General features: G+C 63.7%; 49 protein-coding genes and 3 pseudogenes (1 of these 52 cut by a window edge). 26 read left to right on the top strand and 26 right to left on the bottom strand.

What is annotated here, in order from left to right; genetic code table 11:
* The 4 genes from soxA to AC0L23_RS30470 form a co-directional block, all read left to right on the top strand.
* Positions 1–351, top strand: partial view of a sulfur oxidation c-type cytochrome SoxA gene (gene soxA, locus AC0L23_RS30485; protein WP_018457159.1) — the 3' end only. It extends 429 nt beyond the left edge of the window; the window shows 351 of its 780 coding nt (coding positions 430–780); the start codon falls outside the window, past its left edge; its stop codon occupies positions 349–351.
* 78 nt (positions 352–429) lie between these two features.
* Entirely contained in the window at positions 430–1,752 is a 1,323-nt protein-coding gene (locus AC0L23_RS30480) for an ABC transporter substrate-binding protein (protein ID WP_026233315.1), read from the top strand.
* The gene (locus AC0L23_RS30475) at positions 1,749–2,687 is read left to right on the top strand and encodes a carbohydrate ABC transporter permease (protein ID WP_085362233.1); all 939 of its coding nucleotides are present in this window, start codon (positions 1,749–1,751) and stop codon (positions 2,685–2,687) included. Before AC0L23_RS30480 ends, AC0L23_RS30475 begins: the two co-directional genes overlap by 4 nt.
* Positions 2,684–3,508 (top strand): carbohydrate ABC transporter permease, encoded by an 825-nt coding sequence (locus AC0L23_RS30470; RefSeq protein WP_085385891.1) that lies wholly within the window; start codon positions 2,684–2,686, stop codon positions 3,506–3,508. Before AC0L23_RS30475 ends, AC0L23_RS30470 begins: the two co-directional genes overlap by 4 nt.
* Here AC0L23_RS30470 and AC0L23_RS30465 read toward each other — a convergent pair whose 3' ends face one another.
* The 3 genes from AC0L23_RS30465 to AC0L23_RS30455 all read right to left on the bottom strand — a co-directional run bounded on the left by AC0L23_RS30465 (position 3,509) and on the right by AC0L23_RS30455 (position 7,050).
* On the bottom strand, positions 3,509–5,164 hold the full coding sequence (locus AC0L23_RS30465) for a regulator (RefSeq protein WP_085362231.1): 1,656 nt from the start codon (positions 5,162–5,164) through the stop codon (positions 3,509–3,511).
* A 10-nt stretch (positions 5,165–5,174) separates the two neighbouring features.
* Positions 5,175–5,876, bottom strand: a complete 702-nt coding sequence (locus tag AC0L23_RS30460) for a cysteine hydrolase family protein (protein WP_085362230.1) — start codon at positions 5,874–5,876, stop codon at positions 5,175–5,177.
* Between the two features lie 205 nt (positions 5,877–6,081).
* The gene (locus AC0L23_RS30455; protein ID WP_085362445.1) at positions 6,082–7,050 is read right to left on the bottom strand and encodes a hypothetical protein; all 969 of its coding nucleotides are present in this window, start codon (positions 7,048–7,050) and stop codon (positions 6,082–6,084) included.
* 176 nt (positions 7,051–7,226) lie between these two features.
* Here AC0L23_RS30455 and AC0L23_RS30450 point away from each other — a divergent pair, with 176 nt between their 5' ends.
* Positions 7,227–10,703 carry an indolepyruvate ferredoxin oxidoreductase family protein gene (locus AC0L23_RS30450; protein ID WP_085362229.1) on the top strand — a complete coding sequence of 1,159 codons (3,477 nt, stop codon included), beginning with the start codon at positions 7,227–7,229 and terminating at the stop codon, positions 10,701–10,703.
* 205 nt (positions 10,704–10,908) lie between these two features.
* Here AC0L23_RS30450 and AC0L23_RS30445 read toward each other — a convergent pair whose 3' ends face one another.
* From AC0L23_RS30445 to AC0L23_RS30430, 4 genes are all read right to left on the bottom strand, one after another.
* The gene (locus AC0L23_RS30445; protein WP_085362228.1) at positions 10,909–12,633 is read right to left on the bottom strand and encodes an FAD-dependent oxidoreductase; all 1,725 of its coding nucleotides are present in this window, start codon (positions 12,631–12,633) and stop codon (positions 10,909–10,911) included.
* A gap of 59 nt (positions 12,634–12,692) precedes the next feature.
* The gene (locus AC0L23_RS30440) at positions 12,693–13,712 is read right to left on the bottom strand and encodes a S1C family serine protease (protein ID WP_085352074.1); all 1,020 of its coding nucleotides are present in this window, start codon (positions 13,710–13,712) and stop codon (positions 12,693–12,695) included.
* A gap of 91 nt (positions 13,713–13,803) precedes the next feature.
* On the bottom strand, positions 13,804–14,253 hold the full coding sequence (locus tag AC0L23_RS30435; protein ID WP_018457169.1) for a hypothetical protein: 450 nt from the start codon (positions 14,251–14,253) through the stop codon (positions 13,804–13,806).
* A gap of 7 nt (positions 14,254–14,260) precedes the next feature.
* Positions 14,261–15,859 (bottom strand): GMC family oxidoreductase, encoded by a 1,599-nt coding sequence (locus tag AC0L23_RS30430; RefSeq protein WP_085385892.1) that lies wholly within the window; start codon positions 15,857–15,859, stop codon positions 14,261–14,263.
* A gap of 196 nt (positions 15,860–16,055) precedes the next feature.
* On the opposite strand from AC0L23_RS30430, the gene AC0L23_RS30425 reads away from it, so the two are divergent.
* Positions 16,056–16,844 (top strand): thermonuclease family protein, encoded by a 789-nt coding sequence (locus tag AC0L23_RS30425; RefSeq protein ID WP_085362227.1) that lies wholly within the window; start codon positions 16,056–16,058, stop codon positions 16,842–16,844.
* Positions 16,845–17,063: 219 nt separating this feature from the next.
* Here AC0L23_RS30425 and cyoD read toward each other — a convergent pair whose 3' ends face one another.
* The 4 genes from cyoD to AC0L23_RS30405 are packed head-to-tail and all read right to left on the bottom strand — an operon-like array spanning position 17,064 to position 20,914.
* The gene (cyoD, locus tag AC0L23_RS30420) at positions 17,064–17,453 is read right to left on the bottom strand and encodes a cytochrome o ubiquinol oxidase subunit IV (protein WP_018457172.1); all 390 of its coding nucleotides are present in this window, start codon (positions 17,451–17,453) and stop codon (positions 17,064–17,066) included.
* Positions 17,450–18,091 (bottom strand): cytochrome (ubi)quinol oxidase subunit III, encoded by a 642-nt coding sequence (locus tag AC0L23_RS30415; RefSeq protein ID WP_018457173.1) that lies wholly within the window; start codon positions 18,089–18,091, stop codon positions 17,450–17,452. The genes cyoD and AC0L23_RS30415 overlap by 4 nt, the downstream gene beginning before the upstream one ends.
* Positions 18,091–20,091: a cytochrome o ubiquinol oxidase subunit I gene (gene cyoB, locus AC0L23_RS30410; RefSeq protein ID WP_085362444.1), complete on the bottom strand. Its 2,001-nt coding sequence runs from the start codon at positions 20,089–20,091 to the stop codon at positions 18,091–18,093. Before cyoB ends, AC0L23_RS30415 begins: the two co-directional genes overlap by 1 nt.
* Positions 20,081–20,914, bottom strand: a complete 834-nt coding sequence (locus AC0L23_RS30405) for a cytochrome ubiquinol oxidase subunit II family protein (protein ID WP_018457175.1) — start codon at positions 20,912–20,914, stop codon at positions 20,081–20,083. Before AC0L23_RS30405 ends, cyoB begins: the two co-directional genes overlap by 11 nt.
* A 231-nt stretch (positions 20,915–21,145) precedes the next feature.
* On the opposite strand from AC0L23_RS30405, the gene AC0L23_RS30400 reads away from it, so the two are divergent.
* The 3 genes from AC0L23_RS30400 to AC0L23_RS30390 are packed head-to-tail and all read left to right on the top strand — an operon-like array spanning position 21,146 to position 23,329.
* Positions 21,146–21,958: an SDR family NAD(P)-dependent oxidoreductase gene (locus tag AC0L23_RS30400; protein ID WP_085352071.1), complete on the top strand. Its 813-nt coding sequence runs from the start codon at positions 21,146–21,148 to the stop codon at positions 21,956–21,958.
* 14 nt (positions 21,959–21,972) lie between these two features.
* Positions 21,973–22,527, top strand: coding sequence for a carboxymuconolactone decarboxylase family protein (locus tag AC0L23_RS30395; protein WP_085362226.1), 555 nt, complete (start codon positions 21,973–21,975; stop codon positions 22,525–22,527).
* Position 22,528: 1 nt separating this feature from the next.
* Entirely contained in the window at positions 22,529–23,329 is an 801-nt protein-coding gene (locus AC0L23_RS30390; protein ID WP_085352069.1) for an SDR family NAD(P)-dependent oxidoreductase, read from the top strand.
* Between the two features lie 169 nt (positions 23,330–23,498).
* On the opposite strand, the gene AC0L23_RS30385 is transcribed toward AC0L23_RS30390, so the two are convergent.
* Positions 23,499–24,839: a PQQ-dependent sugar dehydrogenase gene (locus AC0L23_RS30385; RefSeq protein ID WP_085362225.1), complete on the bottom strand. Its 1,341-nt coding sequence runs from the start codon at positions 24,837–24,839 to the stop codon at positions 23,499–23,501.
* A 234-nt stretch (positions 24,840–25,073) separates the two neighbouring features.
* Here AC0L23_RS30385 and AC0L23_RS30380 point away from each other — a divergent pair, with 234 nt between their 5' ends.
* Both AC0L23_RS30380 and AC0L23_RS30375 read left to right on the top strand, forming a co-directional pair.
* Positions 25,074–26,264 (top strand): urate hydroxylase PuuD, encoded by a 1,191-nt coding sequence (locus AC0L23_RS30380; RefSeq protein WP_085362224.1) that lies wholly within the window; start codon positions 25,074–25,076, stop codon positions 26,262–26,264.
* 147 nt (positions 26,265–26,411) lie between these two features.
* Positions 26,412–27,269 carry a VOC family protein gene (locus tag AC0L23_RS30375; protein ID WP_085362223.1) on the top strand — a complete coding sequence of 286 codons (858 nt, stop codon included), beginning with the start codon at positions 26,412–26,414 and terminating at the stop codon, positions 27,267–27,269.
* Between the two features lie 346 nt (positions 27,270–27,615).
* On the opposite strand, the gene AC0L23_RS30370 is transcribed toward AC0L23_RS30375, so the two are convergent.
* The gene (locus AC0L23_RS30370) at positions 27,616–28,644 is read right to left on the bottom strand and encodes a L,D-transpeptidase family protein (RefSeq protein ID WP_085362222.1); all 1,029 of its coding nucleotides are present in this window, start codon (positions 28,642–28,644) and stop codon (positions 27,616–27,618) included.
* Between the two features lie 179 nt (positions 28,645–28,823).
* On the opposite strand from AC0L23_RS30370, the gene AC0L23_RS30365 reads away from it, so the two are divergent.
* Positions 28,824–29,780, top strand: a complete 957-nt coding sequence (locus AC0L23_RS30365; protein ID WP_018457183.1) for a lytic transglycosylase domain-containing protein — start codon at positions 28,824–28,826, stop codon at positions 29,778–29,780.
* A gap of 49 nt (positions 29,781–29,829) precedes the next feature.
* Here the strand turns inward: AC0L23_RS30365 and AC0L23_RS30360 are convergent, their stop codons facing one another.
* Positions 29,830–30,954 carry a DUF1236 domain-containing protein gene (locus AC0L23_RS30360; protein ID WP_018457184.1) on the bottom strand — a complete coding sequence of 375 codons (1,125 nt, stop codon included), beginning with the start codon at positions 30,952–30,954 and terminating at the stop codon, positions 29,830–29,832.
* Positions 30,955–31,056: 102 nt separating this feature from the next.
* On the opposite strand from AC0L23_RS30360, the gene AC0L23_RS30355 reads away from it, so the two are divergent.
* Positions 31,057–31,539: an NUDIX hydrolase gene (locus tag AC0L23_RS30355; protein WP_018457185.1), complete on the top strand. Its 483-nt coding sequence runs from the start codon at positions 31,057–31,059 to the stop codon at positions 31,537–31,539.
* On the opposite strand, the gene AC0L23_RS30350 is transcribed toward AC0L23_RS30355, so the two are convergent.
* A complete protein-coding gene (locus AC0L23_RS30350) occupies positions 31,526–32,500 on the bottom strand; it encodes a Bug family tripartite tricarboxylate transporter substrate binding protein (RefSeq protein ID WP_085362221.1) in 975 nt (324 codons plus the stop codon). The two genes, AC0L23_RS30355 and AC0L23_RS30350, sit on opposite strands and share 14 nt — an antisense overlap.
* Before the next feature lie 441 nt (positions 32,501–32,941).
* On the opposite strand from AC0L23_RS30350, the gene AC0L23_RS30345 reads away from it, so the two are divergent.
* The 7 genes from AC0L23_RS30345 to AC0L23_RS30315 all read left to right on the top strand — a co-directional run bounded on the left by AC0L23_RS30345 (position 32,942) and on the right by AC0L23_RS30315 (position 38,233).
* Complete coding sequence (locus AC0L23_RS30345; RefSeq protein WP_085362220.1) at positions 32,942–33,595, top strand: hypothetical protein; 654 nt, start codon at positions 32,942–32,944, stop codon at positions 33,593–33,595.
* Positions 33,592–33,873, top strand: a complete 282-nt coding sequence (locus AC0L23_RS30340) for an HGGxSTG domain-containing protein (RefSeq protein WP_085362219.1) — start codon at positions 33,592–33,594, stop codon at positions 33,871–33,873. The genes AC0L23_RS30345 and AC0L23_RS30340 overlap by 4 nt, the downstream gene beginning before the upstream one ends.
* A 407-nt stretch (positions 33,874–34,280) precedes the next feature.
* Positions 34,281–34,631 carry a hypothetical protein gene (locus AC0L23_RS30335; protein WP_039799972.1) on the top strand — a complete coding sequence of 117 codons (351 nt, stop codon included), beginning with the start codon at positions 34,281–34,283 and terminating at the stop codon, positions 34,629–34,631.
* A gap of 358 nt (positions 34,632–34,989) precedes the next feature.
* A complete protein-coding gene (locus tag AC0L23_RS30330; RefSeq protein WP_085362218.1) occupies positions 34,990–36,396 on the top strand; it encodes an invasion associated locus B family protein in 1,407 nt (468 codons plus the stop codon).
* A gap of 334 nt (positions 36,397–36,730) precedes the next feature.
* On the top strand, positions 36,731–37,075 hold the full coding sequence (locus tag AC0L23_RS30325; RefSeq protein WP_085362217.1) for a hypothetical protein: 345 nt from the start codon (positions 36,731–36,733) through the stop codon (positions 37,073–37,075).
* 103 nt (positions 37,076–37,178) lie between these two features.
* Positions 37,179–37,394: a HAMP domain-containing protein gene (locus tag AC0L23_RS30320; RefSeq protein ID WP_338014060.1), complete on the top strand. Its 216-nt coding sequence runs from the start codon at positions 37,179–37,181 to the stop codon at positions 37,392–37,394.
* Positions 37,395–37,408: 14 nt separating this feature from the next.
* On the top strand, positions 37,409–38,233 hold the full coding sequence (locus tag AC0L23_RS30315; RefSeq protein WP_338014059.1) for an adenylate/guanylate cyclase domain-containing protein: 825 nt from the start codon (positions 37,409–37,411) through the stop codon (positions 38,231–38,233).
* Between the two features lie 160 nt (positions 38,234–38,393).
* Here AC0L23_RS30315 and AC0L23_RS30310 read toward each other — a convergent pair whose 3' ends face one another.
* From AC0L23_RS30310 to xylB, 7 genes are all read right to left on the bottom strand, one after another.
* On the bottom strand, positions 38,394–39,485 hold the full coding sequence (locus AC0L23_RS30310) for a sensor histidine kinase (protein ID WP_085362216.1): 1,092 nt from the start codon (positions 39,483–39,485) through the stop codon (positions 38,394–38,396).
* 351 nt (positions 39,486–39,836) lie between these two features.
* Positions 39,837–40,784, bottom strand: a complete 948-nt coding sequence (locus tag AC0L23_RS30305) for a phosphatase PAP2 family protein (protein ID WP_085362215.1) — start codon at positions 40,782–40,784, stop codon at positions 39,837–39,839.
* A 409-nt stretch (positions 40,785–41,193) separates the two neighbouring features.
* The gene (locus tag AC0L23_RS30300) at positions 41,194–42,573 is read right to left on the bottom strand and encodes a TadE/TadG family type IV pilus assembly protein (RefSeq protein ID WP_085362214.1); all 1,380 of its coding nucleotides are present in this window, start codon (positions 42,571–42,573) and stop codon (positions 41,194–41,196) included.
* A 246-nt stretch (positions 42,574–42,819) separates the two neighbouring features.
* Positions 42,820–43,767, bottom strand: a complete 948-nt coding sequence (locus AC0L23_RS30295; protein WP_018458273.1) for an ABC transporter substrate-binding protein — start codon at positions 43,765–43,767, stop codon at positions 42,820–42,822.
* A 153-nt stretch (positions 43,768–43,920) separates the two neighbouring features.
* The gene (locus tag AC0L23_RS30290) at positions 43,921–44,976 is read right to left on the bottom strand and encodes an ABC transporter permease subunit (protein ID WP_018458272.1); all 1,056 of its coding nucleotides are present in this window, start codon (positions 44,974–44,976) and stop codon (positions 43,921–43,923) included.
* Entirely contained in the window at positions 44,969–46,504 is a 1,536-nt protein-coding gene (locus AC0L23_RS30285; RefSeq protein ID WP_085362213.1) for a sugar ABC transporter ATP-binding protein, read from the bottom strand. Before AC0L23_RS30285 ends, AC0L23_RS30290 begins: the two co-directional genes overlap by 8 nt.
* Before the next feature lie 210 nt (positions 46,505–46,714).
* Entirely contained in the window at positions 46,715–48,160 is a 1,446-nt protein-coding gene (gene xylB / locus AC0L23_RS30280; protein ID WP_085362212.1) for a xylulokinase, read from the bottom strand.
* 143 nt (positions 48,161–48,303) lie between these two features.
* Here xylB and AC0L23_RS30275 point away from each other — a divergent pair, with 143 nt between their 5' ends.
* From AC0L23_RS30275 to AC0L23_RS30260, 4 genes are all read left to right on the top strand, one after another.
* Positions 48,304–49,557, top strand: coding sequence for an MFS transporter (locus AC0L23_RS30275; RefSeq protein ID WP_085362211.1), 1,254 nt, complete (start codon positions 48,304–48,306; stop codon positions 49,555–49,557).
* Between the two features lie 24 nt (positions 49,558–49,581).
* Entirely contained in the window at positions 49,582–50,775 is a 1,194-nt protein-coding gene (locus AC0L23_RS30270; protein ID WP_085352057.1) for a M20/M25/M40 family metallo-hydrolase, read from the top strand.
* Positions 50,776–50,849: 74 nt separating this feature from the next.
* Entirely contained in the window at positions 50,850–51,938 is a 1,089-nt protein-coding gene (locus AC0L23_RS30265) for a mandelate racemase/muconate lactonizing enzyme family protein (RefSeq protein ID WP_085352056.1), read from the top strand.
* A gap of 105 nt (positions 51,939–52,043) precedes the next feature.
* Entirely contained in the window at positions 52,044–53,192 is a 1,149-nt protein-coding gene (locus AC0L23_RS30260; protein ID WP_085352055.1) for an amidohydrolase, read from the top strand.
* Positions 53,193–53,198: 6 nt separating this feature from the next.
* On the opposite strand, the gene AC0L23_RS30255 is transcribed toward AC0L23_RS30260, so the two are convergent.
* A complete protein-coding gene (locus AC0L23_RS30255; RefSeq protein ID WP_018458265.1) occupies positions 53,199–53,510 on the bottom strand; it encodes a hypothetical protein in 312 nt (103 codons plus the stop codon).
* Between AC0L23_RS30255 and AC0L23_RS30250 the strand changes: the two genes are divergently transcribed.
* Positions 53,509–54,294, top strand: a complete 786-nt coding sequence (locus tag AC0L23_RS30250) for a DUF72 domain-containing protein (protein WP_018458264.1) — start codon at positions 53,509–53,511, stop codon at positions 54,292–54,294. The two genes, AC0L23_RS30255 and AC0L23_RS30250, sit on opposite strands and share 2 nt — an antisense overlap.
* On the opposite strand, the gene AC0L23_RS30245 is transcribed toward AC0L23_RS30250, so the two are convergent.
* On the bottom strand, positions 54,291–55,478 hold the full coding sequence (locus AC0L23_RS30245) for a CaiB/BaiF CoA transferase family protein (protein ID WP_085362209.1): 1,188 nt from the start codon (positions 55,476–55,478) through the stop codon (positions 54,291–54,293). The genes AC0L23_RS30250 and AC0L23_RS30245 overlap by 4 nt on opposite strands.
* Positions 55,479–55,644: 166 nt before the next feature.
* On the opposite strand from AC0L23_RS30245, the pseudogene AC0L23_RS30240 reads away from it, so the two are divergent.
* Positions 55,645–56,531, top strand: a pseudogene (locus AC0L23_RS30240) (VOC family protein).
* A 109-nt stretch (positions 56,532–56,640) separates the two neighbouring features.
* Here AC0L23_RS30240 and AC0L23_RS30235 read toward each other — a convergent pair.
* Both AC0L23_RS30235 and AC0L23_RS30230 read right to left on the bottom strand, forming a co-directional pair.
* A pseudogene (locus tag AC0L23_RS30235) lies at positions 56,641–57,273 on the bottom strand (carbohydrate porin); the annotation flags it as partial.
* Positions 57,274–57,376: 103 nt separating this feature from the next.
* Positions 57,377–57,616, bottom strand: a pseudogene (locus AC0L23_RS30230) (Ig-like domain-containing protein); the annotation flags it as partial.
* Positions 57,617–57,671: the final 55 nt, after the last annotated feature.

Genomic DNA, 57,671 nt, shown 5'->3' with positions numbered 1-57,671 from the left:
ACGATCACGGCCGGCGACGATCCGCAATTGAAGCCATTCGTCGAGCAGGGCCGCGACCTCTTCATGCAGCGCGAAGGGCAGCTCAACCTTGCCTGCACCAATTGCCACGACGACAATTTCAACAACCGGCTTGCCGGCGCGCCGATCACGCAGGGACAGCCGACCGGCTATCCGCTTTATCGGCTGGAATGGCAGACGCTGGGATCGCTGGAGCGCCGGCTACGCAGTTGCATGACGGGTGTCCGCGCCCAGGCCTATGATTTCGGCGCGCCCGAGCTGGTCGCGCTCGAACTCTATCTGATGTCGCGAGCGCATGGCTTGCCGATGGAAACGCCGGCCGTGCGGCCCTGAATTCCACAGATTAGGACTAGGCAGACGCGCAACGGCCGCTAGTATCCGCCCAAATTGAGTCACAGGGAGGGACCTCAAGTGGTCAACCACAAAATCTCGCGTCGTACGCTATTGACCGGCACTGCCGCAGCTGGCGCGCTCAGCCTGACGGGATTGCCGGCGCGCGCCGAGGTGAACTGGAAGAAATACGCAGGGACCAAGCTCGAGGTGATCCTTGCCAAGGGCCCCCGCGGCGACAACCTGCAAAAATACGTCAAGGAGTTCACCGAACTCACCGGCATACAGGTCGAAGCGGAGCAGATTCCCGAGCAGCAGCAGCGCCAGAAGGTGGTGATCGAGTTCACCTCGGGCCGTCCGAGCTTCGACGTCGTCCATCTCAGCTACCACGTGCAGAAGCGGCAGTTCGAGAAGGCCGGCTGGCTCGCCGACTTGACGCCCTTCATGAAGGACCCGGCGCTGACCGCGCCCGATCTCGTCGAGAGCGACTTCTCGGCCGCGGGCCTGCAATATGCCAGGAACGACAAGGGCCAGATGCTGTCGCTGCCCTGGTCGGTCGATTATTTCATCCTCTATTACAACAAGGAGCTGTTCGAGAAGAAGGGCGTCGCCGTTCCCAAGACCCTCGACGAGATGGCTGCGGCCGCCGAGAAGCTCACCGATACCAAGGAAGGGATTTACGGCTTTGTCGGGCGCGGCTTGCGCAATGCCAACATGGCGATGTGGAGCAACTTCTTCCTCAATTATGGCGGGGAATTCCTCGACGCCAAGGGCAACATCCTGACCGATGGTCCGGAAGCGATTGCCGCGACCAAGCTGTATCAGACGCTCCTGACGAAATCGGCACCGCCCGGCGTCGCCGGCTTCAACTGGATGGAGTCGATGGCCTCGTTCACGCAAGGCCGATCCGCGATGTGGATCGACGGCGTCGGCTGGGCGCCACCGCTGGAGGATCCGGCCGCCTCGCGCGTTGTCGGCAAGGTCGGCTACACCGTCGTGCCCGCTGGCCCCAAGGGCCAATATTCCTCGACCTATGGCGACGGCATCGGCGTTGCCGCTGCGAGCAAGAACAAGGAAGCCGCCTATCTGCTCTGCCAATGGGTGGTCTCGAAAACCCAGGGCGCGCGGCTGCTGCAGGCCGGCGGCGGCGTACCGTTCCGCAATTCGATCCTCGGCGATCCCGAGGTCCAGAAGGGCGTCAAGACCAAGGAATGGCTGCAATCGGTGATCGATTCCGGCAAGATCAGCAAGCTGGGCCTGCCCGTCGTGATTCCGGTCGCCGAATTCCGCGACATCGTCGGCGCCGCGGTCACTGCGACCTTGTCCGGCGCCGATCCTGCCGCCGAGCTGAAGAAGGCCAACGATCAGTACCGGCCGATCCTGGAGCGTAGCGAGAAGGCGTGAGTGCGTTGACACAATCGACTCCGGGCGCGGCACAGTCTGATGCCGCGCCGGAGAAGGAGTTGCGGCCGCCGTCCTACTGGCCGTTCGTGGTCCCGGCGCTGGTCGTCGTGATCGCGATCATCATCTTTCCGTGGGTCTTCACGATCTGGATGAGCCTGAACGAATGGAAGGTCGGCTCGTCGACCACCTTCGTTGGCTTGTCCAATTATCTGCGGTTGACGAGCGATCCCCGCTTCATTGAGGCCATCGGACATACACTGGTCTACACCGCACTCTCCGTGCTGCTGCCGCTCGTGCTCGGCACGTTTGCGGCCGTAGTGTTTCACCAGAAATTCCCTGGCCGCGGCTTTCTGCGCGGCGTCTTCATCATGCCGATGATGGCGACGCCGGTGGCGATCGCGCTGGTCTGGACCATGATGTTCCACCCGCAGCTCGGCGTACTGAACTATCTGCTGTCACTGGTCGGAATCCCCGCGCAGCTCTGGGTATTCCATCCCGCGACCGTCATTCCCTCGCTGGTGTTGGTCGAGACCTGGCAATGGACGCCGCTGGTCATGCTGATCGTGCTCGGCGGCCTGGCAGCGATCCCGACCGAGCCTTACGAAAGTGCACAGATCGACGGCGCCAGCATCTGGCAGGCGTTCCGCTTCATCACCCTGCCGCTGATCATGCCGTTCCTGTTCATCGCCGGCATGATCCGCATGATCGATGCCGTGAAGAGCTTCGACATCATTTTCGCGATCACGCAGGGCGGTCCGGGATCGGCGTCGGAGACGATCAACATCTATCTCTACAGCGTCGCCTTCTCCTATTACGACCTCGGCTACGGCTCGGCGATCGCGGTCGTGTTCTTCCTGCTGATCGTTCTGCTCGCGGCGGTGATGCTTTATGCACGCCAACGCATGCTGTGGACCGAGATCGCGAGCGGCACATGAGTCCAAGGCAAATCATGGGCAAGATCGGCCTGTGGTTCTCGGTGTTCCTCATCGTGTCGCCGGCGATCCTGTTCTTTCTCTGGATGCTGTCGCTGTCGCTCAAATTCGAGATCGACAACGCCACCTACCCGCCGGTGTTCTTTCCCGAGCATGTCGCCTGGAAAAACTATGCCGACGTGCTCGCCTCCAACCGCTTTCTGACCTATTTCATCAACAGCCTGATCGTCACCGGCAGTGCGACGCTGCTTGCCCTGCTCGTCGGCGTTCCCGCCGGCTACGGCATCGCACGCATGGCCGCGCATAAATCCGCGATCGTGATCCTGATCGCCCGCATCACGCCGGGCCTGTCCTATCTGATCCCGCTGTTTCTCATGTTCCAGTGGCTGGGACTGCTCGGCACGCTGGTGCCGCAGATCATCATCCACCTCGTGGTCACGGTGCCGATCGTGATCTGGATTATGATCGGCTATTTCGAGACGACGCCAATGGAGCTGGAAGAAGCAGCCCTCATCGACGGCGCCACGCGCTGGCAGGTCTTCCGCCATGTCGCGCTGCCGATCGCCAAGCCTGGCATCGCGGTCGCTTTCATTCTCGCCGTGATCTTCTCCTGGAACAACTTTGTCTTTGGCATCGTGCTGGCCGGACGCGAGACACGCACCTTGCCAGTCGCGGTCTACAACATGATCTCGTTCGACCAGTTGAGCTGGGGGCCGCTCGCGGCCGCCGCGCTGATCGTCACCCTTCCGGTGCTGCTGCTCACGGTGTTCGCCCAGCGACAGATCGTCGCCGGGCTCACCGCGGGTGCCGTCAAGGGCGGGTAGCTACTCCGCCGGTGCCGCGTGCATGTCCGCGTGCGGCATGTAGGACTCGCTCGCGCCGAGCCGGCTGGCCGCGAACAAACCGGCGGCCATCACGGCATAGGCGAACGCGACCGCTGGCGTGACGCCAAAGCCGCCGCCGATGCCGACGGCTTCGCCGTGCATGAAGCCGAAGTAGGTCAGGACCGCACCAACCAGCGCAAACGCCGAGGCCTTCTCGAAGTCGCGCTCGATGATGAAGACACCGATCGCACCCAGGATCAGGCCGCCGAGGATGGAGCCGCCGCCCATCACTTCGAGTCCGTGATAGAACACGCCCTGCTGAGGCAGTGCTGCGATCGCCGCAGCCTTGACCGCGTCGGCCTTGTCGGCGGCCATTCCGCCGACGGTCGCAGCCGCGTTCATGGTCGAGCCCAGCATGGTGTCGATCTGGAGCTTGGCCCAGGCGGCCAGATGCGGCGTCAGCGCCAGCACGATCGCGGGCGCGTGCTTGACCGGCGTGGTCTGGAACGCCTGCGCGCCGATCAGCATGCCGATATAGAGCAAGATTGGCGAGATCGCGACGACAGGGACCAGCGCCAGCAGCACCGAGATGATGCCGAACCAGGCCAGCACCACCACCATGATGCCGGTCGCAGCCGAGTAACCGATGCGGCCGCCCATCGCCTTCCAGCCGGGATGGCCGATATAGACGGCGTTGATGAAGGGATTGCCCATCAGGCAGCCAATCAGGCTGACGATTCCGTCGGCGGTGAGCACGCGCGTGGTCGGATATTCGTCGCCGGCGGCCTCCGCGCTCTCGACATTGTCCATGGCCTCGACGAGATCATAGATGCCGAACGGAATGGCGGTAACCAGAATGATTCCGAGGAATTCGAAACCGGAGAAAACGTAGCCTACCGCCGGGATCGGCACCGAGAAGCCGAAATTGGCAAAGGCATCACCGACGCCTTTGACGCTCAGTCCACCGAGACCGAGGCCGAACAGGTTCGAACCCCATGCGATGACCATGCCCACCGCGATCGCGACGAGACCGGCGGGAATGCCGCGCCAATATTTCACGCCACCGAACCAGCTCACCAGAATGATGGCGAAGCAGACCAGGCCAATCTGCGGAGTCATGTACATTTCGAGCGCCGGCCGCATCGAGATGAAGGTGACGGATACGCCGGCGAGCGTACCGAGCAGCGCCGCGCGCGGTGTGATTTTTCGAATGAACGGCGCGATGAAGCCGCCGATCATCAGGATGAAGCTCTGGAAGAACACCCAGACCAGGCCCGCCGACCAGCCCTTGAGCGGATCGCCGGTCTTGATCGTGATCGGCAGCATGATCACGAAGGTGACGATGAACATGTGCGGTACGCTGACGCCTGACGGTAACGCACAGACGTCGTTGCGGCCGGTCGTCTGTGCCAGACGATAAGCGAGGAACGCGTAGTAGAAGGTGGAAAGGCACATCATCAGCCCGAGTGCGGGAAGGATGCGGCCGAACACCAGTGAGTCGGGCATCTTCAACACGAAGCGCAACAGGCCTGTGAGCACCAGCATGTTGACGAGGATGTTGGTGCCGAAGCCGAAAAACGCGTTCCAGTCGCCCGGTGTCCATAGTGCTGGCTTGAACTCGGAGGTGCCGGCCGTCCCTGTCGTGCCTGTGCTCATCGTGATGCCCCTACGCTGATGTGGAAATCTTCATCGCCTCCAGAACCGCGGCTGAGCTTGCAACCCAGCCGAAGATGCCGCCCTGGGCCTTGATCATCTTCAAGCCCATCTCGTGAAATTCGGGGAAGTAGGATGCGCAGCCGTCCGAGATGACGACGCAGCGATAGCCGCGGTCATTGGCCTCGCGCACGGTGGTGTTGACGCACACCTCGGTGGTGACGCCGCACACCAGCAGATTCTCGACGCCGTATTTCTCCAGCACGTCGGTGAGCTCGGTGGCGTAGAACGCGCCCTTGCCGGGCTTGTCGATCACGATCTCGCTGTCGAGCGGGTAGAGCTCCGGGATGATGTCGTGGCCGGCCTCGCCGCGAATGAGAATGCGGCCCATCGGACCGGGGTCACCGATGCGCAAGGATGGCGCGCCGCGCTCGACTTTCGCCGGCGGCGCGTCGGAGAGATCGGGCAGATGGCCCTCGCGCGTGTGGATCACCAGCATGCCGGTCTCCCGCGCCGCCTTCAGCACCGCACCGATCGGCTTCACCGCGCGCGCGAGCTGGCTGACGTCGTTGCCGAGCGTCTCGCCGAAGCCGCCAGGCTCCATGAAGTCGCGCTGCATGTCGATGATGAGGAGCGCGGTAGCCGACCAGTCGAGCTTGACCGGCTCCGGTTCGGCGATGATGACACCCAATGTCGGCTTGGTTGAGTTCAACATGACTCAAGGCCCCCGCGAGAACTCTCGTTGCCCGGAGTTCTGCAAGCGCCGTGCCATTGTGTACAATGGCAATCGGGCGGACAGCGCGGGAAAATTTCCTGCGCCGTCAGAATGTTATGAGGAAAGCCGGGGTCTGCTTATTCGCTGTGCGGCGGCTTTTGCGACGTGCATTTGCCCAAAGGATGAGCGACAACGAAGCTCGCTTCTACCGGGCAGTATCTCCGTACAGCCGTCGATATTCTTCCTCATACGGCGCGTAAGAATCCTTCAGCGTCGCCATGTTCAGCAGCATGGTCGCCACCACCGAATTCGTCTTGTCGAACACGCGCGTCTTCACCCAGGCGCTCTCGGTGCGTCGGCTGCCGGAGAGCGCGACGACCTCGCGCTCGACTTCGTAGTCCTCGTCCACAAACAGCGGGCCCCTCACCAGCCTGATCTCCTGGTCGGCGAACAGGCCGACGGCCGGGCCCTTGGCCGGGAGAGGATCGTCCTTGGAGCGGTACTGGAACAGCACGCTCAGCATCTCCATCGGGATGATCGCCCTGCCCCACGGATTCGCAGAAGGATTGCCGGCGCCTGAATAATACGGCGAGGTCTCGGTGATGACGGCGAGCTTCTGCCGCAGCGAGAACGGATAGAGCTCGCCCATGATCTGGTCGAACGCCATCCGCACCGCCTGGCGCCGGCTCGTCTGCGCCACCTTCACGTCGCGCAGGATCACGGGATCAGTGAGCGGCTTGAGTTCGCCAAGGCGCGCCTCCAGCGCGGTTGCGGCCTGCGGTTCTCCGACCGAAGCCGTGCCGCGCAGCACCTCCGTGCCGTCGCGCTTCACCATCTGGATCTGGCAGTGGCTGGTGCCGGGCAACGGCTTCGACAGGATCGCCTGCACCGCCTCGCCTTCGTAACAGACGCTGCGGTAGTGCGCGGAGAGGCATCCGCTCTCGAACCAGACCTGTCCCCACAAACGCGCGCCGAGCGGAGCAAACTGGCTGAAATGGGTCGGGCCCTCGATGGTGCCGCCCTTGAAGCCGAGCTTCTGCGCGGTGGCGTCGTCGTGGATCGAGGCGTGCGCGTCGTAGGTTTGGGATTGCAGCATCTGACGCGGCTGACGCCACGGCCCGATCAGAGCGCCGTCGGTCTCCGTGATCTCGGTATCGAACACTTGTGCCGTCATGGTGTCCTCCGCAAGCAAGCCATGACTAGCAGGAGCGCCACGGATGCGGCCAGCGATATTGACTTCGCCTGTGCATGCCCTTGACTGTCACAATTCGCGTCGCGCAGCCGCTCCTCCCTCCCGCAGCGCAAACCCCAAGTCGAATAAGAGCCGACCAAGAGACGAGGACTTCCGAAATGACGCTGATGCAGGTCGAGCTGGACGACAAATACCGGCTCGAATCGAAGCGGATCTTCCTGTCCGGCACGCAGGCGCTGGTCCGGTTGCCCATGTTGCAGCGCGAACGCGATCGACTTCAGGGCCTCAACACCGGCGGCTTCATCTCGGGCTATCGCGGCTCCCCGCTCGGCATGTACGACCACGCGCTGTGGCGCGCGAAGTCATACCTCCAGCAGCACGACATTGCCTTCGTCCCCGGCCTTAATGAGGACCTAGCGGCGACCGCCGTCTGGGGCAGCCAGCAGGTCGGCCTGTTTCCCGGCGCCAAGGTCGATGGCGTGTTCGGCATCTGGTACGGCAAGGGGCCCGGCGTCGATCGCTCGGTTGACGCGCTCAAGCATGCGAATGCCGCCGGCACCTCGCTGAATGGCGGCGTACTCGCGCTTGCCGGCGACGACCATGGCTGCCAATCCTCGACACTGGCACACCAGAGCGAGCAGGTCTTCGCAGCGGCGCTGATCCCCGTGATCAACCCGGCGACGCTGCAGGATTATCTCGACCTCGGCCTTTACGGTTTTGCGCTGTCGCGCTTCTCCGGCTGCTGGGTCGGCTTCAAGGCGATCAGCGAAACCGTGGAGAGTTCGGCCTCGATCTACAGTGATCCCGAACGCATCCAGATTAAGCTCCCCGACGATTTCGAGATGCCGCCCGGCGGCCTCAACATCCGCTGGCCCGATCCGCCGCTGGACGCAGAGAGGCGCCTGTTCGGCCCGAAGATGGCGGCGGTGCAGGCCTTTGCGCGCGCCAACCAGCTCGACCGCATCGTGCTCGACTCCAGGCCGGCACGGCTCGGCATCGTCGCGACCGGTAAGGCTTATCTTGATCTGCGGCAGGCGCTGGCCGATCTGGGCATTTCCGACAAGGACGCGGAGGACCTTGGCCTGCGCATCTACAAGGTCGCGATGACCTGGCCGCTGGAAGAAAGCGGGGCCAAGCGCTTCGCCGAAGGGCTTCAGGACGTGCTGGTGGTCGAGGAGAAGCGCGGTTTCATCGAAGACCAGCTGATGCGCATCCTCTACAATATCGATGCGTCCAGGCGCCCAACCGTTACCGGGAAGCGCGACGAACGCGGCGCGCCGCTATTGCCGAGCGAGGGCGAGCTGACGCCGACCATCGTTGCATCCGCACTGGTGGCGCGGCTGCGCAAGCTCGGCCACCACAGCCCAGTGCTGGAGCAGCGCCTCGCCCGGCTCGAGGCCTTCGACACTCCTGTTCCGGCTTCCGGGCAAATCAAGCTCGCGCGCACGCCGTTCTTCTGCTCGGGTTGCCCGCACAACACCTCCACGCGCGTGCCCGAGGGAAGCCGAGCCATGGCCGGCATCGGTTGCCACGGCATGGCTCTGAGCATGCCGACGCGCCGCACCGATCTGATCTCGCATATGGGCGCCGAGGGCGTGAACTGGATAGGACAAGCGCCCTTCACGACCGAGCAGCACATTTTCCAGAATCTCGGCGACGGCACCTACACCCATTCCGGGCTGCTCGCCCTTCGCGCGGCATCGGCCGCCGGCATCAGCATCACCTACAAGATCCTCTACAACGACGCCGTCGCGATGACCGGCGGCCAGCCGGCCGAGGGCGGCTTCAACGTCGCCCAGATCGCGCATCAGGTCTGGGCCGAGGGCGTCAAGCGGCTCGCGATCGTCTCGGACGATCCGACCAAATACCCTGACACCAACTACTTCCCGCAAGGCGCGACCGTCCATCATCGCCGCGAGCTCGACGCCGTGCAGCGCGAGCTGCGCGACATCCAGGGTCTTACGGTCGTGATCTACGACCAGACCTGCGCCGCGGAAAAGCGCCGCCGCCGCAAGCGCGGGCTCTATCCGGATCCCGCCAAGCGCGCTTTCATCAACGAGCTCGTCTGCGAAGGTTGCGGCGATTGCTCGCAAGAGTCGAACTGCGTCTCGGTGCAGCCGCTGGAGACCGAGTTCGGCCGCAAGCGCCAGATCGACCAGTCGAACTGCAACAAGGACTTCTCCTGCGTCGAGGGTTTTTGCCCGAGCTTCGTCACCGTGCACGGCGGCACGCTCAAGCGGATCAAGACCTCGGCGGTGGATTCAGGCCAGTTGTTTGCCGACCTGCCGCTGCCACCCGCGCGTGAGCTGGACGCATCCTACAACATCCTCGTCACCGGCATCGGCGGCACCGGCGTCATCACCATCGGCGCGCTGCTCGGCATGGCCGCCCATGTCGACGGCCGCGGCTGCTCGGCGCTGGACTTCACCGGCCTGTCGCAGAAGAACGGCGCGGTGATGAGCCATGTGCGCATCGCCGCGAAGCCGGAAGACATCTCCGCGGTCCGGATCACGACGGGCGGCGCCGACGTCATCCTCGGCTGCGACATGATCGTCTCGGCCGGTCCCTCCGCGCTCAGTCGCGCCGAGCGCGGAACGACGAAAGCGTATATCAACGCCGACCTGCAGCCGACCGCGAGCTTCGTGCAAAACCCCGACCTCGATTTCGAGATGGGGACGATGCAGACCGTGCTGCGCGACGCCGTCGGCGACAAGAACCTCGACATCATCGATGCCACCGGCATTGCCTCGGCACTGATGGGCGATTCGATCGCGACAAATCCCTTCATGCTCGGCTTCGCCTTCCAGAAGGGCGCAATCCCGCTGTCGCTGGAAGCGCTGCTTCGCGCCATCGAGATCAACGGCGCCGCGATCGAAATGAACAAGCTCGCCTTCACCTGGGGACGCCTCGCCGCCCACGACATGTCGCGGGTGCGGAGCGTGCTGCAATTCAGGAGCCGAACCTCCGCGCCGACAAAGTCGCTCGACGACATCATCGCAACGCGCGCGGAGTTTTTGACCGGCTATCAGGACAGGGCCTACGCCGATCGCTACCTCGCCGCCGTCGCCAAGGTGCGCAAGGCGGAAGCAGCAACCTCGCCTGCTAGCACGGAGCTGACCGAGGCTGTCGCGAAAAACCTGTTCAAGCTGATGTCCTATAAGGACGAATACGAAGTCGCGCGGCTTTACACCGATGGCAGCTTCTCCAAGAAAGTCTCGGAGAAATTCGACGGCAACTTCAAGCTGAAGTTCTATCTGGCCCCGCCGATCTTCGCGCAGCGCGACAAGACGACGGGACACCTCCAGAAAAAGGAATTCGGCGGCTGGATGATTCACGCCTTCCGCCTCCTCGCCGGGCTGAAGTTCCTGCGTGGCGGCGCGTTCGACCCGTTCGGCCGCACCGAGGAGCGCCGCACCGAGCGGAAGCTGGTCGCGGATTATTTCGACATGATCGATCAGCGCATCGCCGGGCTGAAAGCGGAGCAGATCCCGCTGCTGACGAGGCTCGCGCGGCTGCCGGAGACGATCCGCGGCTTCGGGCATGTCAAGGAAGCCAACATCAAACTGGCGGCGGCGGAGAAGGCGCGGCTGGAAGCAGAACTGGAGAACAGCCGCTTTGCTGCGGCTGCGGAGTAGCGGAAGACTGGCGCTACATTCTCGGTGTCATCGCCCGCAAAGGCGGGCGATCCAGTACTCCGAGGTGGTTGTGATTAGTCCGATGGGCTGCGGCGTACTGGATGCCCCGCCTGCCGCCTACGCTAAAGCTTCGGCGCGCCCAGACTTCGACCTCGGCGAAGCCTTGGCGTAGCCGGGTCGCGGGGCATGACAGCGGTGGAAATGGCTAGACCAACGCTGTGGCCGCACTCGCCCCGGCCACACTCCCCTCCGCCAGATGCCTTCCTGCGATGTACCCGAACGTCAGTGCCGGTCCCAACGCGATCCCCGGCCCGGGACAATTGCCGTTCATGATCGAGCCCATGTCGTTGCCGCAGGCGTAGAGGCCCGCAACCGGCGTGCCGTCCTCGCGCAATACGCGCGCCTGGGCATCCACCTTCATGCCGATCGCCGTGCCGAGATCGGCCGGATAAATCCGCATCGCAAAGAACGGCGCGTAGAGGATGGGCGCGACGCAAGGGTTCGGCTTGTGGCTGATATCACCAAGGTGTCGCTGAGAGATGGTGCTGCCGCGACCGAACTCGGGATCGCGGCCGTCCTTCGCATCGGAATTGTAGTTTGCGATCGTCGCCGCGAGTATCGACGGCTTGATGCCGATCTTCGCTGCGACCTGCGCGATATCAGCGGCCTCGACCAACTCGCCGCTCGCCACATAGCGTCTGATATTGCGGGTGAACGGCTTGATGCGGCCTAGGCCGTAACTCCACAGGAACGGACGGTCGCAGATCAGATAGAACGGCCGGTCCGATTCGCCGTCACCGTCACGCAGCATCGCGAGCACGAACTCGTGGTAGGACAGCGCCTCGTTGGCGAAGCGCCGGCCGGCCGCATTGACCGCGATCACGCCGGGCTTGGCGCGGTCGGTCGCTGTATGCGGGAAAACACCACGGCTTCCATCGGCACGCCGGAACAGCGAGGCCGGCACCCAATAGGCCGGGCTCGTCGCATCCGTGTTGAGCGCTGCGCCGGTTACAGTCGCGAGGCGGAGCCCGTCACCCGTGGCGGACGGGTGGGTCGCCGAGATGAATCCGGCAGCGGGTGGGAAGAAGCGCTTGCGCAAGGTTGCGTCGTGCGAAAAGCCGCCGGTCGCCAGCACCACACCGCGCCGCGCGGCGATCAGGCGATCGCGCGAGCCATGACGGATAATTACCCCGCCGACCCGCTCGCCCTGCGTGGACAGGCCTTCGACGTCCGCACTGAAGAGGATCTCGACCTGCCGGGCCAGCAGCGAGGCATACAGCCGTGCGGCGAGTGCGTTGCCAAGCTGCAGCGTCGTGCCGCGCGGGCCGCGCAGCCGCTGCCACGCATGCTCCGAAACCAGCCGCGCCGCGCGAAGAGTCGAGCGCAGCGATCTTCCGGCCCGGTGCAAATGCGGGATGTCGAGGCGGTTGACCATCATCCCGCCGAACAGCGTGAACTCCGGCACCGGCGCGCGCAGCCGCGCGAATGCGGCCCCCAGCCGCGTGCCGTCGAAGACGACCGGCTCGAGCACGCGCCCGCCCGGCGTCGCGCCCAATCGCTCCGGATAATAGTCCGGACACGCTTCCACCGGCTGGAGCCGCACTTGCGTGTTGGCTTCGAGATAGGTGACCGCCTCCGGTCCGCGCGCGAGGAAAGCGGCGCGGAGGCCCGCATTGGCGGGCTCCGGCACTGTGCTCGACAAATATTGCACGGCGTCCGTTACGCTATCGGAGAGCCCCGCCTCTTCCATCTTGGCATTGGCGGGAATCCAGACCGTGCCATCGGACCACGCGGTGGTGCCGCCGACGAAAGCGGTCTTCTCGATCACCAACACGCGCAGGCCTTCGGCGGCGGCGACGGCCGCGGCCGTCATGCCACCGGCACCGGCGCCGACGACGATGACATCGTAGGTCTCATGCGCCGGCATCATGCGGCGGGGTTCCCGAAGCGAGGCATGACGCCGTCATACCCCGCTTAGGCGCCCACACGCTAGCGGGCCGGCTTGCGCTCGACCGGGTCGATATCGATCGCCCGCAGACGGCCGAGCCGCAGGACGTCCATGGCGAGCCGCCGGCCGATCCGGTCGCGGTCGAGCACACGGATCAGATCGTCGACGCCGTTGATCTCGACGCCGTCGAGGCCGATGACGACATCGCCGGACAACAGGCCCGCCTTCGCCGCCGGCCCGTCCGGCTCGATCTGCGCCAGCAGCGCGCCCATCTTGTTCTCGACACCCGCCAGCAACGCGTGCCGCCGCGGGATCGGCGCGGTCTGGCCGGCCACGCCGATATAGGCGCGACGGACATAGCCGTGGCGGATGATCTCCGACAGCACGAATTGCGCGGTGTTGCTGGCGACCGCGAAGCAGATGCCTTGCGCGCCGTTAATGATGGCGGTGTTGATGCCGATCACCTCGGCATTCGACGATACCAGCGGGCCACCGGAATTGCCGGGGTTGAGCGCAGCGTCGGTCTGGATCACGTCCTCGATGGTGCGGCCACTGACCGAGCGGATCGAACGCCCGAGCGCCGAGACCACGCCGGCGGTGACGGTCGATTCAAAGCCGAGCGGATTGCCGATCGCGATCACGAGCTGGCCCCGCCGCAAGGTCTTGGAGTTGCCGAGCGCCGCATAGGGCAAGTTCCTCACGCCATTGGCGCGAAGCAGCGCAAGATCAGTGTCGGGATCGACGCCGAGCACCCGGGCGTCGCCGACATGGCCCTCGACGTCGCGCAGCCGGATCTCCTTCGACGAGCCGACCACGTGGCTATTGGTGAGCACGAGCCCGTCCGGCGAGATCACGATGCCCGAGCCGAGCCCGCCGCGCTCGCGGCCGTTCGGCACTTTTGGTCCGGTCTCGACGCGCACGACGGCGGGACCAACGCGGTCGGTCACGTCGATCACGGCATTGGAATAGGCGTCCAGCAGGGCCCGGTCGTTGCCCGGGACAGCCGCTGTCGCTCGCGATGACGATCCGTCATCGGCGATATCTGAGGTAAAATCCAACATGGCAAGAGTCCTTGGGGCTCACACAGATGGTGGCCTGCTCCGTGAGGCGCAAGGGACCCGTCCAAGGCGCAAGGCTGGACTGCCCAGGTGGCTAGGGCGCCCGTCGCAGCGTGCCGGCCCTTGCCTTGACCGGGTCGAGCAGCGACCAGTCGCCATCCGGCAGCACATGGCCCTTGGGAAAAGGTGCGCGCGGCTCGATCCCGAGCGAGCCCAGCACACGGTCGTCGCGGTAGTAGCATTGCAGCACCACACGGACGAGCGTCGCGGCAGCCGGGCCGCCATGCCTGCGAAACTCCTGCGCCACCGCATCGCGCCTGGCAGCATCGAGCTCGGCCAACGGTTGGCCAGCAAGCCGCGCCAGATGGTCGAGCGCCGCCACCACCAGTTTGCTGTCCCGTCCCAACGTCGCCAGCATGTCAGCCTGGATCGCGGGATCGTCGGCGCCGGGCACCTTGTACTCTTCGCTGGCGGGAACGATCATCGCGGCGATGGCTCGGAGGTCGTCGCGCTGGGCGCGTGTCAGTTGGTTGTCTGCGGACATGATGGCCTCAGTCGAAGAGATTGGCGAGGCGCTGCTTCATCTGGTCGGCGATGTAGAGCGCGAGGGCCTGGATGGTGGACGTTGGGTTCGCGCCTCCTGAGGTGACGAAGATGCTGCCGTCAACGATGAAGAGGTTCTTCACATCGTGCGAGCGGCCCCATTCGTTGACGACGGAGCGTTCGGGGTCGGTGCCCATGCGTGCCGAGCCGAGCAGGTGCCAGCCGCCCCACGGGATCGGCGAGTTGACGCAGATGTCGCTCGCCCCCGCGGTTTCGAGAATCTCCCGCCCGCGCGCCAGCGCATGCTCCATCATCTTCCGGCTGTTCTCGCTGATCGTGTAGTCGATCTTCGGCGCGGGAATGCCGTGGCTGTCCTTCAAGACCGGATCGAGCGTGACCTGGTTATGCTCCTCCGGCAGGTCCTCGCAGATCGCGGAAAACCCGATCCGGTGGCCGTTGAGCTTGCGGAAGACGCGGTGATGATCGGCGCCCCACGGCAGAATGCCCTTCTGCTCGCTGACGACAGCCTCGAACACCGGCCCCGCGCCGCGCACGAACTGAACGCCATAGCCGCGCACGAAGCCGCGCGACAGGTCCGTGTCATACCATTCCTTGCTCCACAGGCAGGTCGGCGGCGCGCGGTTGCTATCGGTCGGCTCCTTCACATAGCCGTAGATCTGCGCATAGGGATGGAACATCAGGTTCTTGCCGACGAGGCCGGACGAATTGGCAAGCCCGTTCGGAAAGCGGTTCGATGCCGAATTCAGCAGCAGCCGCGGCGTGCCGACTCCGTTGCAGGCGACGATAACGACATGCGCCGGCTGAAACTGCTCGACGCCGTCCTTGTCGTAATAGACCACGCCGGTGGCCATGCCGCTCTCGTCGGTGGTAATCTCGCGCACACGGCAGTGCGTACGCAGCTCGACACCGGCGCGGACCGCATGCGGCCAATAGGTGATGTCGGTCGAGGATTTGGCGCCTTGCGCGCAGGCCGGCGTGCAATGGCCGAGATTGATGCAGCGCGCGCGGCCCTCGTAGTCCATGGTCGCGACCGTCGTATCCGACGGCCACCAGTGCCAGCCAAGCTTGTTCATGGTCTTGCCGATGATCGCTCCCGACAATCCCATCGGCTGCGGCGGCATCGGCGGATGCGTCAGCGGCGAGAGCGGGTCGCCCGACAGGCCGGACGTGCCCATCATCCGGTCGTTCTCTTCGAAGAACGGGGTCAGCGCCTCGTATTCGATCGGCCAGTCTTCGGCGACGCCGTCGAGCGTCCTCACCTTGAAATCGGAGGGATGCAACCGCGGCCAGTGCGCGGTGTACATCACCGTCGAGCCACCGACCGCATTGTAGTTGACGACCTTGATCGGCGAATTGTCGTCGTTGATCGGATAGTCCTCGGGCCGGCCGCGGACGTTGGGGCTTGACGACCACTCGCCGTAGAATTTGGCCTCCCAGTCCCGGCCCGTGCTGGGATATTCCGCCGGGTTCATCCAGCCGCCCTGCTCCACGCAGAGAATATGCATCTTGGTCTCGGCCAGCGACCATGCCACCGCCGCGCCTGAAGCGCCGGCGCCGATGATCAGGACGTCCACGGGGTCATTCATCGCAAATTTTTCCTCCCTTCGCCGCTTCCCGGGCGATTCGGCGTCCGCTCCGCGAGGCCGGCGAACGATAGGATCAGAGCTGCGGCCGAGTAAAGCCGCGGGGCCGGAATGTCGCACTTCGCGGGGCGCAGACCATTGGTATCGCCACATCCGGATGCTAGGAACAAGGCGCACGAGCCATCGATAGCGAGACCTTATGTCCTTCCGAAAATCCTTTGCCAGCGCCCGCGCTTTTGCGTTCGTTTGCTTTCTCGCCCTGTCCGGATTTCTGGGCACCACCGGCCCCGGCTCCGCGTTGACGGCCACCGCGACGGTCCGCGACGGCAACGCCGTTCAGCTCGGCGACGTCACCTACCGCCTCGAGGGCATCGACGCACCCGAGCTGGATCAGGTCTGCATCGACGATCACGCGGATCCCTGGACCTGCGGCATCGAGGCCCGCGACCAGCTCGCAAAGCTGATTGGCAAGCGATCGGTGCGTTGCGACGATGTCGGACCGGAAAAGAGTTTTGGCAAGCGGCACCGCGCGATCTGCACGGCCGAGGGCGACAAGACCAGCTTGAACGAGCAGCTGGTCAAGCTCGGCTATGCCATTGCTCGCGAGCCGGCCAAGGCGAACGTCAAGTCTGCCGCCGCCGACGCGAAATCAACCTCGGCCGGAATTTGGAAGGGCTGCTTTGTTGCACCGCAAGAATTCCGCACCGGCAAGAAGGACGGCGCGCTCCTGGGCGCCGCCTGCCGCGCCGACCGCGACAAGGAGATTCGCGCGGTGTTGTTTCCCGAGGATCTGACGATGCCGCCGAGCTGTGGCATCAAGGGCAAGCTTGCGGTGCGCGCGCGCGTGACCGGCAATATCGGCATCTACCATTTACGGGGCTGCCCGAGCTACCCCGCGACCACCAAGCCGGACCGCTGGTTCTGCTCGGAGGACGACGCCCAGGCTGCGGGCTTCCGCAAGGCCTACAATTGCCGGCGGCCAAAATAGCGAAGCTCATCACGCAGCCGTGAGCGGCAGCCGGAGACAGTATTCATCCGGAATTGAACTCTATCGGGAGTTGCTGCATTTGTAAGCGTACGCGAGCGCTTTGCGCGAGCGTTTCCTTAGCGGCAATCCGGCTCCGGCCCGATTGCTTTGCTCGGGCGTTTCCTCCCTAGACTTGGGCCGCTTGTCACAACAAGCGGCTCTTCTTTTTTGCACAATGCGCTAGCGGCGCATCGGCATGATCTGATCCATGGCCGGCATGTTCGCGTTCAGATGCGCCATGATCCAGACGGTGCCACCGACCACCAGGAACACCACCAGCAGCCCGAAGGCGAGCGCCAGCACGTTGTTGGTATTATCGGGGCCGGTGGTGATGTGCAGGAAGAACACGAGATGCACGCCCATTTGCGCGATCGCCAGCACGATCAGCGCGACGGGAATCGAAGGCTGCCAGACCAGATCCGTGCCCGCGATGAAGAACGACGTCGCCGTCAGCAGCAACGCGAGAACAAGACCGACCACGTAGCCGAGGATGCGCGTCCCGACACTGTGTTGCTCCTCATCGCCCGGCGCAAGATCATGGCCGGCCGGCATATGCGTCTGATCGCTCATACGCCACTCCCAAGCAAATAGACGACGGAGAAAACTCCGACCCAGACGATGTCGAGCGCGTGCCAGAACAGCGCAAAGCACATCATCCGGCGCAGCACGTCGGCACGAAAACCTTTTGCGAAGACCTGGGCCATCATGGTGAGCAGCCACAATATGCCGGCGGAGACGTGGAGGCCATGGCAGCCGACGAGGGAGAAGAACGAGGTCAGGAAAGCGCTGCGCGATGGGCCATAGCCGCGGGCAACGAGATCAGCGAATTCGCGAAACTCAATGACCAGAAAGATGAGGCCGAGCAAACACGTCACGGCCATCCCGAGATAGAACCACAGCCGGTTGCGCACATCGGCCGCGATGCTCGCCATGCCACACGTGAAGCTTGACAGCAGCAGGCAGACCGTCTCGATCGCGACGTTTCGCGGCTCGAATATCTCCGAACCCTTCGGGCCGCCGGCGGTCTGGTCGGCCAGCACCGCGTAGGCCGCAAAGAAGCAGGAGAACATCACGATGTCGGAGAGCAGGAAGATCCAGAAGCCATAGGCGGTCACGATGCGCTTCGGCGCCGGCCCGGGATGCTCGATAACGAGGCCGATGTGATGGGGATCGGCGTGCGCTCGGCCGGCGGTCGCGGTCATTGACATCAGACTGTCCCCGCCATGCTGACGAGGCTGCGCCGCTCCTCGAGGTTGACGCGGTCTATCGCCGCGACCTCCTCGGCCGGAATGACGTATTCGTCATGGTCGCGCCAGGCGAACACGACGAATGTCGCGAACGCACCGATACCGCCCAAAATCACCATCCACCAGATGTGCCAGATCAGCGCAAAGCCCATGACGGTGGCGAAGAACGCGCAGACGAACCCGGTCGGCGAGTTCCTGGGCATCTCGATGTCATGATACTCGGGCGCATCATGATCGAGCGATTGCTGCTTGGCATGAGCCTTCATGTCCCAATAGGCATCCTCGCCGCGCACATCGGGATTGAAAGCGAAGTTGAAAACGGGTGGCGGCGACGACGTCGCCCATTCCAGCGAGCGGCCGTCCCAGGGATCGCCAGTGCGGTCGCGCAGGGCCTCGCGGTTGCGGATGCTGACCACGAGTTGCACGATCTGGCAGATCACGCCGATCGTCAGCACGGCCATGCCGACCGCTGCAACCAGCATCCATGGCCGCCACGCCGCGACGTCATAGTGCTGCATGCGCCGTGTCATGCCCAGCATGCCGGCGACGTAGAGCGGGATGAAGGTGACGTAGAAGCCGAGGAAAGTGAACCAGAATGCGAGCTTGCCCCAGCGGTCGTTGAGGCGAAAGCCGAACGCCTTCGGGAACCAGTACTCGAAGCCGGCGAAGGCGCCGAACAGCACGCCGCCGATGATGACGTTGTGGAAGTGCGCGACCAGAAACATGCTGTTGTGGAGAATGAAATCGGCCGGCGGCACCGCGACCAGCACGCCCGTCAATCCGCCGATGATGAAGGTGACCATGAAGCCTATCGACCACAGCATCGGCGTCTCGAAGCGGATGCGTCCGCCATACATCGTGAACAGCCAGTTGTAGATCTTCACTCCCGTCGGTATCGCGATGATCATGCTGGCAATGCCGAAGATAGCGTTGACGTCGGGACCCGCTCCCATCGTGAAGAAGTGATGCAGCCAGACCATGAAGGAGATGACGCAGATCGCCATGGTCGCCAGCACCATCGAGCGATAGCCAAACAGCGCCTTGCCGGAGAAGGTCGAGACCACCTCGGAGAAGATGCCGAAGGCCGGCAGAACTAGGATGTAGACCTCGGGATGCCCCCAGGCCCAGATCAGGTTCATGAACATCATGACATTGCCGCCGGCCTCATTGGTAAAGAAGTGGAAGCCGAGATAGCGGTCGAGCAGCAGCATCGCGAGGGTGGCGGTCAAAATCGGGAAAGCCGCGACGATCAGGAGGTTCGAGGCCAGTGTGGTCCAGCAGAACATCGGCATGCGCAGATAGTTCATGCCTTTGGTGCGCAGCTTCAGCACCGTCGTCACGAGATTGATGCCGGCCACCAACGTGCCGACGCCGGAGATCTGCAGCGACCATGCGTAATAATCGACGCCGACGCCCGGCGAGTAGGACAGTTCCGACAGCGGCGGAAAGGCGAGCCAGCCGGTGCGGGCGAACTCGCCGATCACGAGCGAGAGATTGACCAGCAGCGCACCGGTCGCGGTCAGCCAGAAGCCGACCGAATTGAGCGTCGGGAAAGCGACATCTCGTACGCCAAGCTGGAGCGGCACGATGAGATTCATCAGTCCGATCACGAACGGCATCGCCACGAAAAAGATCATGATGGTGCCGTGCGCGGAGAATATCTGGTTGTAGTGCTCCGGCGGCAGATAGCCTTGCGACTGGTAGGCGACCGCCTGCTGAATCCGCATCATGATGGCGTCGCTGCCGCCGCGCAGCAGCATCACCGAGGCCAGCAGGATGTACATCACGCCGATCCGCTTGTGGTCGACGCTGGTGATCCACTCGTGCCAGAGATAGGGCAGATGCCCCTTCACCACGACCCAGGCCAGCACGCCGAGAATCCCGACCAACACCACGGCGCCTGCGATCAGCGGTATCGGCTGATCGAACGGAATGGCCGACCAATCGAGCTTACCGAGCATCATGGCCTCCACTGTGCGACCGGCCTGCTTCGGATGCGAGCTCCGGCCCCGGTCCCGGCGGAATGTGCTGGGTCGCGATCAGGTCGAACAGTCGGGGATCGTCGAGCCTGTAGCTTGGCCTGCCCTTTTCGACGCCCTGCTGCATCAGCTTCTTGTAGCTGTCCTCATTGAGGACAGCATCGCTCTTCGCCGTGGTCGCGACCCAGTCCGGAAAGGCGAGCGGCGAGACCACGTTGACGTCGAACATCATGTCCGGAAATCCGTCGCCGGAAAAATGCGCCGACAGTCCCTGCAGCTTGCCTTCGTTGTCGGCGCGTAGGTTCAGCTTCGTCACCATGCCGTTCATGGTGTAGATCATGCTGCCGAGCTGCGGGATGAAGAAGGTGTTCATCACGCTCGAGGACGTCAGCTGGAAATTCAGCTCGGCGCCTGCCGGCACCGTCAGCGTATTGACGGTGGCGATGCGCTGGTCCGGGTAGATGAAGAGCCATTTCCAATCGAGCGAGACGGCCTGGATGCGAACCGGGCTGCCGGTGCCGGGCACGGGTGCCGCGGGATCGAGCTGGTGCGAGCCGATCCAGGCGACGCCGCCGAGCAGGATCACCGTGAGCGCGGGGATCGCCCACACCACCATCTCGACGCGCCCGGAATAGACGAAGTCGGGCTGAAACTTTGCTTTGGGATTCGAGGCGCGAAACCAGAACGCAAAGGCCAAAATCGCGAAAATGGTCGGCACCACGATCGCGAGCATGATGAAGACGGAATCGACCAGGATGGTGCTGTTGGCCGCAGCCACAGGCCCTTGTGGATCGAGCAGATTCATCGGCAGGCCAATGACGGTTGGAAAGCCCCGGGGCAGAGCCTAGCGCGGGAAAGGCTCCGCAACAAACGCGATTGCGTGAGATCGGTTCCTAACGGCGCGGTCGATCGTTCGCCCTTCTCGCGCGGCGGCATGCAATTCCATGCGATGTCAATGACATGAAAGCGGGAGCCGGCCCTTCTCGCCGCTCCGCGCGATTGCTAGACTGCACGAAAATATTTGGGATGAAACGACATGCAGGGGCCCGAGGACGATCCCGGTCTCGCCGGCAAGGTGGCGCTGGTCAGCGGCGGGGGCGCTGCGGGCGACGGCATAGGCAACGGCCGCGCCGCCGCAATTCTACTGGCTCGCGCCGGCGCCAAAGTGCTGGTGGCCGATCGCGATCTCAAGCTCGCCGAACGCACCGTGGAGATGATCGCAGCCGAAGGCGGCACGGCCGCGGCGCATGGCGGTGACGTCACCAGGGAGAGCGATTGCAAGACACTGGTCGAAGCCGCGCTCGACCGCTGGGGCCGGCTCGATTTCCTCGACAACAATGTCGGCATCGGGAGCCGCGGCAGCGTGGTCGACGAAGCGCCCGAGCAATATCGCCGCGTCATGCAGGTCAATGTCGAGAGCATGTTCCTGCTCTCCAAGCACGCGATCCCTGCGATGATCCGGACCGCGCAGGGCGGTGCGATCGTCAACATCTCCTCGATCTCGGCGCTGCGGCCACGCGGGCTCACGAGCTATACGACCTCGAAGGCCGCCATCATCGGTCTCACCCGCGCGATGGCGGTCGATCACGGCCGCGAGAACATCCGCGTCAACTGCATCTGTCCCGGGCCGATGTACACGCCGATGGTCTATGCCCGCGGCATGAGTGAGCAGGCTCGCGTCCAGCGGGAAAAGGCATCCTTGCTGAAAACGGAAGGCACCGGCTGGGACGTCGGCCATGCCGTCAAATTCCTGCTCAGCAATTTTGCGCGCTACATCACCGGCCAGGTGCTGGTGGTCGACGGCGGCGTGACGCTACAAGCCCCCGAACGTGAATCACAAGAACACTGAAAGGAACATCAGGGATGGCTCGCCTGCCCTATCTCGAGGCCGACCAGGTCGCGCCCGAATATCGCGACATGCTCAAGCGCAACACCAATCTGCACAAGCTGCTGATCAATTCGCCGGATATGGCGCGCGCCTTCAACGGCATCGGCGGCTACATCCGCTTCAAGAGCAAACTCGACCCGCGCCTGCGGGAGCTTGCGATCCTCCAGGTCGGCTGGATGGAGAAGTCGGAATACGAGTTCACTCATCACGTGAAGATCGGCACGGAGTTCGGCGTCACCGACGATGACATCGCCGGCCTGATGGCGGAGACCGACGGTAGGCCCTCGACGCTCGAGCCACAGGCCAAGGCGATCCTGAAAGGTGCCCGCGAGATGGTGCGCGAACTCGCGATCTCGGATGTGACCTTTGCCGAGATCAAGCAGCATCTCTCGGACGAACATATGGTCGACCTCGTGCTGACCATCGCCTTCTATTGCGGCGTGGTGCGCGTGCTCGCCACCATGAAGATCGACAACGAGCCATATTACAAAGAGGTACTCCAGCAGTACCCGATTCCGGGAGTGAACTAACATGCGCTTGAAGGACAAGGTTGCGGTCGTTGTGGGCGCCGGGCAAAGCCCGGGCGAAGGCATGGGCAACGGCCGCGCCACGGCGCTGACCTTCGCGCGCGAGGGCGCCAAGGTGTTGTGCGTCGATCATCATCTGGAATCAGCGCAGGAAACCGCGGCCATGATCGCCGCGCAGCATGGCACGGCAGCGGCGTTCAGGGCCGACGTCACAAAGTCTGCCGACATCAAGGCAATGGTCGCGGAGGCACAGGCGCGCTGGGGCCGGATCGACGTGCTGCACAACAATGTGGGCGTCAGCCTGTCCGGCGGCGACGCCGAGCTGCTGCAAATCACCGAGGAGGCGTTCGACCGCGTCGTCGCGATCAATCTGAAGAGCTGCATTCTGGCGGCGAAAGAGGTGATCCCGATCATGCGCGCGCAAGGAAGCGGCGTGATCATCAACATCTCCTCGATGGCGGCGATCACCACCTACCCTTACGTCGCCTACAAGGCGACGAAATCGGCGATGATCGCCTTCACCGAACAGCTCGCCTACCAGAATGCGGAATACGGCATCCGCGCCAACGTCATCCTGCCGGGCCTGATGAACACGCCGATGGCCGTCGACACCCGGGCCCGCGAATGGCACAAGACCCGCGCCGAAGTCGAAGCCGAGCGCGACAGCAAGGTGCCGCTGCGCAAGAAGATGGGCACGGGGTGGGACGTCGCGAATGCCGCGCTGTTCCTGGCCTCGGACGAGGCGAATTTCATCACCGGTGTGACGTTGCCGGTGGATGGCGGAGCGAGTGTGAGACGGGGGTAGACATCCTAAGCACGCTGCTCTTCCTTCTCCCCTTGCGGGAGAAGGTGGCGCGAGGCGCCGGATGAGGGGTTTCTCTCCGCACACGCAGAGGAGTTCGCCGATAGAACCCTCACTCGTCCCGCCGCTGCGCGGCGAGCCACCCTCTCCCGCAAGGGGCGAGGGTACACCTTCATCGCGGCACGCTTGTCACCCGCCAGATCGTCCCGTTGCCGTCCTCCGACACCAGCAGCGCCCCGTCCTTTGCCACGGCCATACCGACCGGCCGCCCCCACACCTCGGTATCGCTCACCACAAACCCCGTGACGAAATCCTCGTACTCGCCGGTCGGCTTGCCGTCCTTCATCCGGATGCGGATCACCTTGTAGCCGGTGCGCTTCGACCGGTTCCAGGAGCCGTGCTCGGCCGCGAAAGCATCGCCCTGATACTCTGACGGAAACTGCGTCCCCTGATAGAAGGCCATGCCGAGCGAGGCCGAGTGCGGCTGCACCAGCACATCGGGCACCGTCACCTTGCCCTTGAGGTCCGGCCGCGCTCCGGCGTGACGCGGGTCTTCGTTGCCGCCGATATAGAACCACGGCCAGCCGTAGAACGCGCCTTCCTTCACGCTGGTGACGTAGTCAGGCACGAGATCGTCGCCGAGCCCGTCGCGTTCGTTGGTCGAGCACCAGGGCAGCCCGGTCTGCGGCTGGATCGCAAGTCCGACGCAGTTGCGGATGCCGCTGGCGTAGATCTTCCGCTCCTTGCCCTCGGGGGTGAAGGCGAGCACGGTGGCGCGTTCGGTCTCGCTGGCCCAGGCCGCACCGAGCGGTTGCGCTTTCGACCAGGCTTCCAGGCCACCTGGCGGCGTGCCCATGCCCTCGGCGACGTTGCTGAGCGAGCCGACCGACACCAGCATGCGCTTGTTGTCGGGCGTAAAGACGATGTCGCGGGTGGAATGACCGCCGTCATGGGGCAGGCTTGCCACGATCGTCTCCGCCTTGCCGCGCGCCTTGAGATCGCCGGCCTGATAGGGAAAGCGGACGACGCTGTCGGTGTTGGCGACGTAGACCCATTGCGGATTGTCGCCGTTCGGGAAGAAGGCGATGCCGAACGGCTGCCTCATTCCGGCAGCGAAGACCTCGTTGGTCGCGGCCTTGCCGCCATCGCCGGCGCGCAACACGCGGATGTTGCCCGCGCGCGTCTCGGCGACGAAGACATCGCCGTTCGGCGCCACGCGCACGATGCGCGGGGCGCGCAGGCCCTCGGCGAACAGCTCGATCTTGAAGCCGGCCGGTACCTGAAGCGCCCCCTCCGACGGGCGCGGCACCACGCGCGACGAACTCGCAACCGACCGCGTGGCGCCGGGCCTGACCAGATCCTGCGGCCGGATCAACCTGACCGTGCCGGGCTTGTCGGCCTGCCAATCGCCGTAGGCGTCCTTGCCTTGCAGCACCGCCTCAGCCTGTGCGCAGGTCGCGACCGCGGCCAGCCATCCCGCGGACATCGCCGCGAATGAAATCCTGTTCTTCAAATCGTTTCCTCCCGGCCTTCACGTATTGCGCATCAACGCCGATCGACGCGCAAACGTTCTGCGACAGGTCAAATGCCTGCCGAATCCCACGTCAGCTCATGCCCGCACGATGTGCATCAGCCGCAGCCCATCGTACTGGAAAATGCGGCTGATCGGTGCGACACATTGTAAGGGCGGCACCGCCGGTAGCGGTCATGAAGCTGCGGCATTGGAGTCGCATCCGTTGGGGTGATCATGTGGGGATCCATCATATCGGAATGGGCGAGCCTGCTGCTCCGCTGGCTGCACGTGGTCGCCGCGATTGCCTGGATCGGCAGTTCCTTCTATTTCATCGCCCTCGACCTCAGCCTCAGGCCTGACAGCAAGCTGCCGGAGGGCGTCCAGGGCGAGGCCTGGCAGGTCCATGGCGGCGGCTTCTACCGGATCATGAAATATCTGGTCGCGCCCGCGCAGATGCCGGACGAGCTGACCTGGTTCAAATGGGAGGCCTACACCACTTGGCTGTCCGGCTTCGCGCTGATGGTGGTGGTGTATTATCTCGAGGCCGATTTGTTCCTGGTCGACAAGTCGATCCTCGATCTCACGCCATTCCAGGCCGGCCTGTTCAGCCTCTGCAGCCTCGCGCTGGCGTGGCTGCTCTATGAAGGCGCCTGCCGTACCGGGCTGGCGCAGCGCGAGCTGCCCTTCGCGATCGGCGGCTATCTGTTCCTGGTCGCGTTGACCTATGCTTTCACCCACGTGCTGAGCGGGCGCGGTGCCTTCAACCAGATCGGGGCGATCATCGGCACCATCATGGTTGCCAACGTCTTCGCGCTGATCATCCCGAACCAGAAGAAGATCGTAGCCGCCCTTCTCGCAGGGCAGGCGCCCGATCCGAAGCTCGGCAAGACCAGCAAGGAGCGCTCGGTCCACAACAACTATCTGACGCTGCCTGTCGTCGTGTTGATGATCAGCAACCACTATCCCCTGCTCTATGCCACCCGCTTCAACTGGATCATCGTCGCAATCATCCTGGCGCTCGGCCCCGTGATCCGCCATTTCTTCAACGAGCGGCACGCCGGGCGCAAATCGCCGTGGTGGGTGTGGGGCGTCGCAGCGGTCGGCGTGATCGCGATCCTGTTCCTCTCGGCGGCCGGCCCGCGCGAGGTCAAGACAAGCGCGCTGTCGGCGCAGCCGACGCTTGCCAATGTCGAGGAGATCGTGATGTCCCGCTGCAGCATGTGCCACGCCGCCGAACCGGTCTGGGCCGGCATCGTCACCGCGCCGAAGGGCATATTGCTGGACGCGCCCGAGCACATCCATCGCAACATCCGCCTGATCGGCCGCGTCGCCGCCTGGTCCAATGCAATGCCGCCGGGCAACATCACCGAAATGACCAGCGAGGAGCGCGCCATCCTCGCCGCCTATATCGAGCAGGCGCGCTGACGCCATCAAGTGTCAGATATCGCGCTTCACGGAATGAAATTTCCGCATGTCCCACCGATTTGAAAATGACTTGACCGCCTATCCGGCGTAGACAGGATTTGCGGCCGCCGACGGCGGTCCAGTCAGTTTGCACTCGGGGAAAGAACAGTGGCCCTCAAGAACGTCATCGGTATCGACCACGCCGTGGTCATGGTGCAGGACCTCGACAAAGCCGCCGAAAACTACCGGCAGCTCGGCTTCACCATCTCGCCGCGCGGCACCCACAGCGCACATATGGGCACCGGCAACTACACGATCATGTTCGACCCGGATTATATGGAGCTGCTCGGCGTGCTCGCGGCGACCGAGCACAACGCGCCGGCGCGTGCCTTCCTCGACCAGCGCGGCGAAGGCATCGAGCGCATCGCCTTCACAGCGGTCGATTCCACCGCCGGCGCGGAGGAAATCCGCGCGCGTGGCCTGGAGCCGATCGGCCCGACCGATTTCGAACGGCCCGTGACGCTGCCTGATGGCACGATCTCGGCGGCGAAATTCCGCACCTTCATGTGGCCGACCGCAGAAGCGCCCGGCGGCGTGCGCATTTTTGCCTGCCAGCACAAGACGCCAGAGACGGTGTGGATTCCCGAGCTGATGAAGCACGCCAATGCGGCCAAGCGGATCAAGCAGACATTGATCGCGACGCCCGAGCCCGCGAAGGAAGCCGCGGATCTGGGACAGCTGATCGACCGCGAGCCGAAGGCTGAAGCCGACGGCGCAGTGACCGTGCCCTCCGGTGGCGATCGTGCCGAATTCGTTTACTTGACGCTGGAGCAGCTCGGCAAACGTTATCCCGGCGTGCCGCTCGCGGGTCTTTCCGAACGCGGTGGCGCTGCCCTGGTGCTTGTCAGCGGCGATCTCGCTGCCACCGACAAGGCGCTTGGTTCGGCAGCCGTGCGCAGCGGACCTGCGATCTGCGTGCCGCCGGCCAAGGCGAACGGCACCCTGCTCGCCTTTGTTGCCGGCTGATTTGAACTAATTCTTCAACGAGCGTTTACAGGGCGGCCCCAGGCTTCGGGGCTACCCGCGCCTTCAGGGCCAAGCGCATGTTCAAAGAGATATCGCCGGTCGCCTATGACGCGCCGGCCGAACTGAAGAAGTGACCGTCGCTGAAGGGCCAGAGGCAAAAGGATCGAGGTCCGCCCTATCCCGTCTACAACGGCACGCTCGCCGACTGCGTCCGCGAGCTCATGGGCAAGCCATCAAGGGCATCTCGCTCTACGATATCATGACGAGGGCAAGCAGCGTTCGACCAGACCGTGCTGTCGCCCGGTGATGCCGCCGAAATCGCGATGCGCAAGGACTTTCCCAAAGACTAGTTCGAGGCGCGCCTACCGCCGGACTTCCGCCGCTGCTCGGACGAGGAGTCCGTCGGCGCATCCAGAAAGACCACCGGTGTGCCGCGCTTGACGTGCTCGCCCAGCGCGCGCACGTCCCAATTGGTCAACCTGACGCAGCCATGCGACGCGGACTTGCTGACCCTGTCGGGCTCCGCCGTTCCGTGGATGCCGTACCCCTGTGCGGACAAGCCGATCCAGTATGCTCCCACCGGATTGTTCGGGCCCGGCTGAACATCGAACGGCTGTTTCGATTTGACGCTTCTGAACTTGTAGTCAGGGTTGTAGTGATAAACCGGATTCTCGTGGGTGCTGGTGACCTTGAGCGTACCGCTCGGCGTCGGACGATCCGGACTTCCGATTGACGCGGGATAGAACGCGATCAGGGTGGCGCCCTGGTCGAATGCTTTCAGCGTCCCGTTCCTTTTGTCGACGTCGAGCCGCGCGATGTTCGGAAGCTCTCGCCGCGCCGGAACGTTTGCAACGACGATGGTCGCTCCCACCTTGTCGAAGGCCGGGTTGAGCGCCTTGAGCAGATCGGCGCTCATGTGGAATTTCTCGGCAAGCCCTTCGAGCGGGCTGGTGTAGCTCAGCGCCTTCAGCGGCTTCATGTCATCAAGCTTGCCGGGCAGCTCCTTCAGAAACGGGCCCTTCACATCCGCGTCCGTGATCTTGTATTCGACGAGGACGGCGCCTTCGCTCGCGGCGTTCAACTTGTCCCAAAGCTCGGGCGCGATCGTTTTATCCGATGCAACGCCGTTCTGCTCGGCGAATGCTTTCAGTGCCTTCTGCGCGTTCTCTCCGAGCTTGCCGTCGATCTCCCCGGGCGAGAACCGCGCACGGTCGAGCAGAATCTGAAGCTTCACGATCGCGGCGTTGAGCTTGTCGCTAGCAGGTTGCTTTGCGGGACGCGCAGCATCGTTTACCGCTGCCGCATCGAGATTGCGCGCAAGCGCCGAAGAGATCGCCGCCAGCGAAATCACCGCGCCAAGCATCCACCGCATCATCTCGCTCGTCCCAATTCGCCCACCCCGCAAAATCGCGGAGAAGAGAGTTTCCCGCGGAACACCGTAGTAACACCGTGGGAACCGACGAGACCGCAGCTTTGCCGCAATCGCTCGGTTAATAACTCCTTATCGCCGGCGCATCGCTGGCCGTTCACCCACAGTTCGAGGTTGCTCCAGCAATGCGATTTGTCGTCGCGGCGTGCGCCGCGTTCATGATTCTGATGTGCGACTTCGATCCGTCGGCGTCCCGCCAACCATCAGCTTTCGATCACGCCGTTCTTCAAAACACTCAGGCCTCGTCACTTGTTCCGGTGGTCGAGCTGTTCCTTGCAAGCGTGCAGGCCCTCGAGCTCGCCAATGCGCGTGCGGCCTATGAGGAGACCCCCGAGCCGCCGGATACGGTCGAACCCGTCGCGCAGGCGCCGGTTTCGCCGACGGAACGCTTCTGCCACGCGCTTCGCGGAGCTGCCGAAGCCAGCGGCATTCCCGTGCCGTTCTTCGCGCGTTTGATCTGGCAGGAGAGCCGCTTCAAGTCCAACGAGGTCAGCCAGGCCGGCGCGCAGGGCGTCGCGCAGTTCATGCCGGAAACGGCAGCGGAGGTCGGGCTAGATGATCCGTTCGATGCGATGAAGGCGCTGCCGGCATCGGCCAAGTTCCTGCGCAAGCTGCGCGACGATTTCGGCAATCTCGGCCTTGCCGCAGCCGCCTACAACGCAGGTCCCGGCCGAATCCAGAAATGGCTCGCCAAAGAGAGCGAGCTGCCGCGTGAGACACGCGACTATGTCCGCATCATCACCGGCACCAGGGCCGAGGACTGGACCGAACGCGCGGAAGCCCTCGCGATCCGGATCGACCTGCCGCGCGAAGCACCCTGCGAGGGCATCGGCAGCCTGTCCAAGACGAAGGACGTCGCCTGGGTTCCGGTGAACCTGACGCCCTCGGTCGCCACCATCATTCGCAAGGCCGAGCAACTGGCGGCGCGATTGACCGCCAGCCACGCACGCAAGCGGCTCGCGTCTCTGATCCGGAAGAACACCCACGGCAAGGCACGCAGCATGATCGCCGCGCGTGCGGCGGGAAAGAGCGCGAAGGCCCGCGCCATCCGTTTTGCAGCGCGCGAACGATCTTCGGGCTGATGCGCAAATCCGGAAGCCGCTCGATGGAGCGGCTTCCAGTGGCCGCGAACTAGTCGATCTCCTCGATGATGCGGCGTTCGCGGGGCTCGACGACATAGGTCCGCGTATCGCGGTGGATGTAGCGGTACTCGCGCAGGTCGGGCGCGTCCCGATAGACGGTGCTCGGGAATTCCTCGACCTCGACACTCTCGGGAACGCGGTCACCAACATGGATTTCGGACCGCGCGGTGCTGCCGGTGGTCTGTCGTTCGCTCCGTCCCTCGGTGCGGGTCTTCGCATGCTTGCGGATCACTTCGCGATCGCGATCCGAAAACTTGCTGGCGCTGCGCTCACGCGTGGTCGTCGTTGTCGCGGTGGATTGTCCCGAGTACGGCAGCACGGTTACGATCTTGTATGTCGCCGGATCGACCACGACGATTTCATCCTTCACCAGCGCAAAGCTGTAGCCGCGATATTGCGGCACGATCTCGACCACATCGGGTGGCAGCGTCGATAGCTGGACATCGCGCGGCACCACCGTGCCGACGTTGAGCGAGAAATTGACGCTGGTCAGCGGCCGCACGTTGAGATGCGAGATGGACGCGCTGATCTTGGTCTCCTGCTGCTTGTTGAGGTTGACGTCAGTGCGGGCGGCGGCCTGTGAATTGGCACCGGTCCGCTGGTCTTGCGCCTGATTGCTGCTCGGCGTGTTTGGCGATTGCTGGGCCTGGTTGGTACCAGATGAACCAGGCGCCTGCTGCGCCTGATTGGTATTGTTCGACGGAGGGTTGGAGCGATCCTGCGTCTGGTTCGAGTTCGCCGCCGGCGGATTGGCGCTCTGCTGCGAGGCGGGCTGGTTACCGGCCGCGTTGGAGTTTGCCGTACCACTGGGCGGCCGCGAGGACGTGTCCGCGCTGTTGGTGGCGTTGGTCCCGGAGCCGGAATTGGCCGATCCGGAAGACGGAGTGGTCGCCTGGGTATTCTGTGTCGACGCTCCGGGCGTTGATGATTGCTGCGGCTGCGATCGCGACTGCTGTGTTTGTGCCGCGCCAGACGGCGACGTGTTGGACGGAGCTGCGGAATTGGACTGGGATTGCGGCGTTTGCTCAGACTTGGTGTTGCTGCTTGGCGATTGCGCAAAGGCGGCGTTCGCCAGCACCAGCCCTAAGGCGGTCGTTGCCAACAGGCGGATCATGGTTCACTCCCTTGTTCGGTCAAAGCGTTGGCTATTAACCTGCGCTAAAAGCGTCTGTTCCACTTTTTCCCGGCCGAATGCGCCGCCTGAACGGAACCTGCGATGCCATCGAAAAGCGCCGGGATCATTGCCTATCGCAAACGTGGGGAGCTCGAGGTTCTGCTCGTTCATCCCGGAGGACCGTTCTGGCGCAACAAGGACCTCGGGGCATGGTCGATTCCGAAGGGCGAGTACGCAGACGAAGACGCAGAAACCGCCGCGCGACGGGAGTTTGCCGAGGAGCTTGGGCTTGAGCTGTCCACGCCGCTGACTTCGATTGGCCAGGTCAGGCAGCGCGGCGGCAAGATCGTCACCGCGTTCGCGGCCGAGTTCGACGTCGATTTGCGCAGCATTCGCAGCAACACATTCGAGATGGAATGGCCGCCACGCAGCGGCAAACGTCAGACCTTCCCGGAGGTCGATCGTGCCGAATGGTTCACGCTCGCAGCAGCGCACGAGAAGATCAACGCAGGACAGCGCCCGCTGCTCGAGCGGCTGGCTCAGGTGGCCGGCAGCACGCCAAGCAGACGCCCTACTCCGCCTTGATGTTCGCCGCCGCCACCACTTCGGCGAGTTCCTTGATCTCCTTCGCGATCTTGGCGGCGTAGTCGGCCGAACTCAGCACGCTGACGACGCCCTGCGTCTCCAGCCGCTCCCGTAACAGCGGATCGTTGGCTGCGGCGACGATCTCCCGGTGCAGCATCTCGAGCGTCGGCGCGGGGGTTGCCTTCGGCATGAAGAAGCCGACCCAGAACGAGATGTCGAAGCCTGGATAGCCGGCTTCCGCGACGCTCGGCACATCAGGCAACGCCGGCAGCCGCTCGGCGGAGGACACCGCGAGCGCGCGCAGCTTGCCGGCCTTCACCAGCGGCACGGCGGACAAGGGATCGAACACTGCCATGACCTCCTGCGCGAGGATACCGACCTCGGACGCAGCACCACCGCGATAGGGCACGTGGATCATCTTGACGCCGGCCCTCTCGCTGAGCAGCTCCATGGCGAGATGGGCAAGGTTGCCGTTGCCGCCCGAGCCGTAGGCAAGCGCGCCGGGCGCAGCCTTTGCCGCGGCGACGAGATCCGCGACGGTGTTGATGTTGGCCGTCCTGGGATTCTCCGGATTGACCACCAGCACGAGCGGCGCCGACACGACGGTGGTGAGCGGCGCGAAGTCCTTTTCCGGGTCGTAGCGGATATCCTTGAACAGCGTCTTGTTGAGCGTGATGGTGGAGGAGTTGCAGGCCAGCATCGTGTAGCCGTCGCCTTCCGCACGCGCGACGCCTTCGGCCGCGATCATGCCGTTGGCGCCGGCGCGGTTCTCGACCACGAAAGCTTGTCCGAGCTTGTTGCTCAGCCGATCGGCGACGATGCGCGCGACGACGTCGACCGGGCCGCCCGCGCTGAAGCCGACCATGATCTTGACCGGCCGCACCGGATATTTTTGCGCGAAGGCCTCCGTCGTCACGCACAATCCGGCGACGATCGCCAGCAGGCGAAGCGTTCGTTGCATTCGTTCTCTCCCCAGAAGTTCTCGCCGCTTTTGCAGGTCGCGGCGCATTCGCGGATCATGATGAGCGGCCGCGCCGGATTTCGCAATCGCGTTTGCAGGCCGGCATTCCGTCGCGCGGCAGGTCGGAGCCGGTTCGAAACAAAAAACGCAAAAACAACCCCATGCACAGTAGCCGACGCTTGCGAGATCAAGGACTTGCACGAACGAGGATTTGCACGAACGAGGATTGCGCGCTTCGCAATCTTCGTTTGACACGTCGGGCAAAACACCGGCAGAATGCCATCATTGCAACAATCGTCAGCGTCCACGCCGCCCGACCACGGGGCGTCGCGCGGCGATTGCGCGTAAGCCCTTCATCAACATCCCGAAAATCCCACAGGCGCGCAAGCCGAGCGATCGATGTCGCGCGCAGTGAGCCCGCGCGGGCAAAGGACACAGCACATGACGACATCTGCCAAACGCCACAGCACGCTGCCGCCGGCAAACGATCGCAGCGGCCCCGACGCGAGCCCGCGGATCAAGCTCTACAAGCGGGGGATTGCGATCCGCCACGCCGACCCGCAAGCCGGCGAACGGCTGCTGGCCGAGGCGCTCGGTGCCGCCGACCGCGACGCGCTGCATGGTCTCCTCAAGCAATTGGTGAAGGCCAGCGTGACCGGACGGAAGCCCGATGAAGCCAATCTCGCCTTCATGATCTCGCTGGTGAAGAGCATCGCGCCGAAGGACTCGATCGAGGCCATGCTCGCAGTGCAGATGGTGTCCGTTCACGCCGCAACGATGCGCTCTGCCTGCCGCCTCGCCCTCACCGACGACATTCCGCAGCAGGAGAGCCTCACACGCGCGCTGACCCGGCTGGCCCGCACCTTCGCAAGCCAGATCGAGGCACTCAGCCGCCACCGCAACAACGGCGAGCGCGCGATCACGGTCCGGAACTTGTCGGTGCAGGACGGCGGCAGGGCGATCGTGGGCAACGTGACCCAGCACGCCAGCATGATCGTCGCGGAGCCGCACGCTGCGGCAGCCGCAGGACTGGTCCCGCCGCGTGAGGCCGGCGAATACGAACGGGCCGAATCCAGACAGGGCAGCAATGCATGAGCGGCGATCACATCCGCAACACCGGCGCGATGTGGACGAGCCCGCGCTGCGGCGCCGGGACGCGCAGCGGCCTCGCCTGCCGCGCGCCTGCAGTGCACGGCAAGTCTCGCTGCCGCATGCACGGCGGCGCACGGAGATCAGGCGCGCCGAAGGGAAATCAGAATGCGCGAACGCATGGCGAATTCACGGGTGATGCGGCCGCTGAACGAGCGCGGGATCGGGCCGTGCTGAATGATGCGTTGAAGCTCCTTGCGGAGCTGTCGCGAGTTGCCGAATAGGCCACAAAGGCGATGCACCGTAGATCGCAATCGTCGTTGACGAACGCGGTTGTGGAGACCCGCAACAGATGCCCTGCAGACTCATGCACCGTGGGTCATTTCCTTAAGTCTGTGAGGGCTTTGGTCGGCTACGCCGTCATGAGCGGACAAGCTCGGCGCCAGCTGAGAGGTCGGCTAAGGGCAGGCTAGGCCAAAGAAGCAGCTGCACTGACCTTTAGTTGAAGCGTTGTCGTATTTGAACCTTCGCTCGAATTTCCGGACTCACCTCAGTGGGGATGGGAATGAACTGTCCCATCACAGCATCGAGCGATCGTCAGCGGCAGTTGCAACGGATTTAGTTTCCGGGTTGCCAGCCTAAGCCGCACCAAGCCAGCGGATCGGCCGGCGAATATCGCGGAGGCAAACAGATGTTTCCAGCGAAACTTGCGGCATCGTTGCTGGGTTCAGCGTTGCTACTGACGCCGGTCCTTGCACGCGACGATGGCCGATACGACCACTCTCCGCTGAAGTCTTGGTTTGAAAGCTTGCAGAGCGAATTTGGAAAGTGCTGTACTGATGCCGACGGATACATAGTGTCCGATGCCGATTGGGAGTCCAGTCGGGGCCGTTACCGCGTCCTCATCGACGGCGAATGGGTGCTCGTACCTGACGGTGCGGTTGTCACAGAACCAAACCGCTTCGGCCGTACAATGGTCTGGAGGCATTACATAGACGGCCATCCGCGCGTGCGATGCTTCATGCCCGGATTCATGACTTGACCTCACTTTCAAGGTGCTCCGCTTCGGGTCATTCGCACCGATTTGCCCGCGTATTCTCGATGTCCGCTATGGCCCTAGCTGCCGGCGTGCCGGATACTTCGCCTTCAGGCCCACAAGCAGACCAACGACGATAGCGGCGGCGGGGTTAAAGCTCGAAACAGGCCCTGAGGCCGTCAAAAAGCCAGGAGCCGCATGAAAGGCCGTGCACGCTCATCCGAGTTTCCGACGACGCTTTTTTTGCTAGGCCACTAAGCCGCACGACGTCGGGAACTTGCGGTTGGTCGCTTTGATCCAAATCAACGGATTCCTGCCTCCGAGACCTAGCGTCAGACCCAGACCAGATCGTCGGAGAAAGAAGATGCTGAAGCACTTGCTGGCCATTCTTCTTTTGCTGGCTTTCCCCTCGGCAGTCCATTCCCCAGCCGCGGCAGATGACCGAACTGCGGGACAAGTAATCCAAGAGGAAATTTGGGCGCTGCCGTTTCCACTGCCGGTGCTCGCCTTCCTGGTACGGCCGGTCGGAGATGGTCCGTTTCCGCTAGTGGTTATGAACCATGGAATTTCGCTGGAAGCCAACCAGCGGACGATGTTTCCGGCGATCGAGTATCGGGACGCGGCACGTTGGTTTGCACGTCGCGGTTATGTGGTCATCTCGCCCATCAGGTACGGGGCCAGCAGTCTCGATGATAAAGATCAGGGTCTCTACGGAGCCGTCTTTGCCCACGTCGGTAGCTGCGACAACCCAAACTTCCGTGGTCCCGGGCTCGCCATCGCCACTCTGAACGAGTGGGTCATCGACTACATGAGCAAGAAGAAGATGATCCAGCCGGGTAAGGTCATCGTCGTTGGCCAGTCGGGCGGCGGATGGGGCTCGATTGCTCTTGGGAGCCTAAACCCGTCATCAGTTCAGGCCATCATTACCTTTGCAGCGGGACGCGGAGGCCGAGTTGACGGCAAACCCAACAACAATTGTGCTCCCGACAAGCTCGTTGCCGCCACCAGCGAATTCGGCCGCACCGCACGCGTACCGATGCTTTGGATCTACGCGGAAAACGACAGCTACTTCGGTCCGGAATTGACGATGAGGATGCATCAGGCCTTTGTCGAAGCGGGCGGAAATGCCGATTATCGTATGCTCCCGTCCTTTGGGACCGACGGGCACTTCATGATCGATTTCGCCGGCGCGGTGCCGATCTGGTCGCCCTTGGTATCGCAATTTCTGGAGAAGCATTCAGCGACCGCTCCGCCGCTTGGGCAGCCAGTCAACGGCCCTTCTGCCCAGCGGGAGCCTCCGTCGAAGCCGCCACGATTGCGGCTGCCTGAGAACATCCATTTCTCAACCTGGAAAAAGCTTTGTTTCGCCTCATCCGATCGAACCAACATATGCCGATCGACGTCAACCGCCACGGACGATCTCGATCAGATCGTGGCCCGTGTCGATCTGATCGAACGAGCTGACGGTCCCGCTCGCCTGCAGCTGTTCGTTCCGCAAGGGGCAAATCTGCAGCAGGGAGTCAAGGTGACGGTAGATCAAGGCAGTCCTGTCCAGGTTCCTTTCACCTGGTGTCTCACCAACATCTGCATCGCAGCACGTGGAATTGAACCAACGGTGGCGGCTCAAATGGAAGCCGGCCAACAGCTCAAACTCGAACTCACAGACCTTTACTCCTCTTCGGTGACGATAAAGTTGCCGCTGAGCCAGTTCGGGGCTGTTCACCAAGACCCGCCTGCCGAAACTTTCGATTTCAGCCTGACTGAAGAATGAATGGAGTTGGACCGCCTGACGGGGCTGACCGAAAGGAAGCTCGACTGTGAGTACGTCGGATATGCCTCTACGGAGCACGAGACAACGGATCCTCGCTCTTAACGGACTGAAAAAATTCTCCGGATCGACGATCAAGCAGTCAATCCGGCAGCGAATTGTAGCAATCGCTGTCGACTGATCATCCTCATGCTCGTGACGTCGGTCCTATCGATCGCGATGGTCAGGCGAGTCGGCTACCTGCTTGATGAGCTCTCTGCACGTTACGCACCTATCAACGCCCCGTCTGACACGGATCAATACTCTATCGCTCGAACGAGGCCTCGGGCTCCGCCGCATGGTGATCGCGAAGATGCAGGAGCCGCCCGATGTGCTCGGATATAGAGCCCGCTTGGAGCTCTACAACGAGAAGGGAGCCGAGGTCGAAAGCGAAGCGCAAGCCGCGCGGACACTGATCAATTCGATCATTGAAGACACAAGTACACCATCGGACAACGCAGCCCTGGCGCGCATCGACAACCGGATTGAAAATCTGGACGATACTCGCCGCCAGCTGAAGCAGGAGACCAGAGAGCTACTTTCACACCTTGAGGCGAGAGACTTTCCAGCGGCGAGACGCAGCCTTGCGCGAGCAGACGCTGTTCGCGACGACTGGATGAGAAGGTCAGTGCTATTCGATTGAGTATGCTGACCGTCAGCGAGGGGGCTATCGCAAAAGTGAGGTCGAAACAGACCCAGGTGGCGCTGACCTCGGCCATCGTGACGCTGCTTGCCGCGATCGTCGATTGATCTTCGCCAATCTGGTCAGCGGCGGCATCATTCGCTCTGTCCGACTATCGCTTGAAGGTGCCCAGCTCGATCAATCAATCGATGTAAGGGCGACTGACGAAATCGGACAACTGGCTGCCGCCTTCAATCGAATGATTGTGCAATTGCGCAACAACCAACGCATCAAGGAAACATTCGGAAAATACATCGATCCGCGCGTCGTTGAAGGCTGATCGATCACCCAAATTTGACGGCCGCCGAAGGCCAGCGCCGGGTGATGACTGTGTTGTTCTGCGACTTGAAGGGCTTCACCAGCCTTAGCGAAGGCATGACCCCGCAAGGTCTCGTCAAGGTCATGAACCACTACCTTTCGGTCATGTCCGAACCAATCCGGAACAACCGAGGGATCATCGACAAGTATATCGGCGACGGCATCATGGCTTATTGGGGCCCACCTTTCGTCGACGAGGCCGATCATGCCCGCCTTGCATGCCTCGCCTCCCTGGAAATGATCGAACGTATCGGAAAATTGCGCGAGGAGATTCCTGAGCTACTTGGCGTTCGCGCAACTCCAATGAAGCAATGCGATCTAAGGATCGGGATCGCGACCGGCGAGGCGCTGGTCGGCAGCATCCGCTCCGACGTGATGATGAGCTACACCGTCATGGGCGATGTGGTGAACCTCGCCTCGCGGCTGGAAGGCGCGAACAAGGTGTACGGCACCCGCAATCTCGTTTCCGAAAGAACTATTGCTGCCGTGGGCACTTCACTTGAGGCGCGGGAGATCGATCGCATTGTGGTGGCGGGTCAAACTCGTTTCGAGGCCGTTTTTGAAATCCTCGGAAGCCGAGCTGATGTCACGCCACAACAACTGGTATTGCGGGACAAGTATCTGGAAGGGCTCTCGAACTATCGCAACCGGCGATGGGATGATGCGCTTGCTGCGTTCAATGCGTCGCTTGAAGCGATGCCCGACGACGGGCCTGCAAGGGCCCTAATCGAGCGCATCGGAAGCTTCAAAGCAGAACCACCTCCGAACGACTGGGACGGGTCGCGGCACATCGAAAAATGAGCGCCGGGCTGATATGGCGGACGTCTCCAATGGGTCACAAGCGGTCCTCCACCGGCTGCGCGCGGCAGGTCAGCTACGGGACAGGACACGACATGACGGCGGGCCCGTGAGGGGCTCCTCGTCCTCGCGGCAGTCAACATGGGTCGGGTAAAAGCTCCCACTATTGTGGTGACATTTCCAGATTTTCGAGCGGAGCCGTGAGGCGGCAAGTGAGTCCGGTCGATTCATAGGACACCGCAACCGACCCTCTGAAGTCGTATTCCAGCGCCCCCGAAATGAGTTGCGAACCGAAGCCTTTATCGGCGGGCTCCGACACAGATGGACCGCCGAATTCTTGCCAGACGAAGACGAATTTTTGATCACCCGCCTGATCTTCGGTTGACCACACGATGGACACCCGGCCGCCTGTCACGCTCAGAGCGCCATACTTTACTGCATTGGTGGCGAGCTCGTGAACCGCTAAGGAAAGGGCGAGAGCCTGTTGCGATCTGAGAACAAGCGGAGGACCGGACGTCGTAATCCGGCCTTCGCCTATTCTGTAAGGGCTCAGGGCCGTGTTGACGACATCTCGAAGTGGGGCAGCAGCCCAATTCGCCGCAGTCAGCAAGGCGTGTGCTCGTCCGAACGCGGCAAGTCGTGCCTTATACTTTTCAAGATCGGCGCGGCTCGATACGTCACGAAATGTTTGGCTGGCAACAGCACCAAGCACAGCAAAGGTGTTCTTGAACCGGTGCTTTAGCTCTTCGTTGATAAGCTTCAGGGCTTCCCTTGCCATGTGCTCGGAGGTGACGTCTTTACAGACAACGAGTACGCCGCCGACTTTATCTTCAAGGTCAATTGGACCGAAGCTGTACGTCCACCAGACATCCTCGCGCCGACCGTGGCGGGTTACAGGCACCAATTGATCCTCATGCCACGTCGCCCCCTTACCTGCCATGACGTATTCAATCTGGGGACCAATGATGTCCCATATTTCATCCCAGCATTCACGGCCGCCCGCGCCCAAGGCGCTCGGATGCCGCTCGGGACCCATCGTTTCGCGATACGCATCGTTATAGAACTGGATGAGGTCTGGTCCCCACCAAATGAACATCGGGTGGCGTGAGGTAAGAACGAGCCGCACCGTGACCCGAAGACTTTGCGGCCACGCTTCCGGCGAGCCGAGCGATGTTTTTGACCAGTCAAACGCTCTTGTGAGAGCGCCCATCTCGCCGCCCCCCGACAAGAAAAGGCTACCTGTGTCCCCGCCCATGCGCGCAACTCCTGACACGTTGCCCAAGCCTAAAGCCAAAATTCTCGGCAATGCAATGTCGATGGTTGGTCAAAGCGGTCCACGCCGGGCGCTGCGATAGATCAGTTTCGGGCCAGATGGGGGTGCCACTACACCGGGCGCGCCGGCGACATCGACCAGACCCTGGCGATGTCCGTTCCGGGTCATTCGCGTCGGTTTGCCCGCGTGTTCTCGATGTCGGCTGGCCCCCGCTCCGGTGTACCGCAGGCGATGGCGACCTTCGCCTTCGGGCCACAAGCGAACTTCAATCTGTTTGTCGTTTGATGACCTCTGCCAAGACAAATCGCTCTGTCGCTTGCAGAGCGTGGATGACTATCCGGCCGCGTGCGATGGCGAGGTGTTCCATCGCACAAACAAAACGCCCCAGCGAAGCTGTCGAAGGCAAGCGAGGCAGAGAACGATGCCCGCACCGGCGATGATATCGATGAAATAGTGGCCGCCTACAGTAGGTGTTGCAGCAAGCATCAGCAAGTTCAAGACAAGGTATAGTGGGAAAAGCATCTTCACGCCTCGGCTGGCGTATATAAGTATTGTGGCCAGCGCAGCGTGGAACGAAGGAAATGTGATCAGACCATTCACGTGCGTCAACGAAATGCGTGTCATCTCGCCGCTTCGGAGTGCGTTGAAATCGATCAAATGATACGCGTCGACGCGTTCGACGACGCCAAAGTAGACCCATGCGCTCGCTGCCGGCAGTCTCCATGAGATCGGAAGAATCACGAGGAGCGATGTTACGAACAGCCAAACAAACTCTCGCATCCTTTCAAATCGCCCGCACGCACTCAGCCACACCAACAAGATGGCGACCTGCAGCATACAGCTGTGATACGCGACTGCGAGGACCGCTTTGATAATTGGTCTGACCTCAACCCACTCAAAGAAAGCCAGCCAATTCAGTCTCAGCAGGGTGTCGACGCCGGCCAGCTGGGAATCGACCAACGGAAACTTTGCCGTGATGGTTAGATAACTCAGGATCGCGCCCACGACCGTAAAGGCAATGATCTGAGCCAAAGCCGTGGCAAGCTCAGCGATACGCCGATCCGGCCTCAACCTCGTGTAAACAAAGGAGAGAAGAGCAGCAGCACAGAACGCAATCGCTTGCGTCGGATCGATAGCCATCGTCATCCCAGCGGCGCGAAGCCATACGAGGTCAACGGCTGCAACAATCGCAATTGCGATCCACAAGCGCAGAATTTCGCTGAACCGATAAGCATTGAGGACGGCAAAGACAAAGCCTTCATTTCGCATCACTCTGTCCATCTATCGCATCGTTTGGGATCCCTGACCCCTTCTGGAGCATCAATATCTGGTGCTCATCTAATGATTGATTAATTTATCTTATACAAATTCAGCGTGTTGGACTCGATGGGTTCCGCGCTGCTCATCAAATCTGACTACGCGTGCTCGCATTGAATCATCGGCTGACCGTAGGCTCCGAGGGAGCTCACGTCCGCTTCGGGTCAAACTGCGACTCCGCTTTCCATGAGCGACGGTCCGGTCTAGCTCGCGAACGGACGTCACGATCGCTCGCGCGAAGGTCAGCCGCCGAGCCAACATGTGACGCGCGTTGGCGCTCACGTGAGGATGCGATTTCGCCCTTGGCGGGCTCTGCCTGCTGTTTCAGCCTTTGCTTCCCCGGGCCAATCTCAAGCAAAATGGATATGTGGGGCTACTTCGAAACGCGCAGCTTGGAAATGGATGTGCCGATCTGGGTGAAGGCGGCGTCGATTTCGCTGGGGTTGCTCAGCATGAAGAAGTTTGCCGAGCCGCTCGCACATTTGGGAAGCACGGGCGACACCCCGGTGCCGTCGTCGAGCTGGACCGTGTAGATAGTCGTGTTCTTGGCCTTGACGGCGGTGCACAGAGCCTCCATTCGCGTGTCGATCTTGCCGCGTTCAGTCGAGGACGAGGTCATGGACCCGTCGCCGTTCCAGCGATTGACCGTGTTCTGGCCGTCGGTGAACAGGATGATCACGTGCTGGTACACGTTGTTGACGTCCTCGGCCGGCGCGTTCAGCGGCGCTTGCTGCAGCAGCGACAGCCAGCCCCAGTGCAGCCCGATGGTCTGATTGGTGCCGCCGTTGGCCGACATCGCGTCGATGGTGCTCTTGACGGTGCTGGCTGTGCTGGTCAGCGCCAGCAATTTGGCCGGGCAGTACGGGTCTTGGTCGGCGACAAATTGCGTTGTCAGCGCCGATGGCAATGCGTCGGAGACGTCGTAGCTCTGATCGCGGTCGGTCACACAGCCGTTCCAGTTCGAAGTCGAAGGCGAGCCTACGGAATGGCTCCAGGTGTAGCCATGCCCCTTGCACATCGCCATCGCGTACCAGGAGCTCCGTCCGCTGCTGCAATAGGAGTTGCTGGAGGAATCCTCCGACCTGGGGTCCCATAGATCCCAGCGCAGCCACGTGGCCGAGACCTTGTCGATGCCGACGTTGACGGCGCTCGCGAACGGAATCACGGAGAACATGACATCGCCCGGGGTCTTCGCCAGCGCCCCGAGCTTGTCGACAAGGTTCTTGGATGCGGTCTTCAGGTTGCTGATCTTGGTGCCCCCCATGGAACCGGTGTTGTCGAGCACCAGCGCGATGCGCAGCAGGTTGTTCCCCCAGGTCGAGGTCGAGCCGACGCTGAAGTCGAGGGTTGGAAAGCCGGCAATCTGCATGAACTGGCTCTTGATTTCGCCCGACGCCGCCATCGTCACCGTCGATCCCTTGCCGCCATTGTTGGCGGTGTAGGTGGCGGACGCCTTGACGTTCTGGCTGCCGGTGTGGGTATAGAGTGCGGCGAAGTAAGCGGCGCCAGCGGTCGGAACCTGGTCAGCCGTGATCTTCCCATCGGACAGGTTCTTGGCGACCATCAGCGCGGCCGAATCGAGCGCACCCTGCATCGCGGTGCGGGCGTGGGCGGCGCGGCTGTAGTCGATCGCAGCGCCGACGAATGACAAGACCGGCAACAAGGTGATGGCGAAGATGACGGCGATATTGCCGCGCTCGTCCCGGGCTAGGCGACCCAACGTGGTGGCGGCGGAAGAAGGGCTCAAGGTCATCGGGAATCCTCTGCAACCTCCAATAGGCAGTGGACTCTAAAGTATACGTTAAGTTACGCGCGAAAATGCTGGCAAACCGCCTTCCGCATGCGCGGCGCCGCCAAGGAGACCCGGACCTCCTGCGGGTTCCGCAGGCCGCTTGGTGATATGCGAACGGGGCCATCTTGCAGGGATCGCTGCCACATCTTCCGCTGGTGCCACGCGAGCCGACCAGCGCCGCATCCGGCGCCGGCCGCCTCTCGCCCGCTACTGCGACCGATCCGAGGTCCAGCCCTTGTACTCGCCGACATTGTCGCGCGTCACGAGTTTCGACGGCAGCAGCTCGACCGTGGACGCCGGCTTCTGGCCGTTGAGAATGCTGACGCCGACCTGCACGGCGCGGCGGGCCATGAAGAACGGGTCCTGCGAGGCGGAGGCCTGAATCTGCGTCGCCTGCGGGTCCTTGAGGGCCGCTTCGATGTCGGGGGCGCCGTCGACCGCGGTGATGACGATGCCGGTGCGCTGCTGCTGGCGCGCGGCGAGGTCGGTGCCGATCGCCTGCGGGTCGTTGATGGCGAAGATGGCGTCGATCTTGGCGAAGCGGGTCAGATAGCCCTGCGCCACCGTGAGGCCGCCTTCGCGCGAGCCCTTGCCGTCCTGGTCGCTGGACAGGACCTTGATGCCGGGATTCTTGCCGAGCACGTTCTTGCAGCCGACCACGCGATCGATCACCGCGGAGACCTGCGGGCCGTTCTCGATGATCACGTCGCCCTTGCCTCCCAGCTTGTCGACGATGTACTGGCAGGAGATCTCGCCGGCCTGGACGTTGTTGGTGGTCACCGTGGCGTCGGCGCCTTCGGCCGCGGTGTCGACGGCAACGACGACGATGCCGGCGGCCTGCGCCTTCTTGATCGCTGGTCCGATCGCCTTGGGATCGCCAGGGTTGAGCAGGATCAGGTCGACGCCGGCGGCGATGAAATTGTCGATCTGGGTGACCTGCTTGCCGAGATCATATTCGAAGCCCACCGTCGTGATCTTCACGTTGGGGTTGGTCTTCTTGGCCTCGAACTCGGCGCCCTTCGACAACGCGACGAAGAATGGATTGCCGAGCGAGCCCAGCGAAATGCCGATCGACTTAAGCTCCTTGGCGTAGGACGGCGCGGAGCTCAGGACGAGCGCCATCGCGGCGCCGGCAAGCGAGATCGACTTCAACATTGGCTTCCTCCCTGGTCTGTTTGAAGCTCCGGCGCGGCGACCAGTTGCCGTGACGGAATGAACATGACGGCGCGGTGCCGGCTGCATTTTCATGCTCCTTGTTTGAGCATGATCCTTTCGAAAAACCGCTTCGCACTTTTTCGGATCATGCTCTCAAGTCCGAGCCGAGCCCTGCAGCCGATAGCGGTCCAGCGCCACCGCGCCGATGATGACCAGACCCTTGATCACATATTGCCAGACGTCGGACACGCCGATCAGGATCAGGCCGTTCGACAGCACGGCAATGATCAGCGCGCCGACCAGCGTTCCCCAGATCGAGCCGATGCCGCCGACAAAGGAGGTGCCGCCCAGGATCACGGCGGTGATGGCGTCGAGCTCGTAGGACTGGCCGAGCTGCAGGCCATTGGCGGCGTAGAGGCGCGCTGCCTGCATCGCGCCGCCGAGGCCCGCGAGCAGGCCGGACACGCCATAGACGAAAATCAACACGGCCCAGACCTTGATGCCGGCGAGCCGCGCCGCGCTCTCATTGCCGCCGACCGCGTAGATGTGCACCCCGAGCACGGTGCGCTTGAGCACCAGCCACGACACCAGGATGACCAGCAACGCGATCACCCAGAGCCAGGGAATCGACAATACGCCGGGAATGAGGGTCAGAGCACCGTTGCCGATGAAGGCATAGGGGATCGACGGATTGAACACCGTGGTGTCGGCGCCGAGCAGGCGCGCCGCGCCGCGCACGGCGGTCAACGATCCCAGCGTGACGATGAAGGGCGGCAGGCGCAACAGCGCGATCAAGCCGCCGTTGAGAATGCCGAAGACGGTGCCGGTGAGCACCGCGGCCGGCAACCACAGCGCCCCGAGATCGGGAAATTTGGAGATGATCAGCCCGGCCATCGCCGCCGCCGCCAAGATGGAGCCGACCGACAGGTCGATGCCGCCGGTGAGGATGACGAAGGTCATGCCTGCGGCCAGCACGGTATTGACCGCGGACTGCTGCACCACGATGCCGATGTTCTGGCCGGTGAAGAAGCGGCCGTCCGACAGCACGTGAAAGCCGATGCACAAGAGCAGCAGCACCGGCAGCATGCCGACCGCGCGAATGATCATCCGCGTCCGCTGCCGCTTCGTCTCCTGCGCGGCGGCAAGACCGGGCGCGACGGGGACGGCTTTGGCGGGGGCGGTGTTGGCGGAAGCGCCGTTCTCAGGCATCGAGCTGCTCCGTTCCGGTGGCGAGGGCCATGATCTCCTCCTGATTGAGCGGCGATGTCGCGTCGCGCCGGATCTGCCCGGCGATATGTCCCGCGCGCATCACGATGACACGGTCGCAGATGCCGATGATCTCGGGCAGGTCGGACGAGATGACGAGAACCGCGGTGCCCGACTTCGCGAGATTGTCGATGATCGAATAGATCTCGGACTTGGCGCCGACGTCGACACCGCGCGTCGGCTCGTCGAGGATCAGGATCTTCGGGCCGATCGCGAGCAGCCGCGACAGCAGCACTTTCTGCTGGTTGCCGCCGGAGAGCCCGCCAGCGGGAACACCGACATTCGCAGCGCGGATGCCGAGCCCCGCGAACGCGCGCTTGGCGCGGTCACGGGCCTTGTCGCGGTCGAGAATGCCGCCGAATTTCGCATCGCGGCCGAGCACCGCGAGATTGATGTTGTCGAGGCAGGACATGTCGAGGAACAGGCCGAGCGCCTTCCTATCCTCGGTGAGGTAGGCAATGCCGGCGTCCAGCGCCTCACCGGGCGTGCGGATGGAGGCCGCGCGCCCGTCGATCTCGACATGGCCGGAGATCATGGGCGCGGCGCCGATGATGAGGTGCGCAAGCTCGGTGCGGCCGGCGCCGACCAGGCCGGCAAGCCCTACCACCTCGCCCGCATGCACCGTCAGCGAACATCCCTTGACGCGCCTGCCGTCGGCGATATCGACAGCCGCAAGCACGGGAGCTCCCGAGCGCGCGTTGGGATCGTTCCTGGGATCATGCTCCTTCTTGTAGAAGGACGAGACGTCGCGTCCCACCATCATCCGGACGATGGTGTCGGCACGGATGTCTGCCTTGTCGAGCGAGCCGACCAGCGTGCCGTCGCGCAGCACCGTGACGCGGTCGCCGAGCGCATAGACCTCGTCCATGCGATGCGAGATGTAGATGATGGCGAGACCTTCGGCGCGCAGCTGGCGGATCAGCGCGAACAGCCTTTCGCTCTCACCGGCCGACAACGCGGTGGTCGGCTCGTCCATGATCAGGATCCTGGAGCGGGCGTGCAGCGCGCGCGCGATCTCGACCAGTTGGCGCTGGCCCATCGAGAGATTGGCGACCTGCGTCTGCGGCGTGAAATCCGCGCCGAGCCGCGCCAGGATCGGACCGACGCCGGCCTGCATCGCCTCGCGCGCCAGCAAGCCGCCGCGGGAGACCTCGCGACCGAGATAGATATTCTCCGCAACGCTCAGGTTGGGGGCGAGCGAGAGTTCCTGATAGATGATCGCGATGCCGGCTGCGCGGCCGCCGAGCGGACCGCTGATCTGCACGGGCTGGCCGTCGATGCGGATTTCGCTGCCCGGGTCCGGCCGGTAGGCGCCCGACAGGATCTTCATCAGGGTGGATTTGCCGGCGCCGTTCTCGCCCATCAAAGCGTGGATTTCGCCCGCGTAGACGGTGAGGTCGACGTCGCGCAGCGCCTTGATGCTGAAGAACGATTTAGAGACCCGGCGCATCTCGAGGATGGGCTCGCTCATCACACCTCCCCGATGCGCCGACGGCGGCATCGCAATCTCACCCGCGTCTCGTTGGTCCCTGGCGCGCGCGCAAGCATTAAACAAAAGGTTGTGGCGCAGGGCAATACCTCCGGCATACCGACCAACGGTCCGGCGCTGCTTTTATCTTTTGCAGACGGAACCGATCCCGCGCGTGATGCCTTTTCTTCGCCACATCATCGCGTATCGCGATCAGCGCCGCGGCCGGTACAGGCGGCGCCATTGCGGCAGCCGCTCGGCATAGGCCTGCGCAAGCGCGCCGTCGGGCTCGAAGGTCTCGACGCGCTGTGGCGCGGTGCAGACGGCGTCGATCGCCTCACCGGTGACGGCGAGGCGGCCAAGCCGCGCCGCACCGAACGCCGCGCCCGTCTCGCCGTCGGCAAAGCAATGCACCGGCACGTTCAGGACATTGGCCAGCACCGAAAGCCAGAACCGCGACCGTGAGCCGCCGCCGATGACATCCGCCTCCGCGATCACCAATCCGGTCTCGGCCAGCACGTCCCGGCAATCCGCAAGCGCGAAGGCGACGCCTTCGAGCACGGCTTGCACGATCGCGTCACGATCGGTGGCGTGACTGATCCCATCGAGCATGCCGCGCACGTCGGGGTCATCGTGCGGGGTGCGTTCGCCGGAGAGGTACGGCAGGAAGCTGACCGGCGACGGCGCCCGCGGGCGCAACCCGAGCGGCGCCAGCAGCTCAGTCTCAGGGATCCCCAACAGCCGCGCGATCCAGGCCAGGCACGATGCCGCCGAGAGGATCGCGCCGGCTTGAATCCACCTGTCGGGGACGGCGTGACAGAACGTGTGCACGACCCGCTCCGGATTGGCCGCGATCGTCTCGGTCGGCACCAGCAATGCGCCGGAGGTTCCGAGCGAAATGAAGGCTGCCCCGGGATTGATGGCGCCGATGCCGATGGCTCCCGCCGGATTGTCGCCGGCCCCGCCCGCGATCATCGGCCGCCCGGTCATGCCCCAGCGCTGCGCCAACTCGCTCCGCAGCCGTGCAGCCGGCGCGCAGCCCTCGACCAGACGGGGCATCTGCCGGCGCGATAGCGCGGTCGCGGCGAGTCCTTCATCCGACCAATCGCGGCTGCTAACATCGAGCCACAGCGAACCCGAGGCGTCCGAGACATCCTCGATCGCCTCGCCGGTCAGCACCAGGCGCAGATAGGCCTTTGGTTGCAGCACGAGTTTTGTCGCCGCGAAGATCTCCGGTTCGTGCCTGGCGACCCACAGCAATTTTGGCGCGGTGAATCCCGGCATCGCCTTGTTGCCTGTCGTCGACCGCAAGGCGGGCCAGCGCCGCTCCAGCTCGGCGCATTCCGCAAAGGACCGTCCGTCATTCCAGAGAATGCAGGGCCGCAACGGCCTGTGGCTGGCGTCGAGCAGCGTCGCGCCGTGCATCTGGCCGGATAGGCCGATGCCCTCGACCTCGGCCAGTTCGCGCGCGTGATCCGCCTTCAGCGCGTCCAGCGTCGCGAACGTCGCCTCGATCCACTGTGCCGGGTCCTGCTCGCAATGGCCGGGACGCGGCGAGGAGACCGTCAGTGACCGGCTGCGGCTCGCCACCACGCGCTGCGCGTCGTCGACCAGAACGATTTTGACGGCGGAGGTGCCGAGGTCGATGCCGAGATACATGATGTCACTAGCCTTGCACGTTTAGGATCTTGCGCGTCCGTTGCCTTGTGCATCCACGACATTGCGGCCATGGCGGTCCCGATGTTGGCATGCACCCGTCTATCATGTAACCCCACCCGAAACCTTGCCGGGACGCAACGCCCATGACCACCACCGCCACCCACGACGCGGGAGCCACCCGCGCGCTGATCTTTGCGCTGCTTGCGCTGGCCTGCGGGCACATGCTCTCGACCTTGCTGCGCACCATTCCGGCGGTCAGCCTCGACCTGATGGCGGCGGATTTCGGCATCGAACCGCAGGCGCTGGCGAGCCTCACCTCGGTCTACCCGTTCGCGTTTGCGGCCGCGCAGATCCCGGTCGGTGCGGCGATGGACCGCTTTGGCGTGCGGCCGGTGTCGCTGAGCCTGCTCGCGGGAACCGTGGTCGGCGCCATCGCGTCGGGGTTCGCAACGGGACCCGAAAGCTTCGCCATCGGGCAGGTGCTGCTGGGCATTGCCACCTCCGGCATGCTGATGTGCCCGATGACGTTGGCGGCCAAGCAATTGTCGGCCGCGCGCTTTGGGCTGTGGTCGGGCGCGATCCTCTCGATCGGCAATATCGGCATGCTGTTGTCGTCGAGTCCGCTCGCCTTCGTGGTCGACACTTGCGGCTGGCGCGCCGGGTTCTGGATCTCGGCGCTCGGCGGCGTCGCCGTGGCGCTCGCGGTGTTCCTGCTGGTGCCGAGCCAGCCGGCCGAGCACAAGGACGAGTCCTCGCCGCTGTCGCAGATGATCGAGGTGCTCAGGCTCGGACTGTCGCGGCCCTTGCGCGGCCTGATCGCGCTGGCGCTGGTGTCGCTTGCGACCTCGCTGGTGCTGCGCGGCCTGTGGGGCGGACCGTGGCTGATGCAGGTCAAGGGATTGTCGCGGGTCGAGGCCGGCAACCAGCTCGGCGCGTTCACGCTGGCCATGATCGCAGGTCCGCTTGTCATCGGCATGATCGACCGCAGGCTGGGACGCCGCCGCGCGCTGGTGGCGGGAACGCACCTCGTCGGCGCGTTGCTGCTGGCGCTGATGGCGTTAGGGGCCCCGCGCTATGCCATTTCCGTGTTGTGTGGTGTTGCGGTGATGCCGCCGCAATACGACCTCGTGCTGATCGTGCTCATCGGGCTTGCCACTTCCGCACAGCCGCTGCTGTTCGGCATGTCGCGGCAGCTGGTCGACGCCCAAGTTGCGGGCAAGGCGCTCGCGGCGATCAACCTCGCCTTCTTCCTCGGCGCGGCGCTGATGCAATCGATCACCGGTGCGGTGGCGGCCTTTGCAGGGTTGCCGGCGGTGCTGCTTTTCATGGCAGCCATGCTTGGCATCGGCGCGCTGATCTTTTTGGTCTATACCTCGCCAAGACCGACGATAGAGTAGAGCCCTGCATCAAGGGGACATCTCATGCCTGTCGACACCAAAGCCGCCACCGACCGCCTCTTGCGCTTTCTCGCCGTCGAGGGCGTCACCGGACAGGAGGCCGCAATCGGGCGTGAGCTCACGGCTGCGCTGAAGGAGAGCGGCGTGCCGGCGAAAGCGATCCGGCTCGACGACGCCAATACCCGCATTCCGGTGCCGACCGAGACCGGCAACCTCATCGTCGACCTGCCCGGCCGCGGCGCGCTGCACAACCAGCCGCGCATCATGTTCATGACCCACATGGATACCGTGCCGCTATGCGCCGGCGCCAAGCCGAAAAAGTCGGGTCGCAAGATCGTCAATGATGCGAAGACCGCGCTCGGCGGCGACAATCGCTGCGGCTGCGGCGTGCTGGTGACGCTGGCGGCCGAGCTCGAAAAGCAGCAACTCGATCATCCGCCGATCACGCTGCTGTTCTGCGTGCGCGAGGAGAGCGGGCTCTATGGCGCGCGCCACGTCAAGCTGGACGAGCTCGGCTCGCCGGTGATGGCCTTCAACTATGACGGCGGCTCGGCCTCCAACGTCGTCATCGGCGCCGTGGGTGCCGACCGCTGGACCGTGGAAATCTTCGGCCGCGCCTCGCATGCCGGCGTCGCGCCGGAGCGCGGCATCTCCTCGACCATGATCCTCGCGCTTGCGCTCGCCGACGTGAAGGCCGGCGGCTGGTTCGGCAAGGTGGTCAAGCGCAAGCAGCAAGGCACCAGCAATGTCGGCCCCGTCACCGGCGGCGAGGGAAGGCCTGCGGGCGACGCCACCAACGTCGTCACCGACTACGTCCATGTGCGCGGCGAAAGCCGCAGCCATGACGGAAAGTTCTTCAAGGAGATCACAAAAGCCTACAAGGCCGCGTTCGAGAAGGCGGCCAAGAAAGTCACCAACGCGCAAGGAAAGTCCGGCAAGGTCAAGTTCAAGGCCGAGACCGACTATTTCCCGTTCCGCATGAAGGACAACCTTCCTGTCGTCAAACGCGCGGTGGAGGCCGTGTCCGCCGTCGGCGGCACCCCGAACGTGCGCACCGCCAATGGCGGCCTCGATGCCAACTGGATGGTCCGCCACGGCGTTCCGACCGTGACCTTCGGCGCCGGCCAGAACGAGGTGCACACGATCGACGAGTGGATCAATCTCGACGAATACGACCGCGCCTGCGCGCTGGCCGTGCAGCTCGCGACGATGCGGTGAGCTGCCTTGCATGGCGCGCGCTTGCCGGGCGGTGCGCGTCGGCCTAGCCTGCAAAGAAAACGCAGGGAGGCCGCATGCCGCGCATTTCGACCATCGAGACCGGATTCTACCGGATCCCCCTTCCCGTCACGCTGTCGGACTCGATGCATGGCGACATGGCGGCGTTCGAGCTGATCACCTGCCGCATCCGGGATGCCGATGGCGCCGAGGGGGTCGGCTACACTTACACGGTCGGACGCAATGGCGGCGCCGTCGCCGACATCCTCAAGCGCGAGATCCCGCCGCTCGTCGAAGGCCGCGAGGCCGATGATACCGAGGCGATCTGGCACCAGGTCTGGTGGGCACTGCATTATGGCGGGCGCGGCGGGCCAGCGGTGCTGGCGCTCTCGGCACTCGACATCGCGCTGTGGGATTTGAAGGCGCGGCGCGCGCAATTGCCGCTGTATCAGTTGCTCGGCGGATTCGACGCGCGCGTGCCGTGTTATGCGGGCGGCATCGATCTCGATCTCTCCGTCGATGCACTGCTCGCGCAGACTGACGGCAATCTCAGCAAGGGCTTTCGCGCCATCAAGATGAAGGCCGGCCGCCCCGATCTCAAATCGGATGTGGCGCGGGTCGCGGCGATGCGACAGCATCTCGGTGACGGCTTTCCGTTGATGGTGGATGCCAACATGAAATGGACGGTCGAGGAAGCGATCCGCGCCGCCCGCGCGTTCCAACCGTATGACCTCACCTGGCTCGAGGAGCCGATCATTCCCGATGACGTCGCGGGCCACACTCGCATCATGCAGGCCGGCGGCGTGCCGATCGCGGCGGGCGAGAATTTACGTTCGCTTTGGGAGTTCAAGAACTACATCGTCGCGGGCGCGGTGTCCTATCCCGAGCCTGACGTCACCAATTGCGGCGGCGTCTCCGCCTTCATGAAGATCGGGCGGCTGTCGGAGGCGTTCAACCTGCCCGTCACCAGCCATGGCGCGCATGACGTCACCGTGCACCTGCTCGCGGCCTGCCCGAACCGGTCGTATCTGGAGGCGCACGGTTTTGGGCTCGACAAATTTATCGAGCATCCACTGGTGCTGCAGGACGGGCTTGCGCTCGCGCCGGACCGTATCGGCCACGGCATCAGCTTCGATTGGGACGGGCTGGCGAAGCTGTCGGCGTAGACGGGAGCGCGTTGCTGCACGCGAGGCATTCGCGGAGGCTTGATGCAAGCTGCGGTTATTCGGCTATGGTGTCGACGCCGACACACAAGCCGAGAGATTCCCGCCTTGACCCCCGAGCTGCACCAGAAACTGACCGCGTGGCGCCGGCATTTGCATGCGCATCCCGAACTGTCGCTCCAGGAGAAAGCCACCGCGGCCTTCGTGCAGGACAAGCTCACCGAGCTCGGCATTTCCTTCGAGGCCAACATCGGCGGTCACGGCATCGTCGCGACCCTGACGCGCGGCCACGCCCAGGGCCGCGTCGGCCTGCGGGCCGACATGGATGCGCTGCCGATCACCGAAGATACGGGGCTAGCTTACGCTTCGCAAAACCCCGGTGTGATGCATGCCTGCGGCCATGACGGGCATACCGCTTCGCTGCTCGGCGCGGCCGCGCTGCTCGCCGCCGACACCAGCTGGAGCGGGACGGTCGATTTCATCTTCCAGCCGGCCGAGGAAGGTTATGGCGGCTCGCGCGCGATGGTCGCGGCCGGGCTGTTCGACCGCTTTCCGATGCAACGGGTGTTCGGCTTTCACAACTGGCCGGGGCTCGCCGCCGGCACCATCGCGGTCCATGACGGCGTCGTCATGGCCTCCGGCGGGCGCATCACCATCACCATCGATGGCCATGCCGGTCACGCCGGCATGCCGCATCTGACGCGCGATCCGGTGATGGCGGCCGGCCATTTGATCGTGGCGCTGCAATCGATCGTCTCGCGCAGCGTCGATCCGCTCGACACCGCCGTGCTCTCGCTCTGCACGCTCGAAGGCGGCACGGCACGCAACCAAATCGCCGGACGCGTCTCGATCGGCGGCACGCTGCGCTACCATCGCGATGCGGTGAAGGACACCGTTTTGGCGCGGATCGAACAGATCTGCGCCGGGATTGCCACGAGCTTCGGCGTCAAGGTCACGCCCGAGATCGTCATTGGCGTCGGCGTGGTCATCAACACGCCGGCAGAAGCGGATCTCGCGCGCCTCGCGGCGGACACGGTACGGGCCGAGTTGCGGCGCGACCTCGCGCCCAGCATGGCCGGCGAGGATTTTGCCCACTATCTCTCGCGGCGTCCGGGCGCCTTCGTCTGGATCGGCAATGGCGAATTGCGGGATGGCGCCGAGCTGCACGGCCCGCGCTATGATTTCAACGACGCGATCCTGCCGGTGGCATCGAGCTGGATGGCGGAAGTCGCCAAGGCGGCGCTGGCCTCGAACTAGGCCCGCTCACGAGATCTCGCGCGGCAACTTCCAGCCGGGCTTCGGCTCGAACGTCTCCTCGACCTGCGCGACGTGATAGCCGGCGGGCAGAAGGCGGCCGCCCTCCTCGTCCGCGACCGGTACGTCGGTTACCAGCCCCTCGATCAAGGCGGCTTCCCACACCTCCTTCTCCGTCGGAAAGGGATCGCCGATCTGCTTGTTGCCTTCGAACAGCGCGTACATCGGTTCCGGTCCTGCGTTGATCAAGCTCACGAGCAACGTATCGGCCGCACGGACGTTCCCATCCGGCAAATCGCAATGGATGGACACGTCGAACATGGCGCGCGTTCTGATCGGAACTTCCGGCTGGCATTACGCCTCCTGGCGAGGCCCGTTCTTTCCCAAGGGCGTGACGCTGAAGCAGCAGCTGAGCTACTACGCCGGACAGTTCGACACCACCGAGCTGAACGGGGTGTTCTACCGCACCCCGACGCCGGAGGCCGTCGAGGGTTGGCGGGAGCAGACCGGCCGCGATTTCGTCTTTGCCTGGAAGGCCTCGAAATTCATCACGCACTGGAAGCGCCTGTCGGATCGCTCGGTGAACAGCCTCGAACTGCTGGAGGATCGCATCTCACGGCTCGGCGGCAAGGCCGGCCCGATCCTGTTCCAGCTCCCGCCGCAATTCGAGGCCGACGCGGACCGCCTCGCCGGCTTCTTCAAGCTGTTGTCGCGGAAGCGGCGTTACAGTTTCGAATTCCGTCATCCGAGCTGGTATCAGCCGCGCATCTTGCGGATGCTGGCCGACGAGAACATCTCGCTGTGCCTGTCCGATCATCACGACGCGCCCGCGCCATGGAAGCGCACGGCGGATTTCGTCTATGTGCGCGGGCACGGGCCCAGCGGGCGCTATCACGGGCACTATACGAAACCCACGCTGGCGCAATGGGCGCGGCGCATCAAATCCTGGAAGCGGCAGGGCTGCGACGTCTACGTCTATTTCGACAACGACCAGAAGAGCGCGGCGCCGGCCGATGCACAGGCGTTGAAGCAATTGCTCAACGTGCGGCAAAGCGCGGCGATCACGACGGCAAGCCGCCGTGCAGGTGCCGTTGTTCACCGCTAGACGATGCCGCCTTGCCGGAGCGCCGCGATCGCGGCCTTGTCGTAGCCGAGCTCGGTCAGGATAAGATCGGTATGCTCGCCGAGCGTGGGCGGGCGAATCGCGATTTCGCCGGGCGTTTCCGACAGGCGGACGGCGGCGCGTGCCACCGGTGCGGGCTTCGGCAGACCTGGATAGTCGACGTCCTGCATGAATCCGGCGGCGCGGACGTGCGGATGATCCAGCGCCTGCTGCGGGCTCAGCACGGGGCCGGTCGGAATCATGGCCTTGCCCAGGGTGTCGACGGCTTCCTCCGTGGTGCGCTCGGCGCACCAGCGCGCCATGCGCTCGCTGATGACAGGGCCATTGTTGCCGCGGCTGATGTCGTCCGCAAAGCGCGGATCGTTCAGCCAGACCTCCTCCTCGCCCATCAGTTTCGCCCAGCGCTTGAACAGCGGATGCCCCGTGACCTGGCACAGCACCCAGCCGTCCCTGGTGCGGTAGATGTCGGCGGGCGCCGCGGTCTGGCCGAGATTGCCTGTCGGCACGCGATTGACGTTGATGACGGCCTGCTCGATCAGCGTCGCGTTGGTGAAGGACAAGGCGGTTGCGAGCAACGCGCCCTCGACGATCTGCCCGCGCCCGGATTTGCCGCGCTCGATCAGTGCGGCGAGCGTGCCGAACGCGCAATGTAGCGCGGTCCCGAAATCGACCCAGTTGACCGCGGCCCGGTAGGGTGGATCGCCGGCGCCCGTCATGTACACCGAGCCCGACATGACCTGGCCGACACCATCGAAGCCGACACGGTCGGACCATGGCCCCGGCCCGCCAAACGCGGTGGCCGTCGTCAGGATGATGTCCGGCTTGATCGCCTTGAGCGAATCGTAGTCGAGCTTCATCGCGCGCAAGGTCTGCGGCGGCAAATTGGCGACGACCACGTCCGCGGTCGCAATCAGGCGGCGCATCACCTCCTGTCCTTCCGGCTTCATCGGATCGAGCGTGAGGCACTTCTTGTTGCGGTTGACTTGAAGAAACAGCGCGCCTTCGCCAGTTTCGCCGACCGGCGCCACGAAACGATCCTCGCTGCCGTCGCGCTTCTCCACGCGAATGACCTCGGCGCCGAATTCGGCCAGCAAGGTCGCGCAATAGGGCCCCGCGATATAGCGCCCGAAATCAAGAACGCGGACGCCCGCCAGAACCCCTCCCATCGATCTCTTTCCTTTGTGCTTTTTGTCAGCTTACAGGGATTGGCATTTGCGGCAAGGTGGCAATGGACGCCATGCCCCACCCTCGAGATGTGATCGGTGAATCATTTCGACTGGCGGAAATTGTGCTCTAGTATGGACCTGTCCCTCCCCCATCAGAGCCCCGTCCATGCCGCAACAATTCGATCGATCAAAGAAGATCTCGGCAACGCGATCCATTTCGAGCACGTCAACATCCAGGTCCCGGACCAGCGCCTCGCCACGCTGTTCTATGTCGCAGGTCTCGGGCTCACCCGGGATCCGTATCTGATGGTGTCCGACACCAACATGTGGATCAACGCCGGACGGAGCCAGTTTCATTTGCCGAGCGGCCGGCCGCAGGTGCTGCGCGGTCATGTCGGACTCGTCATCGCCGGCCGCGAGGCGCTGCTGGCGCGATTGGCGTCGGTCGCCAAAAAGCTCGAGGGCACCGCGTTCGCCTTCGCCGAGCATAACGACCATGTCGAGGCGATTTGTCCGTGGGGCAACCGCCTGCGCTGCTACGAGCCCGACGCCGCGCGCTTCGGCCGTGTCGCGCTCGGCGTTCCCTATGTCGAGTTCGACGTGCCGGTGGGATCGGCCGCTCGCATCTGCGCCTTCTACCCCGAGATCATGGGCATGCCATCCGAGTTACGGAACGGCGACGGTACGGTTGCCGCCGTGAAGACCGGCCGCGACCAGCATCTGTTGTTTCGCGAGACCGATCGGCCGCAAGGCGACTATGACGGCCACCATGTGCAGATGTACATCACGGATTTTTCCGGCCCTTACCGCAAGCTGCTGGCGCGCGATTTGATCTCGCGCGAGGACAATCAGTACCAGTACCGCTTCTGCGACATCGTCGATCTCGACAGCGGCAAGCCGCTGTTCACGGTCGAGCACGAGGTGCGCAGCGCCACCCACCCGATGTTCATGCGGCCGATGGTCAATCGCAATCCGGCGATCAACAACCGCAATTACGCGTTCGGTCACGATCAGGCGTCTTGGGCGATGGGACCGGATCAATACGAGGGATAGGTGATAACCAAGTCCCGGGCGGCTCCGCTGAGTGGAGCCGCCACACGTTGCGTGCGTTCCGGTGGGACGGGCATGCCCCACCTTTCGCATCAGACGGGTGAGCGTCCCGTCAGAAGTGGACCTCGGTGCGCATGCCAAGAACCACGGCGTTGTCGGTCTTCACGCCCGCCGCGTTATAGCCGCGCCCACCGGGATTGATGACATACTGAGCGTCGAACTTGAGGTTCAGCCAGCCGGTCGCCTGCCATCCGTACCAGACTTCAAGCGGCACTTCGTTGCCGCCGGCGTTCGGACTGAGGGCAGCCGTGTTCACGTGCGTCGTGCCGACCGCGAAGCCGACTTCGTCCTGGGGACGCCAGGAGAACGTTCCGGTATGCCTGAAGCCCAGGGCGATCTGGTAATCCTGGTACGACGTCCGGTGATCGGCAACGGTCGTATTGAGGAAGGTGTACCAACCTACCGCACCGGGACCGTCAACGGTCAATCGTTGCAGGATCGATTCGTAGACACCGTAGCGGCCGCGTTGATCGCTGATATTTTGATCGGGCACACCACCGACGCCCGGGATGGTGCCGATAACACCCGGAAGGCCGCCATCAATGGACGAGGCGCTGTCGTACCAGCCGCCGAGTCTCCAGGTCCCGGTCAAGGGGCCCTTCGGCGTCCAGACCAACTCCACCGGCACCATCACGCCACTGGCGGGGTTCGAGGCGGGAATGCCGGGCAAGAAGTAGACGCCCGGGATTGTAATTGGACAGCCGATTGACCGTGTAATTCGCAACCACGACCTGCGTCGCGCCCTCGGCCAGGTGCTGGTAGGCCGCATTCGACGCCTCGAAGCTGTAGCTGCCGTCCGCGTTGATCGTCAGGCCGGCGACCGCGCTGGTCTGCGCATAGGTCAGCGTCGCGCCGTCATCCACGTCGCTGTCGTTGGTCGCCACAGAGCCCGTGATGGTGCTGTCTTCCAGACCGCTGTTGGTGTCGGCAACCGCAACCGGCGTGTCGTTGGTGCCGGTCAGCGTGATCGTCAGCGTCGAGGGGGCGCTGGCGCCATGCTCGTCGGTGACCGTGTAATTCGCAACCACGACCTGCGTCGCGCCCTCGGCCAGGTGCTGGTAGGCCGCATTCGACGCCTCGAAG

The organism is Bradyrhizobium sp. MI1.4, from assembly GCF_055811315.1.
This window is presented reverse-complemented; position numbering and strand designations above follow the sequence as displayed.

Coding starts and splice junctions, on each gene's coding strand:
- AC0L23_RS30370 (WP_085362222.1), bottom strand. CDS start 28,644: ATGATGCGGTGGATGCTTGGCGCGGTGATTTCGCTGGCGGCGATCTCT.
- xylB (WP_085362212.1), bottom strand. CDS start 48,160: ATGTATCTCGGCATCGACCTCGGCACCTCCGCCGTCAAAATCGTTCTG.
- AC0L23_RS30275 (WP_085362211.1), top strand. CDS start 48,304: ATGACCACCACCGCCACCCACGACGCGGGAGCCACCCGCGCGCTGATC.
- AC0L23_RS30270 (WP_085352057.1), top strand. CDS start 49,582: ATGCCTGTCGACACCAAAGCCGCCACCGACCGCCTCTTGCGCTTTCTC.
- AC0L23_RS30380 (WP_085362224.1), top strand. CDS start 25,074: ATGTGGGGATCCATCATATCGGAATGGGCGAGCCTGCTGCTCCGCTGG.
- AC0L23_RS30430 (WP_085385892.1), bottom strand. CDS start 15,859: ATGAATGACCCCGTGGACGTCCTGATCATCGGCGCCGGCGCTTCAGGC.
- AC0L23_RS30290 (WP_018458272.1), bottom strand. CDS start 44,976: ATGCCTGAGAACGGCGCTTCCGCCAACACCGCCCCCGCCAAAGCCGTC.
- AC0L23_RS30325 (WP_085362217.1), top strand. CDS start 36,731: ATGGTGATCGCGAAGATGCAGGAGCCGCCCGATGTGCTCGGATATAGA.
- AC0L23_RS30335 (WP_039799972.1), top strand. CDS start 34,281: ATGTTTCCAGCGAAACTTGCGGCATCGTTGCTGGGTTCAGCGTTGCTA.
- AC0L23_RS30310 (WP_085362216.1), bottom strand. CDS start 39,485: ATGGGCGGGGACACAGGTAGCCTTTTCTTGTCGGGGGGCGGCGAGATG.
- AC0L23_RS30305 (WP_085362215.1), bottom strand. CDS start 40,784: ATGGACAGAGTGATGCGAAATGAAGGCTTTGTCTTTGCCGTCCTCAAT.
- AC0L23_RS30405 (WP_018457175.1), bottom strand. CDS start 20,914: ATGAATCTGCTCGATCCACAAGGGCCTGTGGCTGCGGCCAACAGCACC.
- AC0L23_RS30340 (WP_085362219.1), top strand. CDS start 33,592: ATGAGCGGCGATCACATCCGCAACACCGGCGCGATGTGGACGAGCCCG.
- AC0L23_RS30465 (WP_085362231.1), bottom strand. CDS start 5,164: ATGAGCACAGGCACGACAGGGACGGCCGGCACCTCCGAGTTCAAGCCA.
- AC0L23_RS30415 (WP_018457173.1), bottom strand. CDS start 18,091: ATGTCAATGACCGCGACCGCCGGCCGAGCGCACGCCGATCCCCATCAC.
- AC0L23_RS30445 (WP_085362228.1), bottom strand. CDS start 12,633: ATGATGCCGGCGCATGAGACCTACGATGTCATCGTCGTCGGCGCCGGT.
- AC0L23_RS30255 (WP_018458265.1), bottom strand. CDS start 53,510: ATGTTCGACGTGTCCATCCATTGCGATTTGCCGGATGGGAACGTCCGT.
- AC0L23_RS30455 (WP_085362445.1), bottom strand. CDS start 7,050: ATGACGGCACAAGTGTTCGATACCGAGATCACGGAGACCGACGGCGCT.
- AC0L23_RS30440 (WP_085352074.1), bottom strand. CDS start 13,712: ATGTTGGATTTTACCTCAGATATCGCCGATGACGGATCGTCATCGCGA.
- AC0L23_RS30295 (WP_018458273.1), bottom strand. CDS start 43,767: ATGTTGAAGTCGATCTCGCTTGCCGGCGCCGCGATGGCGCTCGTCCTG.
- AC0L23_RS30360 (WP_018457184.1), bottom strand. CDS start 30,954: ATGATCCGCCTGTTGGCAACGACCGCCTTAGGGCTGGTGCTGGCGAAC.
- AC0L23_RS30435 (WP_018457169.1), bottom strand. CDS start 14,253: ATGTCCGCAGACAACCAACTGACACGCGCCCAGCGCGACGACCTCCGA.
- AC0L23_RS30285 (WP_085362213.1), bottom strand. CDS start 46,504: ATGAGCGAGCCCATCCTCGAGATGCGCCGGGTCTCTAAATCGTTCTTC.
- AC0L23_RS30350 (WP_085362221.1), bottom strand. CDS start 32,500: ATGCAACGAACGCTTCGCCTGCTGGCGATCGTCGCCGGATTGTGCGTG.
- AC0L23_RS30330 (WP_085362218.1), top strand. CDS start 34,990: ATGCTGAAGCACTTGCTGGCCATTCTTCTTTTGCTGGCTTTCCCCTCG.
- AC0L23_RS30355 (WP_018457185.1), top strand. CDS start 31,057: ATGCCATCGAAAAGCGCCGGGATCATTGCCTATCGCAAACGTGGGGAG.
- AC0L23_RS30390 (WP_085352069.1), top strand. CDS start 22,529: ATGCGCTTGAAGGACAAGGTTGCGGTCGTTGTGGGCGCCGGGCAAAGC.
- AC0L23_RS30425 (WP_085362227.1), top strand. CDS start 16,056: ATGTCCTTCCGAAAATCCTTTGCCAGCGCCCGCGCTTTTGCGTTCGTT.
- AC0L23_RS30250 (WP_018458264.1), top strand. CDS start 53,509: ATGGCGCGCGTTCTGATCGGAACTTCCGGCTGGCATTACGCCTCCTGG.
- AC0L23_RS30450 (WP_085362229.1), top strand. CDS start 7,227: ATGACGCTGATGCAGGTCGAGCTGGACGACAAATACCGGCTCGAATCG.
- AC0L23_RS30245 (WP_085362209.1), bottom strand. CDS start 55,478: ATGGGAGGGGTTCTGGCGGGCGTCCGCGTTCTTGATTTCGGGCGCTAT.
- AC0L23_RS30395 (WP_085362226.1), top strand. CDS start 21,973: ATGGCTCGCCTGCCCTATCTCGAGGCCGACCAGGTCGCGCCCGAATAT.
- AC0L23_RS30460 (WP_085362230.1), bottom strand. CDS start 5,876: ATGTTGAACTCAACCAAGCCGACATTGGGTGTCATCATCGCCGAACCG.
- AC0L23_RS30265 (WP_085352056.1), top strand. CDS start 50,850: ATGCCGCGCATTTCGACCATCGAGACCGGATTCTACCGGATCCCCCTT.
- AC0L23_RS30470 (WP_085385891.1), top strand. CDS start 2,684: ATGAGTCCAAGGCAAATCATGGGCAAGATCGGCCTGTGGTTCTCGGTG.
- AC0L23_RS30365 (WP_018457183.1), top strand. CDS start 28,824: ATGCGATTTGTCGTCGCGGCGTGCGCCGCGTTCATGATTCTGATGTGC.
- AC0L23_RS30345 (WP_085362220.1), top strand. CDS start 32,942: ATGACGACATCTGCCAAACGCCACAGCACGCTGCCGCCGGCAAACGAT.
- cyoD (WP_018457172.1), bottom strand. CDS start 17,453: ATGAGCGATCAGACGCATATGCCGGCCGGCCATGATCTTGCGCCGGGC.
- cyoB (WP_085362444.1), bottom strand. CDS start 20,091: ATGCTCGGTAAGCTCGATTGGTCGGCCATTCCGTTCGATCAGCCGATA.
- AC0L23_RS30400 (WP_085352071.1), top strand. CDS start 21,146: ATGCAGGGGCCCGAGGACGATCCCGGTCTCGCCGGCAAGGTGGCGCTG.
- AC0L23_RS30300 (WP_085362214.1), bottom strand. CDS start 42,573: ATGACCTTGAGCCCTTCTTCCGCCGCCACCACGTTGGGTCGCCTAGCC.